General features: G+C 67.4%; 58 protein-coding genes and 2 tRNA genes (1 of these 60 running past the window's edge). 33 read left to right on the forward strand and 27 right to left on the reverse strand.

Annotated elements, in window-relative coordinates; translation table 11 throughout:
* Nucleotides 1-55 precede the first annotated feature (55 nt).
* Entirely contained in the window at nt 56-838 is a 783-nt protein-coding gene (gene recO, locus ACFU5M_RS04220) for a DNA repair protein RecO (protein WP_379043433.1), read from the forward strand.
* Here recO and ACFU5M_RS04225 read toward each other — a convergent pair.
* A complete protein-coding gene (locus tag ACFU5M_RS04225) occupies nt 795-1175 on the reverse strand; it encodes a DUF1870 family protein (protein ID WP_051174996.1) in 381 nt (126 codons plus the stop codon). The two genes, recO and ACFU5M_RS04225, sit on opposite strands and share 44 nt — an antisense overlap.
* Nucleotides 1176-1296: 121 nt before the next feature.
* Between ACFU5M_RS04225 and ACFU5M_RS04230 the strand changes: the two genes are divergently transcribed.
* On the forward strand, nt 1297-2115 hold the full coding sequence (locus ACFU5M_RS04230; RefSeq protein ID WP_379043437.1) for an isoprenyl transferase: 819 nt from the start codon (nt 1297-1299) through the stop codon (nt 2113-2115).
* Nucleotides 2116-2129: 14 nt separating this feature from the next.
* Nucleotides 2130-2540, forward strand: a complete 411-nt coding sequence (locus ACFU5M_RS04235) for a YbjN domain-containing protein (RefSeq protein WP_379043439.1) — start codon at nt 2130-2132, stop codon at nt 2538-2540.
* A gap of 120 nt (nt 2541-2660) precedes the next feature.
* Here the strand turns inward: ACFU5M_RS04235 and ACFU5M_RS04240 are convergent, their stop codons facing one another.
* Nucleotides 2661-3278: a TetR/AcrR family transcriptional regulator gene (locus ACFU5M_RS04240; RefSeq protein ID WP_379043442.1), complete on the reverse strand. Its 618-nt coding sequence runs from the start codon at nt 3276-3278 to the stop codon at nt 2661-2663.
* 101 nt (nt 3279-3379) lie between these two features.
* Between ACFU5M_RS04240 and ACFU5M_RS04245 the strand changes: the two genes are divergently transcribed.
* Complete coding sequence (locus ACFU5M_RS04245) at nt 3380-4351, forward strand: hypothetical protein (RefSeq protein ID WP_379043444.1); 972 nt, start codon at nt 3380-3382, stop codon at nt 4349-4351.
* A gap of 405 nt (nt 4352-4756) precedes the next feature.
* On the opposite strand, the gene ACFU5M_RS04250 is transcribed toward ACFU5M_RS04245, so the two are convergent.
* The 3 genes from ACFU5M_RS04250 to ACFU5M_RS04260 form a co-directional block, all read right to left on the reverse strand.
* Nucleotides 4757-5722: a hypothetical protein gene (locus tag ACFU5M_RS04250; RefSeq protein ID WP_379043446.1), complete on the reverse strand. Its 966-nt coding sequence runs from the start codon at nt 5720-5722 to the stop codon at nt 4757-4759.
* A gap of 128 nt (nt 5723-5850) precedes the next feature.
* Nucleotides 5851-6285, reverse strand: coding sequence for a Fur family transcriptional regulator (locus tag ACFU5M_RS04255; protein ID WP_379043449.1), 435 nt, complete (start codon nt 6283-6285; stop codon nt 5851-5853).
* A 3-nt stretch (nt 6286-6288) separates the two neighbouring features.
* Nucleotides 6289-6639: an ArsR/SmtB family transcription factor gene (locus tag ACFU5M_RS04260; protein ID WP_379043452.1), complete on the reverse strand. Its 351-nt coding sequence runs from the start codon at nt 6637-6639 to the stop codon at nt 6289-6291.
* 195 nt (nt 6640-6834) lie between these two features.
* On the opposite strand from ACFU5M_RS04260, the gene ACFU5M_RS04265 reads away from it, so the two are divergent.
* Nucleotides 6835-8226 (forward strand): glycine--tRNA ligase, encoded by a 1392-nt coding sequence (locus ACFU5M_RS04265; protein ID WP_379043455.1) that lies wholly within the window; start codon nt 6835-6837, stop codon nt 8224-8226.
* 48 nt (nt 8227-8274) lie between these two features.
* Here the strand turns inward: ACFU5M_RS04265 and ACFU5M_RS04270 are convergent, their stop codons facing one another.
* Together ACFU5M_RS04270 and ACFU5M_RS04275 are read right to left on the reverse strand one after the other, a co-directional pair.
* The gene (locus ACFU5M_RS04270; RefSeq protein ID WP_379043458.1) at nt 8275-8664 is read right to left on the reverse strand and encodes a DUF1707 domain-containing protein; all 390 of its coding nucleotides are present in this window, start codon (nt 8662-8664) and stop codon (nt 8275-8277) included.
* Between the two features lie 14 nt (nt 8665-8678).
* Entirely contained in the window at nt 8679-9320 is a 642-nt protein-coding gene (locus tag ACFU5M_RS04275) for a TenA family protein (RefSeq protein WP_379043461.1), read from the reverse strand.
* A 91-nt stretch (nt 9321-9411) separates the two neighbouring features.
* On the opposite strand from ACFU5M_RS04275, the gene ACFU5M_RS04280 reads away from it, so the two are divergent.
* Entirely contained in the window at nt 9412-10653 is a 1242-nt protein-coding gene (locus ACFU5M_RS04280) for an acyltransferase (protein ID WP_379043464.1), read from the forward strand.
* Nucleotides 10654-10734: 81 nt separating this feature from the next.
* Here ACFU5M_RS04280 and ACFU5M_RS04285 read toward each other — a convergent pair whose 3' ends face one another.
* A complete protein-coding gene (locus ACFU5M_RS04285; protein WP_379043467.1) occupies nt 10735-12705 on the reverse strand; it encodes a TPM domain-containing protein in 1971 nt (656 codons plus the stop codon).
* Nucleotides 12706-12735: 30 nt separating this feature from the next.
* Here ACFU5M_RS04285 and ACFU5M_RS04290 point away from each other — a divergent pair, with 30 nt between their 5' ends.
* The 3 genes from ACFU5M_RS04290 (at nt 12736) to ACFU5M_RS04300 (ending at nt 15429) form a co-directional block, all read left to right on the forward strand.
* A complete protein-coding gene (locus ACFU5M_RS04290) occupies nt 12736-13413 on the forward strand; it encodes an MBL fold metallo-hydrolase (protein ID WP_379043470.1) in 678 nt (225 codons plus the stop codon).
* Between the two features lie 70 nt (nt 13414-13483).
* Complete coding sequence (locus tag ACFU5M_RS04295; protein ID WP_379043764.1) at nt 13484-14164, forward strand: YdcF family protein; 681 nt, start codon at nt 13484-13486, stop codon at nt 14162-14164.
* A 5-nt stretch (nt 14165-14169) separates the two neighbouring features.
* Nucleotides 14170-15429 carry a deoxyguanosinetriphosphate triphosphohydrolase gene (locus tag ACFU5M_RS04300; RefSeq protein ID WP_379043473.1) on the forward strand — a complete coding sequence of 420 codons (1260 nt, stop codon included), beginning with the start codon at nt 14170-14172 and terminating at the stop codon, nt 15427-15429.
* An 11-nt stretch (nt 15430-15440) separates the two neighbouring features.
* On the opposite strand, the gene ACFU5M_RS04305 is transcribed toward ACFU5M_RS04300, so the two are convergent.
* Nucleotides 15441-15995, reverse strand: coding sequence for a hypothetical protein (locus ACFU5M_RS04305; protein WP_379043476.1), 555 nt, complete (start codon nt 15993-15995; stop codon nt 15441-15443).
* A 2792-nt stretch (nt 15996-18787) separates the two neighbouring features.
* On the opposite strand from ACFU5M_RS04305, the gene ACFU5M_RS04310 reads away from it, so the two are divergent.
* From ACFU5M_RS04310 to dnaG, 3 genes are all read left to right on the forward strand, one after another.
* The gene (locus ACFU5M_RS04310; RefSeq protein WP_379043479.1) at nt 18788-19942 is read left to right on the forward strand and encodes an FIST N-terminal domain-containing protein; all 1155 of its coding nucleotides are present in this window, start codon (nt 18788-18790) and stop codon (nt 19940-19942) included.
* The gene (locus tag ACFU5M_RS04315) at nt 19939-20688 is read left to right on the forward strand and encodes a Mut7-C RNAse domain-containing protein (protein ID WP_379043482.1); all 750 of its coding nucleotides are present in this window, start codon (nt 19939-19941) and stop codon (nt 20686-20688) included. Before ACFU5M_RS04310 ends, ACFU5M_RS04315 begins: the two co-directional genes overlap by 4 nt.
* 162 nt (nt 20689-20850) lie before the next feature.
* The gene (gene dnaG, locus ACFU5M_RS04320) at nt 20851-22770 is read left to right on the forward strand and encodes a DNA primase (protein WP_379043486.1); all 1920 of its coding nucleotides are present in this window, start codon (nt 20851-20853) and stop codon (nt 22768-22770) included.
* Between the two features lie 73 nt (nt 22771-22843).
* Here the strand turns inward: dnaG and ACFU5M_RS04325 are convergent, their stop codons facing one another.
* Nucleotides 22844-23089, reverse strand: coding sequence for a hypothetical protein (locus tag ACFU5M_RS04325; protein WP_040865658.1), 246 nt, complete (start codon nt 23087-23089; stop codon nt 22844-22846).
* A gap of 203 nt (nt 23090-23292) precedes the next feature.
* On the opposite strand from ACFU5M_RS04325, the gene ACFU5M_RS04330 reads away from it, so the two are divergent.
* Nucleotides 23293-23365 (forward strand) — tRNA-Asn (locus ACFU5M_RS04330).
* Between the two features lie 764 nt (nt 23366-24129).
* Here the strand turns inward: ACFU5M_RS04330 and ACFU5M_RS04335 are convergent.
* Genes ACFU5M_RS04335 through ACFU5M_RS04355 form a run of 5 tightly spaced genes read right to left on the reverse strand, consistent with a single transcriptional unit; the run spans nt 24130 to nt 26968 of the window.
* Nucleotides 24130-24516 (reverse strand): hypothetical protein, encoded by a 387-nt coding sequence (locus ACFU5M_RS04335; protein WP_379043489.1) that lies wholly within the window; start codon nt 24514-24516, stop codon nt 24130-24132.
* Complete coding sequence (locus ACFU5M_RS04340; protein ID WP_379043492.1) at nt 24516-25904, reverse strand: hypothetical protein; 1389 nt, start codon at nt 25902-25904, stop codon at nt 24516-24518. The genes ACFU5M_RS04335 and ACFU5M_RS04340 overlap by 1 nt, the downstream gene beginning before the upstream one ends.
* A 6-nt stretch (nt 25905-25910) precedes the next feature.
* Nucleotides 25911-26210: a WXG100 family type VII secretion target gene (locus tag ACFU5M_RS04345; RefSeq protein ID WP_379043495.1), complete on the reverse strand. Its 300-nt coding sequence runs from the start codon at nt 26208-26210 to the stop codon at nt 25911-25913.
* Nucleotides 26207-26545, reverse strand: coding sequence for a type VII secretion target (locus tag ACFU5M_RS04350; RefSeq protein WP_379043498.1), 339 nt, complete (start codon nt 26543-26545; stop codon nt 26207-26209). The genes ACFU5M_RS04345 and ACFU5M_RS04350 overlap by 4 nt, the downstream gene beginning before the upstream one ends.
* Nucleotides 26546-26566: 21 nt before the next feature.
* A complete protein-coding gene (locus tag ACFU5M_RS04355; RefSeq protein ID WP_379043767.1) occupies nt 26567-26968 on the reverse strand; it encodes a DUF262 domain-containing protein in 402 nt (133 codons plus the stop codon).
* A 177-nt stretch (nt 26969-27145) separates the two neighbouring features.
* Between ACFU5M_RS04355 and ACFU5M_RS04360 the strand changes: the two genes are divergently transcribed.
* Nucleotides 27146-27361, forward strand: a complete 216-nt coding sequence (locus ACFU5M_RS04360; protein ID WP_379043501.1) for a hypothetical protein — start codon at nt 27146-27148, stop codon at nt 27359-27361.
* A 289-nt stretch (nt 27362-27650) separates the two neighbouring features.
* On the forward strand, nt 27651-29114 hold the full coding sequence (locus ACFU5M_RS04365) for an MDR family MFS transporter (RefSeq protein ID WP_379043504.1): 1464 nt from the start codon (nt 27651-27653) through the stop codon (nt 29112-29114).
* 103 nt (nt 29115-29217) lie between these two features.
* On the opposite strand, the gene ACFU5M_RS04370 is transcribed toward ACFU5M_RS04365, so the two are convergent.
* On the reverse strand, nt 29218-29616 hold the full coding sequence (locus tag ACFU5M_RS04370) for a hypothetical protein (RefSeq protein WP_379043507.1): 399 nt from the start codon (nt 29614-29616) through the stop codon (nt 29218-29220).
* Nucleotides 29617-29946: 330 nt separating this feature from the next.
* Here ACFU5M_RS04370 and ACFU5M_RS04375 point away from each other — a divergent pair, with 330 nt between their 5' ends.
* From ACFU5M_RS04375 to ACFU5M_RS04395, 5 genes are all read left to right on the forward strand, one after another.
* Nucleotides 29947-31191, forward strand: a complete 1245-nt coding sequence (locus ACFU5M_RS04375) for a helix-turn-helix domain-containing protein (RefSeq protein ID WP_379043510.1) — start codon at nt 29947-29949, stop codon at nt 31189-31191.
* 657 nt (nt 31192-31848) lie between these two features.
* A complete protein-coding gene (locus ACFU5M_RS04380) occupies nt 31849-32433 on the forward strand; it encodes a toll/interleukin-1 receptor domain-containing protein (RefSeq protein ID WP_379043770.1) in 585 nt (194 codons plus the stop codon).
* A 2-nt stretch (nt 32434-32435) separates the two neighbouring features.
* Nucleotides 32436-32762 carry a hypothetical protein gene (locus ACFU5M_RS04385; RefSeq protein WP_379043513.1) on the forward strand — a complete coding sequence of 109 codons (327 nt, stop codon included), beginning with the start codon at nt 32436-32438 and terminating at the stop codon, nt 32760-32762.
* Nucleotides 32763-32995: 233 nt separating this feature from the next.
* Entirely contained in the window at nt 32996-33280 is a 285-nt protein-coding gene (locus ACFU5M_RS04390) for a LuxR C-terminal-related transcriptional regulator (RefSeq protein WP_379043516.1), read from the forward strand.
* A gap of 140 nt (nt 33281-33420) precedes the next feature.
* Nucleotides 33421-33672 (forward strand): CsbD family protein, encoded by a 252-nt coding sequence (locus tag ACFU5M_RS04395; RefSeq protein ID WP_379043519.1) that lies wholly within the window; start codon nt 33421-33423, stop codon nt 33670-33672.
* An 83-nt stretch (nt 33673-33755) separates the two neighbouring features.
* Here ACFU5M_RS04395 and ACFU5M_RS04400 read toward each other — a convergent pair whose 3' ends face one another.
* Nucleotides 33756-34946 (reverse strand): lipase family protein, encoded by a 1191-nt coding sequence (locus tag ACFU5M_RS04400; protein ID WP_379043522.1) that lies wholly within the window; start codon nt 34944-34946, stop codon nt 33756-33758.
* Nucleotides 34947-35161: 215 nt separating this feature from the next.
* Here ACFU5M_RS04400 and ACFU5M_RS04405 point away from each other — a divergent pair, with 215 nt between their 5' ends.
* Complete coding sequence (locus tag ACFU5M_RS04405) at nt 35162-36142, forward strand: YdcF family protein (protein ID WP_379043525.1); 981 nt, start codon at nt 35162-35164, stop codon at nt 36140-36142.
* Nucleotide 36143: 1 nt separating this feature from the next.
* Here the strand turns inward: ACFU5M_RS04405 and ACFU5M_RS04410 are convergent, their stop codons facing one another.
* Nucleotides 36144-36887: a glucose 1-dehydrogenase gene (locus tag ACFU5M_RS04410; protein ID WP_379043528.1), complete on the reverse strand. Its 744-nt coding sequence runs from the start codon at nt 36885-36887 to the stop codon at nt 36144-36146.
* A gap of 190 nt (nt 36888-37077) precedes the next feature.
* Here ACFU5M_RS04410 and ACFU5M_RS04415 point away from each other — a divergent pair, with 190 nt between their 5' ends.
* Nucleotides 37078-37974 carry an alpha/beta fold hydrolase gene (locus ACFU5M_RS04415; protein ID WP_379043531.1) on the forward strand — a complete coding sequence of 299 codons (897 nt, stop codon included), beginning with the start codon at nt 37078-37080 and terminating at the stop codon, nt 37972-37974.
* A 46-nt stretch (nt 37975-38020) separates the two neighbouring features.
* Here the strand turns inward: ACFU5M_RS04415 and ACFU5M_RS04420 are convergent, their stop codons facing one another.
* Nucleotides 38021-39412, reverse strand: coding sequence for a wax ester/triacylglycerol synthase family O-acyltransferase (locus ACFU5M_RS04420; RefSeq protein ID WP_379043534.1), 1392 nt, complete (start codon nt 39410-39412; stop codon nt 38021-38023).
* A gap of 198 nt (nt 39413-39610) precedes the next feature.
* On the opposite strand from ACFU5M_RS04420, the gene ACFU5M_RS04425 reads away from it, so the two are divergent.
* The 3 genes from ACFU5M_RS04425 to ACFU5M_RS04435 are packed head-to-tail and all read left to right on the forward strand — an operon-like array spanning nt 39611 to nt 43416.
* Nucleotides 39611-40513: a metal-dependent hydrolase gene (locus tag ACFU5M_RS04425; protein ID WP_379043537.1), complete on the forward strand. Its 903-nt coding sequence runs from the start codon at nt 39611-39613 to the stop codon at nt 40511-40513.
* Nucleotides 40514-40569: 56 nt separating this feature from the next.
* A complete protein-coding gene (locus ACFU5M_RS04430) occupies nt 40570-41607 on the forward strand; it encodes a PDR/VanB family oxidoreductase (RefSeq protein ID WP_379043773.1) in 1038 nt (345 codons plus the stop codon).
* Between the two features lie 27 nt (nt 41608-41634).
* A complete protein-coding gene (locus tag ACFU5M_RS04435; RefSeq protein WP_379043540.1) occupies nt 41635-43416 on the forward strand; it encodes an SDR family oxidoreductase in 1782 nt (593 codons plus the stop codon).
* On the opposite strand, the gene ACFU5M_RS04440 is transcribed toward ACFU5M_RS04435, so the two are convergent.
* Together ACFU5M_RS04440 and ACFU5M_RS04445 are read right to left on the reverse strand one after the other, a co-directional pair.
* A complete protein-coding gene (locus ACFU5M_RS04440) occupies nt 43417-43929 on the reverse strand; it encodes a hypothetical protein (protein ID WP_379043543.1) in 513 nt (170 codons plus the stop codon). It abuts the gene before it with no gap.
* Between the two features lie 315 nt (nt 43930-44244).
* The gene (locus ACFU5M_RS04445) at nt 44245-44406 is read right to left on the reverse strand and encodes a hypothetical protein (protein WP_379043546.1); all 162 of its coding nucleotides are present in this window, start codon (nt 44404-44406) and stop codon (nt 44245-44247) included.
* 78 nt (nt 44407-44484) lie between these two features.
* Here ACFU5M_RS04445 and ACFU5M_RS04450 point away from each other — a divergent pair, with 78 nt between their 5' ends.
* The gene (locus tag ACFU5M_RS04450) at nt 44485-45480 is read left to right on the forward strand and encodes a zinc-binding dehydrogenase (protein WP_379043549.1); all 996 of its coding nucleotides are present in this window, start codon (nt 44485-44487) and stop codon (nt 45478-45480) included.
* Between the two features lie 64 nt (nt 45481-45544).
* Nucleotides 45545-45709, forward strand: coding sequence for a hypothetical protein (locus tag ACFU5M_RS04455; protein ID WP_379043553.1), 165 nt, complete (start codon nt 45545-45547; stop codon nt 45707-45709).
* Here ACFU5M_RS04455 and ACFU5M_RS04460 read toward each other — a convergent pair.
* A complete protein-coding gene (locus ACFU5M_RS04460) occupies nt 45694-46143 on the reverse strand; it encodes a nitroreductase/quinone reductase family protein (protein WP_379043556.1) in 450 nt (149 codons plus the stop codon). The two genes, ACFU5M_RS04455 and ACFU5M_RS04460, sit on opposite strands and share 16 nt — an antisense overlap.
* A gap of 246 nt (nt 46144-46389) precedes the next feature.
* On the opposite strand from ACFU5M_RS04460, the gene ACFU5M_RS04465 reads away from it, so the two are divergent.
* Nucleotides 46390-46463: transfer RNA gene (locus ACFU5M_RS04465), tRNA-Ile, on the forward strand.
* Between the two features lie 777 nt (nt 46464-47240).
* On the forward strand, nt 47241-47558 hold the full coding sequence (locus tag ACFU5M_RS04470) for a hypothetical protein (protein WP_379043559.1): 318 nt from the start codon (nt 47241-47243) through the stop codon (nt 47556-47558).
* 121 nt (nt 47559-47679) lie between these two features.
* Here the strand turns inward: ACFU5M_RS04470 and ACFU5M_RS04475 are convergent, their stop codons facing one another.
* Nucleotides 47680-48570: a GntR family transcriptional regulator gene (locus ACFU5M_RS04475; RefSeq protein WP_379043562.1), complete on the reverse strand. Its 891-nt coding sequence runs from the start codon at nt 48568-48570 to the stop codon at nt 47680-47682.
* Between the two features lie 20 nt (nt 48571-48590).
* Entirely contained in the window at nt 48591-49850 is a 1260-nt protein-coding gene (locus ACFU5M_RS04480) for a carotenoid oxygenase family protein (RefSeq protein ID WP_379043565.1), read from the reverse strand.
* 246 nt (nt 49851-50096) lie between these two features.
* Between ACFU5M_RS04480 and ACFU5M_RS04485 the strand changes: the two genes are divergently transcribed.
* A complete protein-coding gene (locus ACFU5M_RS04485; protein WP_379043568.1) occupies nt 50097-50453 on the forward strand; it encodes a hypothetical protein in 357 nt (118 codons plus the stop codon).
* A gap of 24 nt (nt 50454-50477) precedes the next feature.
* Here ACFU5M_RS04485 and ACFU5M_RS04490 read toward each other — a convergent pair whose 3' ends face one another.
* Nucleotides 50478-50702: a DUF6374 family protein gene (locus ACFU5M_RS04490; protein ID WP_379043570.1), complete on the reverse strand. Its 225-nt coding sequence runs from the start codon at nt 50700-50702 to the stop codon at nt 50478-50480.
* Nucleotides 50703-50788: 86 nt separating this feature from the next.
* On the reverse strand, nt 50789-51595 hold the full coding sequence (locus ACFU5M_RS04495; RefSeq protein WP_379043573.1) for an LLM class flavin-dependent oxidoreductase: 807 nt from the start codon (nt 51593-51595) through the stop codon (nt 50789-50791).
* Nucleotides 51596-51950: 355 nt separating this feature from the next.
* Here ACFU5M_RS04495 and ACFU5M_RS04500 point away from each other — a divergent pair, with 355 nt between their 5' ends.
* The 3 genes from ACFU5M_RS04500 to ACFU5M_RS04510 are packed head-to-tail and all read left to right on the forward strand — an operon-like array spanning nt 51951 to nt 54355.
* Complete coding sequence (locus tag ACFU5M_RS04500; RefSeq protein ID WP_379043576.1) at nt 51951-52895, forward strand: ATP-binding cassette domain-containing protein; 945 nt, start codon at nt 51951-51953, stop codon at nt 52893-52895.
* The gene (locus tag ACFU5M_RS04505; RefSeq protein ID WP_379043578.1) at nt 52892-53653 is read left to right on the forward strand and encodes an ABC transporter permease; all 762 of its coding nucleotides are present in this window, start codon (nt 52892-52894) and stop codon (nt 53651-53653) included. Before ACFU5M_RS04500 ends, ACFU5M_RS04505 begins: the two co-directional genes overlap by 4 nt.
* A 57-nt stretch (nt 53654-53710) precedes the next feature.
* Nucleotides 53711-54355: a DUF4097 family beta strand repeat-containing protein gene (locus ACFU5M_RS04510; RefSeq protein ID WP_379043581.1), complete on the forward strand. Its 645-nt coding sequence runs from the start codon at nt 53711-53713 to the stop codon at nt 54353-54355.
* Between the two features lie 108 nt (nt 54356-54463).
* On the opposite strand, the gene ACFU5M_RS04515 is transcribed toward ACFU5M_RS04510, so the two are convergent.
* On the reverse strand, nt 54464-54683 hold the 3' end of the coding sequence (locus ACFU5M_RS04515) for a BTAD domain-containing putative transcriptional regulator (protein WP_379043584.1). Its footprint extends 2954 nt past the window's final position; the window shows 220 of its 3174 coding nt (coding positions 2955-3174); its start codon lies off the right edge, out of view; its stop codon occupies nt 54464-54466.

Consider the following 54683-nt stretch of genomic DNA (forward strand, 5'->3'; position numbering starts at 1 on the left):
CCACAAAGGGGCCGCGAACACCCAGCGCCGAAGGCGCTGCAATTAGACTCAGCACGTGCGTTTGTATCGGGACGAGGCGGTTGTGGTGCGCCAGCACAAGCTGGGGGAGGCGGACCGCATCGTCACGCTGCTCACGCGGCAGTACGGCCTGGTGCGCGCGGTCGCCAAGGGGGTGCGGCGGACCAAGTCGAGGTTCGGGGCCCGGTTGGAGCCGTTTTCCTATATCGACGTGCAGTTGCACCCCGGGCGCACGTTGGACACCGTCACCCAGGTGCACACGATGGAGGCGTTCGCCGCCGACATCATCGATGACTACGGGCGCTACACCACCGCGTGCGCCGTGCTGGAGACCGCCGAGCGTCTGGCAGGCGAGGAGCGCGCCCCCGCGCCCCGGCTGCACGCGCTCACCGCGAGCGCCTTGCGCGCCATCGCGGCCAAACAGCGGCCGCACGAACTGATCCTGGACGCGTTCTTGTTGCGCGCCATGGGTTTCGCGGGCTGGGCGCCCGCACTGGACGAATGCGCGAAGTGCGCGACACCGGGTCCGCATCGCGCTTTCCATGTCGCGGCCGGAGGCGCGGTGTGTGTGCACTGCCGTCCGCCGGGTGCGGCGACGCCCGCGCCCGGAGTGCTCGACCTGCTGGTCGCGTTGTTGCGCGGAGAGTGGGAGCAGGTCGAGGCGACGCCCGAGACGGTGCGGCGGCAGGCCAGCGGCCTGGTCGCGGCGCACTTGCAATGGCATCTGGAACGTCAGCTGCGCACCCTGCCGTTGATCGAGCGGTCCAAAGCGCCGTCTACTCCACGAATTGAAGCTCTACCTGGGGCAGCTCGATCATGACGCGGGCGCATACGGCGCGATGCCAGGTGGCCGGGTAGCGGGTGTCCGGCTCGTGCTTGCAGTAGTCGTCGTTGGTTCGGTAGGTGTGCAAACGAGGCGAGATCTCCCCGGCATCGATGGCGTCGACCATGGCCTCGACCACCTGGTCGGTCTCGTCGGCGATGGAGGCGAGTTCACGGGCGACGATGTCGGGGATCTGGAAGGCCCCCTTCTCCCACCGCTCCACAGTGCGTTCCGCGACCGCGAAGAACCGCGCACACCACGGGACCGGAAGGCCGAGCAGTTCACGAGTGGCCCGGAAACCCGCCGCGGTCGCGGTGCCTGGTAAATCGGTCACGTTCGAGAAACCCCTCCCCAGTATCACGATAGGGAAAAGAATAAGTCACCACCGCCGGTGGAACCGTGGAATTCAGCAGGAACCAACGTGGCAGTAGGGGCGGCGGAAGCGATCAGGCAGGATGGAGGCCGTGATCCTCCGCCGAGATTCCGCCACCGCGACCGCGCCCGAGCACGCGGGCGCCGTCCGCCCGCCCGCGCCGCATCCGTCGGGAGCTCGGCCGCCGCAGCTGCCGCCGGATCTGGTGCCCAAGCATGTCGCGCTCGTCATGGACGGCAACGGCCGCTGGGCCCAGGAGCGCGGGCTGCCGCGCACCGCCGGGCACGAGCGCGGCGAGGCGGTGCTGATGGACACCGTCGAGGGCTGTATCGAGATCGGCGTCAAGTGGTTGTCGGCCTACGCGTTCTCCACCGAGAACTGGCGGCGCAGCCCCGAGGAGGTGCGCTTCCTCATGGGCTTCAACCGCGATGTGATCCGCAGGCGCCGGGACGAGATGCACGAGATGGGCGTGCGGGTGCGCTGGGCCGGGCGGCGGCCGCGTCTGTGGCGCAGCGTGATCAAGGAGCTGGAGATCGCCGAGGAACTCACCGAGAAGAACACGGTGATGACGCTGACGATGTGCGTCAACTACGGTGGCCGCGCCGAAATCGCCGATGCGGCAAGGGAGATCGCGCGCCGGGTGGCGGCGGGCGAGATCGATCCGGAGAAGGTCACCGAGGCGACGGTGGCGAGATATCTCGATGAGCCCGACATGCCGGACGTGGACCTGTTCCTGCGCCCGTCGGGCGAGTTCCGCAGCTCCAACTTCCTCATCTGGCAGTCGGCCTACGCCGAATTCGTCTACCAGGACACGCTTTTCCCCGACTTCGATCGGCGCAACCTGTGGGAGGCGTGCCTCCAGTACGCTTCGCGGGACCGCCGTTTCGGCGGCACCAAGTGAACGGCGGTACGGACATGGACGCAGCGGTGGCTCCGGATCGGGAACTCCAGGCGCGGGCCGGGGCATGCTTGTCGAGCTACGGCATCGACGTGCGCGTCGACGCCGAGGGTTCGCTGGGATTCGAGTACGAGGGCGCACTGTCGTCGCTGCGTGCGGTGACCCTGGCGCCCGGCTTGGACGTGCTGAGTCTCACCTGTGTGCTGGCCTGGGACCGCCCGCTGAAGGCGCAGCTGCACAAGCGCGTCGCCGAACGCAACAACGCGCTGCAATTCGGTTCGCTCACCGTGATCGCCCGCGGTGGTCTCGCCGATGTCATCCTGCGTTACACCTTCCCCGCCGCGGGCCTGGACGATCAGGCCCTCACCACCATGCTGCTGCTCGTGTTGTCCAACGCCGGCCGAGCCAGGCAGGGGCTGCTGCCCTGAGGAGGGCATGACACCAGTCGTGCCGGGGTCCTCGGCGATCGGAAGGACCGGCCGCGATTACGCGGGGCCGAGCCGTACGCGGGGCGGTCCTTCGGCCGCTGTGTCGGCCGGTCGCGCGGGTCAGCCGGCGTTCGGGCGGGTGGTTTCGCCGTAGGGCAGCAGGGTGCGCACGCCCCGCGCCAGCGTCTGCGGGTCGAGGTCGTCGAGGATGAGGTGCTGGAGGATGAACCCCGGCAGCAGTCCGATGATCGCTTTGGCGACGGCGTCGATGTCGGCATCGTCGGGTAGCCAGCCCTCGTCGCGCATGCGCTCGGCGTAGGTCACCCAGAGTGCGCGCATCGCGAGCATCGTCTCGCGCACCATCACCGCCGCCTCGGGATGCACCAGGGCCAGCGCCCAGGCTTGCGGCGCCAGTCGCACCGGTCCGTCGGGTCCGCTGCGCCGTACGACTTCCTCGGCGATCATCGTGATCACTTCGGCGGGGGTGGGTAGTGGGTCGCGGCCGATCGCCTCTGCCATGGCCACGCGCAGTGACACCGTAGTCTCCGTGGCGAGCGCCGTGATCAGCTCGTCCTTGCTCTTGAAGTACCGGTATACCGCGCCTGCCGAGAGCCCCGATTGCGCGAACACATCCTGCATGGATGTCTCGTAGAACCCCTTGCGGGCGAAGCAGAGCCGTGCGGCGTCCAGGATCTGCTGCCTGCGGCGTTCCATGTGCTCTTCGCTGACTCGGGGCATAGCCTCAAAATAAAACGAATATCCGTTCTTGACAACTTTCCGGCCTCATGCGACCGTAAGGCCAACTAAAAGAACGAACATTCGCTTTTTAGGAGATGGTCATGAACACCACGCAGCGGGCATTCGCGCTCGGCATCGGCGCCGCCCTGCTCCAAGCGCTGATGCTGATCGCTTTCGCCTGGCCTGCCGCGAATATCGCGCCTCGTGACTTGCCGCTGGCGGTCACCGGTCCACAGGCCGCGCTGGTCACGGGCAAGCTCGCCGAGCACAGTCCGGGCGCCTTCGAGATCAGCACGCCGGCGGACGAGGCCGCCGCTCGCGCCGCGATCGAGGACCGGGAGGTCTACGGGGCGATCGTCACCGGTGACGGGCCGCCGCGTGTGCTGGTCGCCTCCGGCGCGAGTCCCGCTGTCGCACAGCAACTCACCCAGATCGGGCAGCAGCTCTCCGGCGCCCCCGCCGCCCGGGTCGAGGACGTGGTCGCCGCCGATTCGGATGATCCGCGTGGCGCCGCGTTCGGTGCGATGGTGTTGCCGCTGGTGATGTCCGGCATCGCCGCGGGAGTGCTGCTGGCTTTGCTGATCCCGGGGATCGGAGGCAAGGTGATCGGGCTGGCCACTTTCGGCGTGGCAGGCGGACTGCTCGGGATGGCGATCATCCAGGGCTGGTTGTCGGTGGTGCCCGGGTCGTACCCGGTGCTCGCGGCGGTCGCGGGTCTGGTGTCGTTCGCGGTCGCCGGTGCGGTCGTCGGCCTCGCCTCGGTGCTCGGACGAGCCGGTATCGGTATCGCCGCGCTCACCATGCTGCTGATCGGCAATCCGTTTTCGGCGGCTACGTCCGCCCCGGAGCTGTTGCCGCAGCCCTGGGGCGCCGTCGGGCAGTTGCTGCCGCCGGGCGCCGCCGCGTCGCTGCTGCGTTCGGTCGCGTTCTTCGACGGCGCCGCCGCGGCCGGACCGCTGGTGGTGCTGCTGGTCTGGAGCGCGCTGGCGCTCGCACTGCTCGGAGCGGCCGCACTGCGGGATCGCCGCGCCGAGACGCCGGCATCGGCGCGGGCCGCGGTTCCGGTCGGCTGAATCGAAGCGCCGGCAAGGGTCGTTCCGCGATGAACGGCCCTTCTCGGTACGGAACACGTGACCGATATCCGACGTCCTCGGCCGAACGGCCGCGTTCGGCCGGAGTCCCTATGGGCCCCGGGGGGTGGAGAGTGTCCACCCCCCGGGTGGGTGGGCACCCGCAGGGGGTGGGCGCCCGGTCCCAATTCGGACCGTAGCGGCTTGCGGGTCCGTCCCGAGGTGTTTTCACTGCGGCGTCGCACGTGACACGTCGTTGTCCCCATCGCCTCTCACGCACAAGGGCAACCCTTCGGCAAGTGAACCCACCTGGCTCGGGCGCTTGGTCCCGGTTCAGCTGCCGTACTGCACCTCGAAGTTCCTCCGAGGGCTCGGCGAAGCTCCGCCGGAAAGCCGCGGACGGCCGGGTCAGCCCACGGTGAACGACAGCGTGGGCGCGGTGGCCGCGCCCTCTTGCCGGTGAGCGTTGTACGTCACCGTATAGGGGCCTGCGCCGGGGGAGGGCACCACGAAGACGACGTGATTGTTCGGGTTGTCGATGGTCTCGTTCGCGTTGAGCAACTCGTTGATCGGGCCGCGGATGTCGGCGGCCACGGTCCGGCCGTCCGGGGTGCGGACGGTGAAGTAGTCGTAGTAGATGTTGGTCCCGCCCGCGGGGACCCCGGCTCCGCCGACGATCTTGATGCGCAGCGCCAGATCGTATTTGCCGTTCTCGTTCTCGGTGTAGCTCGGGCTGATCTTTGCGCCGGTGACCTGGATGGTCGTCTGGTCCTGCACCAGCGTGCCGGTGATCGGCAATGTCTTCGGCTGGACGCTGTCCACCTTGCCCGCCGCGGCGAGCGGGATCTTGGTCTGATTGTCCGCGGCCTGGCCGTACACGATGGTCATCGTGTCGATGAGGTGCTCGGCGTCCTTCGCCGACTGGAGGGACGTGGTCGCGGTGCCCGTGGCCGAGCCGTTGCCGGGCACCGCCGGGCTGTCGAAGATCGCCCCGCCGTCCACTTCTCTGCCGATCAGCAGTGACGGCGTGATGCTCAGCGTGTGGTCGTCGAGAGTGGTGTTCTTGTAAGTGATGTCGATGCGCACCTTGGCGCCGCCGTATTCATCCGGCACGACGGTCGCCTTGTCCACGGTGATGTCGAATCCGTCGTACCAGCCGGTCTTGCCGACGATGCGGACGGTCGACTGCCCGTTGTCCGCGCCCGGCCGGACCGCGGTTGTGGGGATGGGGGTCGGCGAGACGGCCACCGGGGTGCCGTCCTTCGCCTCGCACGCCGAGAGGAACATCGCCGAGACCGCGACGAGCGCGGCCCCGGCGACGGTCACCGCCCGGCGGCGCACCGGGCGTACGGAAGAGTCGATGGTCGTTGACACGCTGCCTCCCCAGCAGATGGCGGATCCTGGCGTATCGAGCCCGGGTGGGCCGGGGCGTTCGAGGATCTCGCCGGTGAATCTCCGCTGTCGGAGGCCGCGTTAACCGGACACGCCGGGAAGCGGGCCGATCACCCGTCCCGTCGGCGCGCCGTCCCGCATGTCGTGCAGGTGCCGAACACTTCGAGGGTGTGGCTGATCTCGCTGAAGCCGTGCTCGCTCGCGATCGCCTCGGCCCATGCCTCCACCGTGGGGCCTTCCACCTCCACGGTGCGGCCGCAATGCCGGCACACCAGGTGGTGATGATGGCCGGTGGAGCACTGGCGGTAGACCGACTCGCCGGAGTCGGTGCGCAGCACGTCGACCATGCCCGCGTCGGCCAGCGACTGCAGCGTCCGGTAGACCGTGGTCAGCCCGATGCCCTCGCCGCGCTTGCGCAGCTCGTCGTGGAGATCCTGGGCGGAGCGGAACTCTTCGATATCACCGAGCAGCGCGGCGATGGCGCTGCGCTGCCTGGTGCTGCGGATACCGACCGGTTTCTGTGGAACGGTCGTGTTGTCTGGCACGAATCACCCTTCCTCGGCGTGCGCGACGGCGTCGACGACGATGTGCGCCAGATGGTCGTCGACGAGTTCGTAGAGCACCTCGCGACCCGAACGCTCACCGTGCACGACACCGGCGGCCTTGAGGATACGCAGATGCTGACTGACCAGCGGTTGCGTGACACCGAGCGCGTCGACCAATTCGTGCACACACCGCGGTGACTCGCGCAACTGCAGCACGATAGCAATCCGAACCGGCGCTGCCAGCGCCCGCAACAGCTCACCCGCGTCCTCCAGCACGGATCGCGCGGGTACCGGCGCCGGGCCGGGTGACCGATACGGATTGTGCGGCGGTGCCGCGGCGGTCTCGGCGGTCATGTCACCAACTCCTTAATGGAAAGCATTACCAGTTTGCGTATGCACAGGTGCGCATGTCAAACGGGCGCGCCGAACCGTGCGGTTGAAACCGCCACGGGGCCTGCCGATAGGCTGGGCACAATCGCAGCATCGACACAAAACTATCGTGTCGAGGCAATGCCGAAATCCGACTCGCAGTGGATGGAGAATTCTCGCGTGGCACCCAAGTCGAAGGTGGACACCGTTGCCAACCTCGCCAAGCGCCGGGGTCTGGTGTACCCGTGCGGTGAGATCTACGGAGGCACCAAGTCGGCATGGGACTACGGACCGCTGGGCGTCGAGCTCAAGGAGAACATCAAGAAGCAGTGGTGGCGCGCCATGGTCACCGCCCGCGAGGACGTCGTCGGTCTCGACTCCTCGGTGATCCTGCCCCGTCAGGTGTGGGTCGCCTCCGGTCACGTGGGCGTGTTCAACGACCCGCTGGTGGAGTGCCTGAACTGTCACCACCGCTTCCGGCAGGACCACCTGCAGGAGGCGTACGCGCTGAAGAACAAGATCGATGACCCGGACACGGTCTCGATGGAACTCATCGCGTGCCCCAACTGCGGCACCGTCGGCCGCTGGACCGAGCCGCGCGACTTCAACATGATGCTCAAGACCTACCTCGGCCCGATCGAGTCCGAGGAGGGTCTGCACTACCTGCGGCCGGAGACCGCCCAGGGCATCTTCGTGAACTTCGCCAACGTGATGACGACCGCGCGCAAGAAGCCGCCGTTCGGCATCGCGCAGATCGGCAAGAGCTTCCGCAACGAGATCACGCCGGGCAACTTCATCTTCCGCACCCGCGAGTTCGAGCAGATGGAGATGGAGTACTTCGTCAAGCCGGGCGAGGACGTGGAGTGGCACAAGTACTGGATCGAGACGCGGTTCTCCTGGTACACCGACCTCGGCATCACCGCGGAGAACCTGCGGCTGTTCGAGCACCCGAAGGACAAGCTCTCGCACTACTCGGCGGGCACCACCGACATCGAGTACCGCTTCGGCTTCCAGGGCAACGAGTGGGGTGAGCTGGAGGGCATCGCCAACCGCACCGACTTCGACCTGAAGACGCATTCCGAGCACTCCGGCACGGAGCTGAGCTTCTTCGACCAGACCACCAACGAGCGCTACGTCCCGTACGTCATCGAGCCCGCGGCGGGACTCACCCGCTCGCTGATGGCCTTCCTGGTGGACGCCTACGCCGAGGACGAGGCGCCCAACGCCAAGGGCGGGGTGGACACCCGCACGGTGCTGCGCCTGGATCGCCGTCTCGCGCCGGTGAAGGCGGCCGTGCTTCCGCTGTCGCGCAACGCCGATCTCACGCCGAAGGCAAAAGATCTGGCCGCGCAATTGCGCAAGAACTGGAACGTCGAGTTCGACGACGCGGGCGCGATCGGCCGCCGCTACCGCCGCCAGGACGAGATCGGCACGCCGTTCTGCATCACCGTCGACTTCGAGACGCTCGAGGACCAGGCGGTGACCATCCGTGAGCGCGACACGATGACCCAGGAGCGCATCGCGCTGGACAAGGTGGAGGGCTACCTGGCCCAGCACCTGATCGGCGCCTGAGTCCACCGCGGCGCCCCGTGGTCGTGATCGGCCACGGGGCGCTCGCGTTCAGCAGCTCTTCTTGCGGTTGATCATGCCGATCGTGGTGGGGATCAGCAGCGCGAGTCCCCAGGGCACCGCTACCCAGAACGGCCAGAAGTAGCCCGCACCGGTGGCCAGATAGATCGCCACGCACAGCGCGTTGACGAACACCCACGGCGTCCACATGATCGTGATCCACTGGGGGATACCTGTCGCGCGCGCCGGCTGCGATTCCCGTTGTGCGGGAAGGTCGGACAGCAACGGCGTCAGTTCGCCATAGGTCCTGGCGGCATACACCTGTTGCAGCCGTTCGTCGAATTCGGGCAGCGACAACCTGCCCTCGTTCATCGCTTGACGCAATCGATCGACGATCTTGTCCCGATCGGCGTCGGATGCCCGCACGTGGTCCTGACTCACGCTGTCAGCGTAGGTCACTCGGGCGGACTACCGTCCGTGCCGGATGGATTCAGCGGAACGTCCCAGAACGCCAGTTCGTGCCGCAGCCCCTCGCGGAACAGTTCTTCCGCGCGTGCCGGGTCGGCGCCGGATTCATCGATCATCTGCGCGCAGCGGCGGGTGAGGGCGGCGAAGCCCGGGTCGGCGTAGGTATCGACCCAGCGGCGGTAGCGCGGTTCGGCGGGCGGGCGCTGTGCCAGTCGCGCGCCCAGCGTGGAGTACCCCCACATGCACGGATAGAGGGCGGCCAGCCCCTCGCCGTAGGACGCGGCGGAGTCCAGGAGAAACGTCGTGTACGCCGCGCACGGCGCGCCTTTGGTGGCCCCGTCGAGATCCGCGCCGAATTCGGCGGCCAGCGAGCGGTGCAGCGACAGTTCCTCGTGGTAGGTGGCGTGCGCCAGGTCGACCAGGTCGCCCAGATGCGCCGGTGGAGCTTGCCATGCGAGGCGGGCGAACACCCGCACGTAGTCGAGCAGGAACAGGTAATCCTGCTCCAGCCAGGACCGGAAGACCGGTTCGGGGAGGGTGCCCTCGGCGATGCCCACCACGGTGGGATGGGTGAGCTGTTCCTCCACCGAGGGCAGGCCGAGGATCTCCAAACGCGCCGCGAGACTCATACCGGCAGTCTTCCGCATCCGTCCGCCCGGTCGGTTTGCACCCGTGCCGGTGGTGCCGCACCCTTGCGATGTGTTGTGGGATGAGGATTCTGTGGTTCGGGTGCTGGCGCCGTCGGAACAGCGGTTCGTGCGGCATGGCACCTATACGGGCCGGTCGGTGTCGGTGCGAGGAGCGCTCGACGTGACAGCGCTGCGGGCGGCATTCGCGACGCTGCGGCGCGGGTATCCGGTGATCGGCTGCAGAATCGCGGAAGACGCTGCCGGACAGGGCTATTTGCTCGCACCGGACGAGGCGGTGTCGCCCTCGGTTTCCGTGCGCGAGGGTGACGTGGCGGTGGTCGATATTCCCGGGGTGGATCCGGCGGTGCAACTGGCCTATCTGGATGTCGTCGGCTCGGGCGCGGACGAGTGGCGGGTGACGCTGTTCGCGCACCACAGCGTCGCCGACGCGGGCCACTGCGTCGAGCTGTTGTCGCGACTTTGGGACTTCTATACCGGCATCGTCGAACGGCAATCCATCGACGTTGTGCCACAGAGTGTTCCGCAATCACTGGAGTGGTATGCCGCGGCGCGCGGCATCGCGAGGATCGCGACGTCCGGCTTCGAGGACGTGACCGAGCCGCTTCCGCCGGAGGCGCGGGAGGTGCCGCCGGACAGCGCGCGGTCCGCGCCGAGCACGCTCGCCCGCCCGGTGCGCGTGCGGCTGAACCGCGAGGCCACCGCCCGGATCGTCGAGCTCGGACGCAGAACCGGCGTGACGGTGAACGGCCTGCTCACCGCCGCTTTGCTCCGCGCTTACGCACGGGAGACAGTCGGCGGCGCGGCACCTTTGGGCTGTCTGTACCCCGTGGACCTGCGTACCCGGCTGGAGCCGCCGGTCGCCGCGTCGGCGGGCACCAACATGGCCGGTCTGGCTTCCTTCGCCGCGGAGGTGGATCCCGCTGCCAACCCGCTGGACCTGGCACAGCGCGTTTCGGCCCGCCTGACGCGCGACCTGTCCGACGGCGTCGTGCAGCAGTCCGTGCTGCACTTCCCGGATTACTACGGCGCGACCAGGATTCACTCGTTGGCCGGGCACGTCGCGGTGACCAACACCGGTGTCGTCCCGGTGTTCCGCAAGCCCGCCGGTCTCGAGTTCACCGATTACGAGATCGTCTACATCTCGGCGCATCCCCGTCCGTCCGCGGGCGCGTCGGCCGCGGTCACCTTTCTCGCCTACACCTTCGCAGGGGAGCTGGCCGTCGGCGTGCTCGGCGGCGGCGCGCACGCCGAGGGCCTGCCCGAGGCGGTGCGGGCGGAGTTGACCGCCTTGGCGGCGGTCGGCGCCCGCTGATCCGGCGTGCCCGCCCGGTTCGGTCACTCCACATGACGAGTCCTGGTCTATGACCCACACGGCGTCGGGGTCGAGCCGTGGTCAGAATCTCCCGCCGCGGCCGATCCGCCGGGAGCCGGACGAACCACCGAACGAGCCGGGGCTCCAGCCGCCACCGGAGTGCCCGCCGCCGGCCGCCCCGCGCAGCAGTCCTTCGAGCAGGATGCCGCCGAGCACCGCCCCGGCCTGCGCGCCCCCGGAGGGCGCCTGCCGTGCTTCCCAGGCCCGCACGCTGGCCTGAGCCGCCCGCAGGGCGCGCCCGGCCAGATCCGCCGCCGCCTGCGCGTGCCGCAGTGCCTGGGCCGGATCGTTCGCGCCCAGCCGCAGCGCCTCGTCGAGGTTGCGCTGTGCTTCCGAGAGGCGGGTGCGCGCTTCGGCGTCGATGCCGCCGCGCCGAGTGGTGACGTAATCGGCGGCCGAACCGATCCTCGCCCGAGCGTCGCCGAGTGCGCCGTCGAGTCTGCGCCGCAGATCCTCGACGGCGAGTTTGCGGTCGGTGGCGGCGGCGAGGGCGCGGTCGAGATCGGCGTCGGCGGTGACCGCGTCGTGGAAGGCGCTCAGCGGATCGGTGTCCGCCGTGGACGTCGCCTTCCGCAGCGTCGACTCCGCCGCGGCGTGGGCGTGCGCCAGATCCGGCCCACCGTAGGCGGAGAGTTCGGCGGCGGAGGTGAGGTCGCGGCGCAGCTCGTCCAGCACACCCGGAAGGCTGTCGCGGGCCTGCTGGATGGCGCTCGACGCGTTGTCGACCGCGTCGAGCAGCGCGCGGGCCTGCCCGATCGCGGCTTCGGCGGAGCGAATGGCGGCCACCGCGCCGCCTTGCTCGCCGACCGGCTCGGCGAGCGCGGACCGGCCCGCGTCGATGTTGCGCTCCGCGAAAGCGATGCGCTCGCGCGCCATCCGTACGTTGTCCGCGATCGGCGCGAGGACACCCGCGGGATGGGTGGCGGCGAGCCGGTCGAATTCGGCTTCCGAACCGGGCGTCCGGGCGGTGACGTCGACGATGTCCCGGGTGAGTGCGTCCAGCCGGTCCGAGGCGTCGAGTAGCAGATCGCGCATGGCGTCGAATTCGGCGACCTGCGCGTCGAGTTCGCGGTCGGCGCGGCCCACCGTGCCGATCAGCTCGACCAGCAGCGAGCGCTGTTCGTCCGGTGTCTCCGGGATGGCGTCGTCGAGGCGCTGCCGGATCGCGAACGCCTCGGCGGCGGCGGCTTTCGCCCTGTCGAGTGCGGTGCGAAAGGGGGTGGTGGCGGTGTCGCCGAACTCGCCGGTGGCCAGTTCGAGTTCCTCACCGCTGGTGCGGATCGCGTTGTCGATCTCCACCAGCGCCTCCCGTGAGCGGGCGTGCAGCGCTTCCAACGGCAACGCGGCCAGCGCCGTCGTGTTCTCCGGATCCAGCTGCCTCGCGGCCGCCAACTCGGCCTCCGCCCGGTCGCGACGACGTTTGCGCGCGTACCAGAGGAGGCCGCCCGCCACCAGAACGACCAGCAGGGCGAGGACGAGCAGAGCGCGGACGCTCACCCCACCGCCGCGCACGGCCGCGTCCAGCCCGTCGGCCGTCGCGACGCCGGCGTCGGCCCACCGCCCGTCGCGCAAGGCGGGCTCGACCTCGCTGATCAGGATGCTGTCGAGTTCGGAATCGCTGACACCGCCGGGCAGTTCACCGCCCAGCCAGTACGCGCGGTCCTCGGTGGCGACCGCGAGCAGGAGGTCGCGCCCGCCGAACCCGGACATGGCGGCGGTGCGCTGCGCCCACTCCTGCGGGTCGAGCCCGTCGAAGCCGCGCACGTACGCCACCCACAATCGGATCTGCTGGTCGGCGTAGAGCTGGTCCACCGCCCCGCGGACCTGGCCGAGCTGCTCTTGGTCGAGTGCGCCGGCCGAGTCCTCCACATAGGTGTTCATCCGCGACGGCGGTTCCGCCGCGCTCTCCGGAGTGCCCAGCAGGGCGATCGCGGTCAGCAGGACGCTGGTCGCGAGCAAGCGAACGAGGCTGATCCGCGGCGGCAGTGACATGGCACGAATCTAGCTCGCTAGCATCGTTTCGTGATCACCATCGATCGCTCCTACAGCGGCCACGTGTCCCCGGATTCCAACCCGCAACAGCGCGATGTCTCCGGCGCCCGCATCGTCAAGATGTCCGTCGGCGGCATGGACAACAACTGCTACCTGGTGCAGTGCGCCGGCACCGGCGCCACCCTGCTCATCGACGCGGCCAACGAGGCGCCGCGCATCGCGGCACTCGTCGAACAGGAGGCACCGGGACAGGTCCAGCTGATCGTCACCACCCATCAGCACCGCGACCACTGGATGGCGCTGCGGGAGACCACCGCCGCCACCGGCGCTCCCACCGCGGCGCATCCGCTCGACGCCGACCCGCTGCCGGTCCGCCCCGACCGCCTGCTCGCCGAGGGCGACACCGTCACGATCGGCGATCTGGTTTTCGAGGTCATCCACCTGCGTGGCCACACACCGGGCTCGATCACCCTCGCGCTCACCGACGCGGCGGGACGCACCCACCTGTTCACCGGAGACTCGCTTTTTCCCGGCGGCGTCGGGCGCACCGCCTCCCCGGAGGACTTCACCTCCCTGTTCACCGACGTGTCGGCCAAACTCTTCGATCGCTATCCCGACGACACCGTCGTCTACCCCGGCCACGGCGACGACACCACCCTCGGCGCCGAGCGCTCCAGCCTTCCGGACTGGCGAGCCCGCGGCTGGTAACCGCCCCAGGCGGTTACCAGTCCAGGGGGCACGCCGCTCCTGGCAGACTTGGGGAGTGGATTTGCCAACGATGCGCACCCGGGCTCTTCCGGCTCCCGACGCTGCCCGGCCACACGGCTTCGGCGCCGGGTTGTTGCGCTGGACGCGGCGGCTGATCATCGGGTCGGTGGTGATGGGCGCGGTGCTGGTCGGCGGGACCGCTTTCCGCGTGTGGCAGGTCGCGCGCATCGATGACTACACGAAGGCCGACGCGATCGTCGTGCTCGGCGCGGCGCAGTACTCCGGCACCCCGTCCTCGGTGTTCGAAGCGCGACTGGACCAGGCGTACAAACTGTTCCGGGCCGGTGTCGCGCCACGCGTGATCACCGTGGGCGGCAAGCAGGAGGGCGATCTGTTCACCGAAGCCGCCTCGGGCAAGAACTACCTGCAGGCGCGCGGCGTGCCCGGCGACAAGATCCTCGCCGTCGAAACCGGGTCCGACACCCTGCGCAGCGTCGAAGCGGTGGCGACGGCGATGCGGGCGCGGGACATGTCGTCGGCGGTGCTGGTCAGCGATCCCTGGCACTCGCTGCGCACCCGCACCATGGCCAGGGACGAGGGTCTGTCGGCGTGGACCGCGCCGACCAGAACCGGTCCCGCCGTCTACACCCGCGAATCCCAGGCGCACGGCATCGCCAGGGAGACCGGCGCCCTGCTGTGGTACCAGCTGACCCACTTCGCGGCGGACTTCGCCTACACGGCGGGGCAGTGAGACCCTTGAGCGCACGGTACACCGAACACGACACCGAACGTCTCGTCGTCGAGCGCGCCAAGACCGCCGGGCTCGGCCCTCCGCGCGACGAGTTCGAGATCGGCCACCGGACCGAATTCGCGCGCGACCGGGCGCGTGTGCTGCACTCCGCGGCGCTGCGCAGGCTGGCCGACAAAACACAGGTCATGGGCCCGCGTGAGGCGGACACCCCGCGTACCCGGCTCACCCATTCGCTCGAGGTCGCCCAGATCGGCCGCAGCATCGCCGACGGACTCGGCTGCGATCCGGACCTGGTCGACCTCGCCGGTCTCGCCCATGACATCGGCCATCCGCCCTACGGCCACAATGGGGAGAAGGCCCTCGACACCTTCGCCGACGCGTTCGGCGGGTTCGAAGGCAATGCGCAGAATCTGCGCATCCTCACCCGCCTCGAACCGAAAGTGCTCGAGCTCGACGGCACCAGCGCCGGCCTCAACCTCACCCGTGCCGCACTCGACGCGGCGATCAAATACCCCTGGGGCCGAACCGGTTCCGGCACCAAGTTCGGCGCCTACGAGGTCGACACCGAGCGCCTGGAGTGGATCCGCAAGGGAGCGCCGGACCGGCGCCGCAGCCTGGAATGCCAGATCATGGACTGGTCCGACGACGTCGCCTACTCGGTGCACGACGTCGAGGACGGCGTCATCGCGGGCCGGATCGATCTGCGCGCGCTGGCCGACCCCGCCGAACAGGACGCGCTGGCGGCGCTCGGCCACTTCCAGCATTCGCTGGCCGCCGACGAATTGATCGCCGCCGCGCAACGGCTCTCGGAACTTCCGGTGGTCGCGGCGGTGACGGCATACGACGGCACGTTCACCGCCTCGGTCGCGCTCAAGCGCCTCACCAGCGAGCTCGTGGGCCGTTTCGCCACCGCGGCGATCATGGCGACGAGGGAGGTGGCCGGGCCGGAACCGGTATCCCGGTACGCCGCGGACCTGCAGGTCCCGCGCATCGTCGCCGCCGAGGTGGCGCTGCTGAAGACCGTGGCGTTGCGCTACGTCATGTCCGACCCGGCGCACCGGTTACGGCAGGCCGCGCAGCGCGAACGCATCCTCGCCGTGGCGGATCGATTGCTGGCCACCGCCCCGCGCAGCCTCGATCCGCTGTTGCTGCCGTTCTGGAACGCCGCGACCGACGACACCGCTCGCGTGCGCGTCGTCGTGGACCAGATCGCTTCCTACACCGAGAGTCGCCTGGAGCGGGTCGCGGTCGAATTGAACGTCTAGATCGGGCGGCGTCACGCCGACAGGCCGTCGCTGGTCTCCGCTCGGGCCATCTTGACCAGCGCCTCGTGCAATTCCTTGGCCGACGCACCCGCCCGCTCTCCGCGCAGGACCACCTCGGTGAAGCCGTCGACCAAGGCCCGGCCCGGATCCAGCAGGCCGAGACCACCCCCGCCGCCGCGCAGGGACTCGTTGATCAACGTCCGCAATGCTTCTTGCCGAGCCCGGAACCCACCCGCCACGTCCAATGCTCCCGCGAATTCGCGGACGACCGCCGTATACACCGGCCGCTCGGCGGGCCCACGCCTACGAAATATCCTTCGCGTTTCCACCGGCGCCGCGCGCGGCGGATTCAGGACGGCCCGGTCCAGGACGATCCAGATCGCGGACTCGGCAGACTGCTCCGCCGTCGGCGTGCGATCCGGCCTCGGACGAGATGCCGTGTCGTAGGTCAGTTCGACCCCATGGAGCGGCAGCGGATATTTCGTGAGCAGCTCATCGATGGTGGAAGCGATCTCACGGACCACCTGGACCTCGACCTCCGCCGTATCGAATCCAACGAGCTCCAAGCCGTGCCGCGCCGACAGCTCCCGGGCGATTCGAAGGGCCTCGGAAGCATCGGTGGCCTCGGTCCGCTCCGCGATTGCGGGGCGTGGTGTGGTGCTGCTCCGCTCGATGTGTGCGGGATCGTTTCTCCGGGCGGCCGCGGAGGCGTCGGTCCGTCGGGCAGGCGCGCTGCTCGAGCTGTCGGCGGGCTGCGAAGGTGCGGTATCTCTTCGGGGAACCGAGATGGATCTCTCCGGGCCGCTGATCGGCGGGACGGTCGCGCGAGGGTGCGGGGTACTCGCCTGTGGCGGCCGTGTCCCTTCCTGAGCGGCGTCGTCGATGATCGTCTGCTGCGTAGGTCCAGGCCGGTGCGCGGTGGCGGTGTCTTCGATCGGTGCGGGCCGGTCCGAGATGTCGGTTCGTCGGCTGAGTTCGGCCGGGTCAGTGGGGTGCGGGACGAGCGCGGAATCCGTTCGTCGGACGGGGTTGCGGCTGCCCGCGTTATCGGTTTGCGGGTGAGGTACGGAGTCCTGGCGTTGGACCGCGGAGGCGTCCGCCGATTCAGCGCTCGGTGGGGTGCCCTGTGCGTCACGCGCGGCGTCGATCCATGAGAAGCGCAGTGTGTCGAGCCAGGGGAGAGCGGCCGAGCCGGGACTGGTTTCGGTTCGTCGGCGCGATATGGGTTCGTCACTGGTGTCCGTGCGCTGGATGGGCGCGGAGCCTGTTCGCGGGTGGGCCGCCGTGTGGTCCGCCACGCTGGTCCGGCGGATATCGGCGGAGGAGTGCGCGAGATCGCTCTCCGGGACGGAGGCCGAACTCTCGGCAGGTACCGGGTCGTCTGCGCTCGTCGTCGGCTGCCTGTCGACGAGCGGGTCCGCATTCTCGATCGGCGGGCCGGGTGCGGCACCGATCATCGCAGTGGCTGTTGAACCATCCGGCAGATCGGTCCCGTCGGTCGACCGAGTGGGTGTGGGCTCGTCGATTCTTCGGAAACGCTCGGAGTTGCCCTCCATATCGGATGCCGGGACGGCGGTGGAGACGCGAGACGTATCGCTCTGCCGGATGGTCGACGGAGGGTGCGGAGTGCCGCTCGTCTCGACGTCTGTGACGTCTCCGGTGTCGATCGGGGAACGCTGCCCGCGGTTGCGCGGGACGGGTCCGGAATTCTCGGGCAAGTCGATCCGGCGAAGGAGATCCGCGTCTGCCGCCTGTGGTACGGGTGCGGGCGTGCTGTGCGGGGTGGACTCGGGCAGGTCGATTCGGCTGAGAGGGCCCGCGTCTGTCGGCTGGGATTCGGGGCGGGGTGCGGGCGCGCTGTCCGGGGTGGATGCGGAGTCAGGGGCAGTGGCGGTGTCTCGCTGCGGTGCTGATGTTCCAGCTGAATCCGTGTGCTGGACCGGGTGCGCGCCGCTGGTCTGCCGGATGGGTGCGTCCTGGTCTGTGGTCTCGGGCTGCCGCGTCGCCTCGGGCTGGGGTGCGCTGTCGATCTCGAGGGTGTCCAGGGAGTCGGTATGGGCCGCGTCGGCGTCAGCGAGATCGGTCTGTCGAATCGGCGTGGAGCCGCTCGGCGGGCCGGGCACGGGGTCCGCTGGGGTCGGTAGCGGCGCCGGGGTGTCTGCGATGTCGACGTGTCGGCGAGGCGTGAAATCGTCGGCGCTGTCTGTTCGCGGGGCCGAGTCGCGGTGCTGCGTAGTCCCGGTCGGGGGAAGGGGCTCGGAGCGGTGCGGGATGTCTATCTTCGGAACCGATGGCGGCTTCTGCACGGCAGCATCGATCCGGGGGCGCCGGGGCGGGCTGTCGGTCCTGTTCGTCTGGCGGAAGTCTTCCGTGCGGTTCTCGACCGGCGGGGCGGGTGGGGCGCCGGTCGGCTGGATCGATGTGGAGTCGCCAGGGAAATTCGTCCGGCGGAAGGACTCGGCGTCGGCCCGTTGGACGGCCGCGGAGCGGTCCGCGCGGCCCGGCCGCTGGATCAGCGCCGAATCGACGGTGATGGCCTGTGGGGCAGCGGGAGGGCTGGGCGCGTCTCCCCGGACGGATGCGGGGTCGTCAACGGCGTCGGTCCGACGAGATACGAGGTCGAATTCCGAGTATCGTGTCGCGGCCGGTGACCGTGAGGGCGCGGACGCCTCTGCCGCCGCCTCGCCGGGCGCTACCTGACCCGGTGCGCTCGGCACGGTAGGGCATGGTCGGACGACGCGCCTCGACCACGGGGTCGACGCCGAGGCCCTTCGGGCCCACGGGGTGGGCATCGCCTGGCGCTCGGGCGCGGCAGGTGCTCCGGGCGGCGCCTGAGCGGCCAGGGATTCCGCTGCCGCCGGGACAGGCACTTCGCCTGCACGATCGAGCCGGTCGCTGAACTGCGCCTCGGCGGACGCGATGGCTGCCTTCAATTCGCCGACCGTCCGGGAGGCGTCGGCGATCAGCCGTTCCAGGGTCGACACCATCGCGCGCAGTTCGCCCGGGTCGATCCGCGACGGCTGACTCACGATGTCTCCCGCTTGTCCTCATCAGGTCGTGCCGCGGTGCGCCGACATTCTGATCTCGCGTGACCGTAAAGCAAACTGTGGTCTGGTCATTGTCGCTCAGATCGGCCGGACCTCTCGGGATTGGGAAGATGGATGACCGGTCACCGGCCGCCGAACAGCTATCGAATCGCAACCTGCCCGCATCCTCGAGGCCCCGGTTCCCGCGCCGAAGAACCGGGCGGTCCACTTCCGCGCACCGCCCCGCCGGACCGACGCTGCCCACTGTCACGATGAATTGCATTGCACAGCAACGGTATTCATTTCAGCTTATTAGTGGCTACCATGGAGGGGTGCGGATCGGAGTAGGGCTCTCCACCGTGCCCGAAGCGCGGCAAGCGGGCCGAGAAGCCGCAGCGCGCGCCCGTGACCAGCTCGCGGGCGAAGCGCCGTCGCTCGCTGTGTTGCTCGCCTCCCGCGCACACACCGACGACGCCGTGGAGGTGCTGTACGGCGTCCATCGGACGGTCCGGGTGCCCGCGCTGGTCGGATGCGTGGCTCAGGCGATCGTGGCGGGTCGCCGCGAGATCGAGGACGAGCCCGCGGTAGCGGTGTGGCTGGCCTCCGGACTGCCCGCCGCCGAGACCTTCCAGTTGGACTTCCTCCGCACCGCGAGCGGCGGGCTCCTCGCCGGTTACCGCTTCGACAAGGCCGCACACGACCTTCACCTGCTGCTGCCCGATCCTTACTCGTTCCCGGCCGACCTCCTGCTGGAGTACGTGAACACGGATCTGCCCGGCACCGTCGTGATGGGCGGGCTGGTGAGCGGTGGGCGGGGCCCCGAAGGCAGCCGCCTGTTCCGAGACCACACCGTGGTGACGTCGGGTGCCGTCGGCGTGCGCCTTCCCGGTCTGCACAGCGTGCCGATCGTGTCCCAGGGCTGCCGGCCCATCGGCTATCCCTACACCGTCACCGGCGCGGACGGCACGGTGATCACCGGGCTCGGCGGTCTGTCCCCGATCGAGCGGTTGCGCGAGATCGTCGCCGTACTGCCACCCGACCAGCAGGAGCAACTCGCGCGCGGCCTGCAGATCGGATTCGTGGTCGACGAGCATCTGGCCGAGCCCGGGCAGGGGGACTTCCTGATCCGCGGCCTCTTGGGCGCCGATCCGTCCAGCGGGGCGATCGAGGTGGGCGACGTCGTGGAGGTCGGCACCACCGTCCAATTCCAGGTCCGCGACGCGATCGGCGCGGACCTGGACCTGCGGGCGGCCCTGGCGCGGGCGCGCACCGATCTTCCCGGGCGTCCGGCCGGTGCGCTGCTGTTCACCTGCAACGGACGCGGCCGCCGGATGTTCGGGGTCGCGGATCACGACGCCACGACGATCGAGGACCTGCTCGACGGCATCCCACTCGCGGGTTTCTTCGCCGCCGGCGAGATCGGGCCCATCGCGGGCCGCAACGCGTTGCACGGATTCACGGCGTCGATGGCGCTGTTCGTCGAATGAGCGTCGACCTGCGGGTCTACGCCGAGTTGAACGACTTCCTGCGGCCCGGCGACCGGTACACCGTGCTGCGGCGGCCCTACCGCCCGCACCAGACCGTCAAGGACGTCATCGAGGCCGCAGGCATCCCGCACACCGAGGTCGACCTGGTCCTGATCGACGGGCAATCGGTGCACTTCGACCATCACCCACGCCCCGGTGGGCGGATCACCGCGTATCCCGTCTTCGAGACGCTCGACATCGGCCGCGTGACCAGAGTTCGCCCGCACCCGTTGCGTGAACCCCGCTTCCTCGCGGATGTGAATCTCGGCGGCCTCGCCAAACTGATGCGGCTGATGGGCCTCGACGTGCACTGCCGGTGGGAGGCCGAGGACGCCGAACTCGCCGAGGCGTCGGCGGCCGAGCACCGGATCCTGCTCACCCGTGACCGCGGCCTGTTGAAGCGCCGCAACGTCACACACGGGATCTACATTCGATCGGATCGACCGGTCGACCAGGTCGTCGAGGTGATCCGCCGGCTGGATCTCGTCGCGCGCCTGGCTCCGTTCACCCGCTGCCTGCGCTGCGGCGGCGCCGTGACCGAGGTCGCCAAAGCCGAGGTCGACGATCGGCTGGAACCGCTCACCCGTCGCTACTACGACACCTTCCGGCAGTGCCGCGAGTGCGGCCGGATCTACTGGCAGGGCTCCCATCAGGCGCGACTGGCCGAGACCGTCGCGGCGATTCGCGCGGAACTGGATCGCTTCTGACCCTCTCGCGGGCGGTTGCGGCTCCACCACCTTCGCGATGAACCCATCGAAGGCCGGGCACCCACCTCGACCCGGGCCGCCGCTCGTCGGCAGGATCGACCGGAACTCGCTGTGCGGAGCCGCCCGGGCGCGTCGGCCACGCGTTCGCCTAGACTCACTGCCGTGGCCGGACGACTTCCTGATCGCGATATCGCGGCGATACGCGAACGCGTCCGGATCGAAGACGTGGTCGGGGAGTACGTCGCGCTCAAGCGTGCCGGAGCGGACTCCATGAAGGGCCTGTGCCCGTTCCACGACGAGAAGTCGCCGTCGTTCCACGTGCGACCCAATCACGGACTGTTCCACTGCTTCGGCTGCGGCGAGGGCGGCGACGTGTTCGCCTTCATGCAGAAGATCGAGCATGTCGGGTTCGTCGAGTCGGTCGAGCAGTTGGCCGACCGGGTCGGTTACCAGATCAACTACGAGGGCGGCGGCACCTCCGTGCAGCGCGACCGGGGCACCCGATCCCGGCTGGTCGCGGCGAACGCGGCCGCGCACGAGTTCTACGTCGCCCGGCTGCGCGAGCCGGATGCCGAAGCCGCGCGCAAATATCTCACCGAGCGCAATTTCGACGCCGCGGCCGCGCACACTTTCGGCTGCGGTTACGCCCCGGCCGGATGGGACACGCTCACCAAGCACCTGCTCCGCAAGGGGTTCGACTTCAAGGAGCTGGAGGCGGCCGGACTGTCCCGCCAGGGACAGCGCGGCCCGATCGACCGCTTCCACCGGCGGCTGCTGTGGCCGATCCGGAATCTGTCCGGCGATGTCATCGGCTTCGGCGCCCGCAAGCTGTTCGACGACGACACCATGCCCGGCAAGTACATCAACACGCCGGAAACGTTGCTGTACAAGAAGTCTCAGGTGCTGTTCGGCCTGGACCACGCCAAGCGCGAGATCGCCAAGGGCCACCAAGCGGTCGTGGTGGAGGGCTACACCGACGTCATGGCGATGCATCTGGCCGGTGTCAAGACCGCCGTCGCCTCGTGCGGTACGGCCTTCGGCGACGAGCATCTCGCCCTGTTGCGCCGTCTGATGATGGACGACAATTTCTGGCGCGGCGAGATCATCTACACCTTCGACGGCGACGCCGCGGGCCAGGCGGCGGCTCTGAAAGCCTTCGGAGGCGACCAGAAACTGGCCGGTCAGACCTACATCGCGATCGCGCCGGACGGGCAGGACCCGTGCGAACTGCGCCAGCACTCCGGCGACGCCGCCGTGCGCGACCTGGTTGCGCGCCGAACGCCACTGTACGAATTCGTGATTCGCGGCCTGCTCGCCGACCACAACTTGGACACCGCCGAGGGGCAGGTGGAGGCGCTGCGCCGTGCGGTGCCGGTGGTCGCTCAGATCAAGGACAACGCCCTGCGCAAGGCCTATGCCACCAAACTCGCGGGTTGGGTCGGCTGGGACGACATCCAGACCGTGGTGCGCCGCGTCGGTGAGGAAGCCAAGCGGCACCGCAACGGCGGCGGCCCCGCCGGTGTCGGGCGGGCGCCGGCGCCGCGCGAAGTGGTCGCCGAACACCCTGCGGCGCGGCCGAATCCGAACGATCCCACGCTCCTGCCGCAGCGCCAGGTGCTGGCCGCCGCGTTGCAGTACCCGGCGATGGCCGGAGCCGGTTTCGACGCGCTCGAGGCCGAAGCCTTCACCCATCCCGCCTACACCGTCCTTCGCGCCCTGATCGCCGAGGCGGGCGGTACGGCGCTCGGACTGGGCGGTGCCGAGTGGGTCAACGCCGTCGCGGACCGCACCGACGACCTGACCGTGCGCGCCCTGCTCTCGGAGCTGGCCAACGAGCCGTTACCGGTGAAAACGGAAGCCGACATCCCGCGCTTCGTCGCCGGTGTCCTGGCGCGTACCCAGGAGGCCTGGGTCGGCAGGCAGATCGCCGAGCTGAAGTCCAAGCTCCAGCGCGTCTCATCGACCGAACAGCCCGACGCCTACTTCGCCCTTTTCGGCGACCTCGTCGCCCTGGAGCAGTACCGCAAGAGCCTGCTCACCCAAGCGATGGGCAGTCACGGAGACTTCGCCACCGGGGCCTAGTGTCCAGTTCGCATCGGCGTATTCCTCGCACGGTGTTCAGGCACGTACGAGGTGGGCTTTGTGTGCGCCGGCGTCAGCGGCGGAGCTGGTCGTGCGGCACCAGAACCGTGGTCCGCTCGTCCAGTGGCTCCATCGGCTCGAGGCGGGGGCGGGTGCTGAGCTTGTCCGACAGTTTCTGCCTGCCGACGAGCACGAGTTTGCGAGTCACCGGGCTCTCGGTCAGCGCGCGGGTCGCGGCGCTGATCTGTTCGTAGCGAGCCCGTCCGGCCTTGCTGCCGAGTACATACCCGGCCGCCACGCCGATGATCAACCGCAGCATCTCGATGTGCTCCTCCCAGTTGCCAGTTCGCCGCCCCCATCCTGCCCGACGCCCCACGCGCCTGTCGATCCGGACACCCGATAGCTCCGCACCCCGCCCACCCGGACAAGTCGCAGGTAGCGACACGATTTGGGCTCCCGCCCAGCGATACGCTAGAGTTTCTCCTCGGCCCGCCCGATACCAACCGGACGAGCCAAGGGCAATCCCCTATAGCTCAATTGGCAGAGCAGCCGACTGTTAATCGGCAGGTTTCTGGTTCGAGTCCAGATGGGGGAGCAGAAACAGCAGGTCAAGCCCGCTAATCGGGCTTGACCTGCTTCTTTTCTCGGTATGTAACCAGGAATACACCAAAGTTTCCGGGCCGACCTTCCAATCGATTGAACGGCCTGGCGGTCGTCCGTCGCAGGTTCGTTCCCTCGGCGGGACACATCAAAGACGGGAACGGGGACGACCTGCGGTTCTTGCGCGGTCAGTTGACGATCGAAGCCGACTACAAGTTCACCTCCACTGGTATTGCGGATCGTGGATCTCGGGGTCGGTCACGGATAGTTCGGAACCTCGGACCGGGCCCAGACCTTGAGCGTCGCGACAAACCCTTCGGGTGAAGTGCTGGGACTATTGCGCGCGAGCTACGACGCGAGCTGAGTCGAATCGACCGGCGGAGCCGGTTCGCGGGCCGTGCGGCAGTGGGTCCGTTCGAGGTGTGAACGCCAAGACGAAGCTGGTCAGGCGGCAGATGCGCACGGGTGCCCAGATGTCCGATGCTGGTGACAGGGCCGGGAATCGGTTCGCTGTGCGTGTGAGTCGGTGATCGGTGAAGGCGATGCCTGGTCGATACTCGATCTTGTCTCGGTTAGAAGGCTGCGAGCGCCAGGTCGGCAAGTGCGGAACAGGATTGCAACACCTCGAGGTAACCTACGGATCACGGGTTCGCCAGCAATTTGTACGCTGTTTCATGGTCGAACGGCGCAGTTTCGCTGAGGAGTATGAGAGGAGTCCTGCAGTGGGCGTTGTTGTGTATGGATAGCGGACTCGCCGTGTCAGTCGCCGGAAGATCTATCCAATAGTCCGATAATTCTTTCGAAATCACGTACTGAACGTCGGCAGAACTCCAGATCCGTCTTAACCAAGAGGTCCGCAGCTTGTGCTTCGGTTGCCAGCTTATGGCTGTCTTTCTCGGCCATTACGCGCAAAGGTACGAGTACCCAGTTCCGTCGGGTAGTGTCGAACAACCAGTCGATCTCCCGATTATCGGCGACCACGGCCTCGTGTAAGAGTTCGGCAAGACGAACCGGCCGGGGTTCGGGAAAGCGCCACACAACAAGTGGTGGAGCGGGAGCGCCATCATCGCCGAGGCCGCCGGCATGGCGGTACCACTCCAGTTCTCCGTACCGCTTCAATCGAGTGATGAAGTCAGCAGAATTCATTATCCTACCTTCTGGATCGTCGCGCCGGGATTGTCTCCCATAATAGTCTTCCGCCATTGCTCGATGGGGATGGGATCAGGGCTGTGTCTCGGATCGTAGACATATTTTCCGTCGGTATAGACCTCGTGGTATAGGAATTGTTCACGTTGTCCATACTCTTCGACAGTTACCTCTTGCCCGGGAGCGGGGTCCACCCGGAGTATCTCTCCTGCTCCAGCGGCAACCTTCTTCAAGTGTTCTGCGATCTCGGAACAGTCTTCGCCTGGATGGATGCCCTCTCGCAGCATTCTTGCCATCTCGTCGGTGACCGCGCCCGAAGGAGCGCTGGAGGTATCACCCTCGCTGGCGAGGTTTCCGTCGTCATCGATGTACACCTTCATGGCGATGATGGCGCCGAGTTTGACGGCGATATCGGTGAGGCTGGGGACTTTGTCGAACGCTGTGACCACGAAGGCGGCCGTACCTGTTGCCGCGGCTGCGGCGCCGATGATCCTGATGAGTTTGCTGATGTCGTAGGTGCTTTTGAGCACTCGGGCGGTGTTGCCGGCGATCGCCAGAACGCCGACGCCCGCGGCGACGTTGCTGAGAGCGGCGGTGATCCAGGAGGCCGCGACACCGATGACGACTGTCGCCCCGGCCGCTATCAGGGCGTTGGTGACCGCTTCCTTGAATTTATCGCGGACATCGGCGGTAGCTTCGCTGTACTCGCCGACGGGCGCGGCGAGATTGACGGATGCGGCGGCGAGTTGAGTGGCTCCGCCGTTCAAAGTGGTGAGGTGTCCGAGTAGGGCTTCAAGGCCCTTCTTGTCCTGGATGTCATCGAAAAGTCCGCTGATTGCGGTGATCCGGGCAGGGGCGCCAGTGATGGTGGGGTGTTCGGCGAAGGTCTTCCAGGTGGATGCGGCCTTGGCGAGCTTGTCCTTGTTGCCGTTGGGTAGCTTGCTGCCGAATTCGTCCTGGATCTTGCCGATTAGGGCGTCGTAGAAGCCGGGGATGCTGCCGTTGCCCTCGGTAACCCCGTCGCCGTTGCTTCCTACTGCGGTCGGGATCGACACCTTGTGTTCCGACATCGCCGTGGCGGTGGGGCGATCGGGCATCGGATTGGACTTGTTGGCCAGTGCCCAGTTGTATCCGGCGGCGTAGAGCATGTTGCCGAAGTTGGTGAGTGCGTCGGCCAGGTTCGTGCAGGTCTGCATCGTTTCCTGGGCGGCGCGGTCGTAGGCTTTGCCCCATTGTTCACAGCCTGGCGCGTCTCCGGCCATGCCCGCGCATTCGCCTTTGACCGCATCGTGGACTGGCTTGTCGGCGGTACGGAGGTCGGTCGCGAGGCTGTGGCACTTCTTGGCGGCGTCGTAGTAGGTCTGCCAGTCGATGACCAGTATGCCCATGGTGGGCTACCCCCCGTGGAACATCTTGTAATTGGTATCGACGGCACGGGTGTAGCGCGTGTGTGCATCCTTCGCTGCATCGCTCATATCCCTGACGCCTTCGACGAATCCGCGTGCGCCGGTGACCCATTTAGTGTGTGCCTCGGCATACGCCCGAGCGGCGATGCTTTCCCAGCCAGTGCCGGTCAAAGTGGCGACCCGGTCATCGATTTCATCGAGATGTTCGCCGATGAAGCCGGCGAGCCCTGACAGGCGGGCGACAATCTCCTCGAGGTGGTCGAGATCGACCGAAAAGCGTGAGTTCATGGCAGATCCAAGCTCGATGTGTTCAAGGACGCGGCGTTGCTCTCATCACGTGCCCGATAGGTATCGGCGGTGACGCCGAGCTTCTCCGCCATACCCGTCAGGGCGTTCATGATCTGGGAGCCACCATCACGGACGTCGGTCCAGCCAGCGGAGAACTCGTTGGCCGCATCCCCGGTCCAGCTGCCATCGGTAAGCGAGGCGACCTCCTTCGAGGCGGAATCCAACGCAGCACGCAGCGCCTCTGCCAACTCGTAGGCGTACTTGCCGAGTTCCCATACCTTGTCGGGTACCACAGAGAGAATCGGGCCAGAGGTTGGCGTCCCCCCATCACTCATGACGCGAATCCTAGCCGGTTCCTATCGGGGCCCGAATGATGCGTCCGGATCTACTGACTCGGCCAAGCGGCCACGGAAGAACCGGTAGGCCGCACCGATGTTGTCGCCGCCGGCGGTTGGCAAAGCGTCGATCACCGCAGCATTGGCGTCTCGATCTGCCTGAGTAGGAGGAAGCTTCAGGCGATGCGGATCGTTCTCGTACTGATTGATCAACAGCTGGTTATGAATTCGATCGGTGTCGCGGCGCGTACTGCTGTCGAGTTCGCGCAGGTGATCACGGATAGCAGCCAGCAGCAACGTCAATGTTGTCAGACGCTGCTGTCCGTCGACGACGAGGTACCGCATGATGGAGCCTGCGACACTGCCTGGCACTGGTGCCAATACCACCGAACCGAAATTGCTGACCTGGCACCGATTCGACATTGCCGCCCTGGTCGCGCCCGTTGCGGGCAACGTGGAATGGAAATGAGTTCGCTATCTACCGAAGGCTGGACCGGATCGCCCGGGGCGAGGCGACGGCGACGCTCGAATCGGGGGACAGCGCCGCTGTTTGCGGTGCAGATTCTGTCTGCGGCACTGCATGATCCGGATGTCGCATGGGTGACCGACCGTGCGCTGGTGTTGCTGGACAGCCCTGACTCCGACATGCGTGCAGCTGCGGCCACCCCCCTCGGGCATCTCGCCCGGATCCATCGGGCAATCGACGGAGAACGTGTCGTTCCGGTATTGAGCCAATCGTCGAACGAGCCCGAGATCGCCGGACGAGTCGAGGATGCTCTGGACGACATCGCGGTCTTCGCCCGTACGTCGGCGTAGGACGGCTGCGACCCACGAAACCAATGGTTCGCAGACAGTGACCAGGCTCACGATTTGGTTTCGGCACCTGGCGGGAGCGGCTGCTGAACAGCGGTTTCTGGTAGGCGTGTGAGGTGGGTCGGCCGGAAAATCGGGTGATTTCTGTCGGTGCCGACCGGAATACTGACCCGCGCCCGATGAGTTCGAGCAATCGACGCCGTCTCTACAGCTGTGGCGCCGGGACCCGATCCGGTGACTCGGCGCAGGGCCACATGTTCTTGTCAACGACCCATTGCCCCGGAGGTATCCGATGTCCGCCGAATTATCCGCTCCCGCCTCGGGAGGACGGACACCGACCGTCATCCGGGTGCTGGTACTCGCGACTTTCGTGGTGATCCTGAACGAGACCATCATGATCAACGCGATCCCGCGGTTGATGGAAGACCTCGCGATCACCGACCGGGCGGCGCAGTGGGTGTCGACGGCGTTCATGCTGACGATGGCAGCGGTGATCCCGGCCACCGGCTGGTTCCTGCAGCGGGTGTCGACCCGGCACGCCTACGCCGCGGCGATGGGCGTCTTCCTGGCCGGTACGGCGCTGTCAGCGGTCGCGCCGTCGTTCGCGGTGCTGCTCCTCGGCCGGGTCGTTCAGGCCTTCGGCACCGCGGTGATGATGCCGCTGCTGATGACCACACTGATGACGGTGGTGCCGGAGCGAGACCGCGGCAGGGTGATGGGCAATGTCACCCTGGCTATTTCGGTGGCTCCCGCGATGGGTCCGGTGATCTCCGGAGCGGTGCTGCAGATCGGTTCGTGGCGTTGGCTTTTCGTGCTGGTGCTGCCGATCGCGGGCGTCATCGCGTGGCTGGGTCTGCGTCAGCTGCAGAACGTCGGTGAACCGCAAGCAGGGCAGATCGACGTGTCCAGCGTGGCGCTGGCGGCGCTCGGGTTCGGCGGGCTGGTGTTCGGGCTCAGCCGATTCGAGAGCGGCAACCTCACCAGCCCGGCGCTGTTCGTCGCCGCCGGCTCGGCGCTGATCGCCGCGTTCGTGTGGCGTCAGTTGCGCCTGCAGCGCACCGGCACGCCGTTGTTGGATCTGCGGGTCCTGTTGTCCGGCACCTACGCCAAGGCGCTGATCCTGATGTCGGTGGCGTTCATGGCGATGCTCGGATCGATGATCCTGCTGCCGTTGTACCTGCAGAACCTGCGTGGCCTGAGCCCCTTGGCCACCGGCTTGCTGGTGATGCCGGGCGGGTTGGCGATGGGCCTGCTCGGACCGACGGTCGGCCGCCTGTTCGACCGGTTCGGCGGCCGCTTGCTGGTGATCCCGGGTTCGATCGGCATCGCCGCCTCGCTGGCCGGATTCACCCAGATCTCGATGACCATGCCGTACTGGCAGCTGCTGGCCTTGCACATCCTGCTGATGGTGTCGCTGGCGGCGGCTTTCACTCCGGTGTTCACGCTCGGTCTCGGTGCGCTGCCGCAGCATCTGTACTCGCACGGCAGCTCCATGCTCGGCACCTTGCAGCAGGTCGCCGCGGCGTTCGGTACCGCCCTGGTGGTGACGGTGATGTCGGCGCACGCCACCACCCGCGCCGCGGAAGGCGCGGACCTCGTCACCGCCCATCTCGACGGCATGCGCCTGGCTTTCCTCGTCTCGGCGGCTCTTGCGCTGCTCGTGATCGTCATGGCCGTGTTGTTGCCGGGCCGGGCGTCCGCCCCCGCGGAAGCCGAGGAGTTCGAGACCGCGACTCCCGAACTCGCCAAGCACTGAGCGAATTCGGCACGGCGAAGCCCCCTGGCAGATCGACTCCCGGGGGGGCTTCGTCGTATGGCGACCGGCAACGACTACGCGTCGGCCCGTCGAATACCGCTGATCAATCGTTGATGATCGTGACTATCCGATAGCCGATGATCAGCGCGGTCAGGACCGCGGGGATCGCGGCCACGCTGGGCGTGACGATCGCGCGCGCGAAATCGCGAGCCGGACGGCTGGATACGGGAGTCATGTCGAACGGAAGCAGTCCGGTCGCTGCGGGCTCTCGTAGCTGCTGTGCGACGGAGGCGAAAAGCTGGCGGTAGCGGCGTTCCAGGCTCAGGTAGTACCCGTCGAGTCCCCAAAAGATCCATGTCGGCGCCAAAGCCAGCAATATCAGGCCCGACCCTTGCCGAGTCTGCGCGGTGAGAAGCGCGAAGATCACCGAAACCAGAGTCACCGACCATCCGCGTACCGTGAACGACTGCTGACTCAACCGCGCGATGATGGACTGCAACATCTCGAGGTGCTTGACTCGATGATCCGTATCCATTCCGTCCCCAATTCTCGTCCGGCAGACAGTGATTCGGCGTATTCCGGTCCGAGTTGTCAGGGTACGGCAGAAGTAGCGGGATGCCCGCGACAGGCAGATCACGGCGTCGGCGCATCGGCTGTGTGGGCGTTGTCCGCCGATGAATTCGCCTACCGCGAAGATCCGTGAGCGGTACACTCGCAGCAACAAGGGGGTGTGGTAGCCGGGTCGGCTCCGGCTCGAAGGGGCAGTTGCAGGTTCGTCGGAGTATCTCGTCGTGGACGGGATTCGCCGGCAGGCAACGGATCCGAGGTAATAATGGCAAGTGCTGAATTCGGTCCAGAGCTGCGCAGACGCCGAGTCGAGCAGGGACTGACCCTGGGGAAGCTCGCCGAACGCGTGCACTACAGCACGAGCCACTTGAGCAGAATCGAGAACGGGCACAAGTCGCCCTCCGCGGCGCTGGCGCGCATCTGTGACACGGTCTTGTCCGCTGGAGGCGATCTGCTGATGCTCGCGCCGCCGGAAGCGCAACCGGATGGCGATCCTGAGATCGACGACAACCTCTACTCGGATGCCGAGTGGATCGTCCGATTGCATGTGGATGGTTCCGGTGCGTTCCATCTCGGGGAGTCGCACGCGCCGCCGGTGACCGCGTTTCCCCCGGTGGTCACCGGCTCCGCTGCCGTATTGTCCGGCTTACGCGCGCTGTTCGAGCAAACGAAACAACTCGGCCGGACCAGTAGTCCGAGCATCGTCATGCCGATGGTCGTCACGCAGACACACGCCGCGGTCACCTCCGCGCGGCAGAGCACCGGCGAACTACGTCAGCGACTTCTGCTGCACGCCGCGCGTACCGCGGAGTTCGCCGGATGGATGGCGCAAGAGTGCGGTGACGAGCGCGGCGCCTTGTGGTGGACCGATCAGGCGGTCCTGCACGCCTCTGCCGTCAGTGACGAACACATGACCAGCTACGCGCTCGTCCGCCGAGCAGTGCTGAGCCTGTATCGCGGCGATTCCTCCGCGACGACCGGCCTCACCGAACAAGTGCTCGCCGACCACGCTGTCCATCCTCGGATCCGCTGGCTCGCCGCGCTGGGCGCCGCGCAGGGGTACGCCATCGGCTTGGACGATACGAGTTCGATGCGCGCGCTGGACAAGGCCGCGAGCCTGTACGACGCGGCACACCGCACCGGAAACGAGCTGGGCCCTGCAGCGCTTCATGAACGGCCTGTGCTCATCGAGGCCTGGTGTCACTACGACCTCGGCAACCTCGGGGAAGCCGCCGTCCTGTTCGACCGAGCGCTGTCGCGGAACCCCGAGCAGTCCGACCGTGACCGTGCTCGGTTCGGGACTCGCCGGGCATTGGTGTATGCCGCGCTCGGTGAGCTGGAACGAGCGTGTGAACTGATCGAGCCGTTGCTCGACATCATCACCGCGGTCGACTCGACGACCATCCGCGCCGATCTTCGCGAGTTCGCTCGCACCATAGGCCGTTACCGCGGGCACTCCGCGCTGCACGACATTCGACCGGCTCTCATGTCCGCCCTGTCGAGGCGTTGAACGACGGGTTGTCCGTTGCCGTTCGGAGCGGCAACGGGCAACCACTGTTGCCGGTCGGCTGCCCACTGGATGCTGGAGGACGAGCCGTAATTCGCGGCTGGAGGTGTCGAGAGAGTAGCTGCCACATGCCGTTCGGATTCTGGGCCACCGGCACAGGCGGTATCGCGCAGTGCGGGACTCTCTCCGGACCGGGCTCCGCGGGGGCGACCATGGACGACAGCCGCTTCGATGCGTTGCGGCAACGATGGAAGGAATACGCCGACCTACACTGAACATTCACCCGTGGCTCGGCGTGAGTTCGCCGAGCACATGTGGCACCGGTCGGCTGGGGAAGTCGACCATGATAGGGAAATAAACCAACCAGAATTCTTCGCGGCGGGGTCGTTGGCTGCGCACGGTCGGGTATATGACCGAACGTTTGCTGTTCCGGTCGCTCAGGGCGTGGTTCGCGTGCAGACTGATATTTGAAAAACCGTGATGTTTCGGTCGAGGACGAGATTTGTGACCGCGAGACATCCGGAAGGATGTTACTCGAGGGGTGCAACGAACTGGTTGGTTTAATTCTTCATCTCCTCCATCCCGCATCATAAATTCTCAACCGCGCCGTGTTGCGCTGATAAACCGTCCTCGAGGAGTGCCCAGTTGACGGATATATTCTTGAACTACCGCATCGTTGACAGCGTCTACGCCGTCAACGAGATATCGAAGCAGATGGCCCACCATCTCGGCAGGGCGCGCGTCTTTCGAGACGAGGACTCTCTGGCCTTGGGCGTGTTGTACGCCCGCCGAATCCGCCGAGCGCTCGAGGAGTGCGACACGATGGTGTCGGTGATCGGCCCGCATTGGCTCGAGGCGCGCGACGCGCGGGGAAGCCGTCGGATCGACAATCCTCGCGACTGGGTGCGGCTGGAGCTGCGCACCGCGTTCGAGCGCGGCATCCGTGTCGTCCCCGTTCCGCTGGACGACACGCCGCTGCCGAGCCCGGAGCAGCTTCCGGATGACATCCGCGCCTTATCCGGTTCGCAATACTGGCGCATTCGCTACCGAACGTTAGAAGAAGACGTCCGCGGTCTACTCGGGCAACTCGCGCCGCAGGCCGAGAGCCGGCCTGCCGATCGGGATCGGGCGGCCACGCCGGGTACACAGAACAATCAGGTCAACTTCGCCGGTGAAGGCGGCATCGTGAACGCCAATCAGAACGGGACGCAGCACATCGGACTGGACGGCCCCGGCAGGAGATGAAAATGCACCCTTCGCCGGGATCGAATAACAATCCCAATGCGAACAATCAAGTCAACATGGCCGGCAACGGCGGCAGCATCTTCGCCAACAATGGTGGCCGGCAGCGGATAAGCATCAACCACGGTCCACGGCGCCGCCTCTGGACCTGGTATGTGCTGGCGGGGTTGCTGCTCCTCGACATCGCGTACTTCTGCTACGGCCAGTCCGCCTATACGGGCACCTCCGGGAACTCCGGCGATCTATCGCGTGCGTTGATCTTCTTCACGCTGTTCGTCGCGACCGTCGCCCTATTGCGGATCTGTCTACGCGACCTGTTCGGTCGGCGATAGCCCGCGACGCCGACCGACCTGGTCACGGCGCTCTGTCGTCGTCCGATCGCCGGGTGCGTCCAGGTCGCGAATTCTTCGCTGTTGTCCACCGGTTCATCCTCGCGAAACCCGTATCGACTGGTCTCACCGCAAGCCCGAGTGAGGAACTGTGGAATACGCGCCGAACCCCGGTGGGATCGGCAGCGCGCCTTCGAGTAGTTCGAGAATGCTGAAGTCTTGTAAAGGAATAGGTAATGAGTGTCGCGTTCGACCATAGGAACGACCCCGTGCCCGCCGCGCTGGGATCGCGGGAGCGTCCGGCGTTGAGCAGCCGGGAGATCGAGGTGCTGCTGGCGTGGATCGCTTCGGACTCCAAGGTGGAAGTCAGTCGGCGCCTGTATATCTCGTTGGGGACGGTCAATACTCATTTGGCTCGGATCAGGGATAAGTACGCCGCGGTCGGCCGGCCCGCGCCGACGAAGGCCGCCCTTGTTGCCCGCGCGTTGCAGGATGCGCTGATCGATATCGAAGACCTATGACTGCCCGCCGATCGGGCGCAGGTCCGCATCGGGTACGGCGTCTGCGGATACCGCGAGTGGCAGGGGTCACAGGATGATTGATGGCCTCGGGGACGGGTATGCGGCGGGTGTCAGCCGACTAATCAATTGGGAGGTATGTGATGCCGGAGCATCAGAGCGGACCCCGGGAAGCTGTCGAGGGTGTCGTCGAGGACATCAAGGGGAAGGCGAAGGAAGCCGCTGGCGTCGTCACCGGTGACGAGAACCTGAAGAAAGAGGGTCGCGCCCAGCAGGACAAGGCCGAATCCCAGCGGGACGCGGCGCAGAAGGAAGCCGAGGCCGAAAAGGCCCGTGCTGACGCTGATCTCGACGAGGCGCGTCAGAACGCGTACGAGAGCGGCAAGGACATCTAGCTCCCGGCGCGAGATCCGATGTGGCGGTGCGGCGGAGCGATCCGTTCCCGGTCGGCGGTGAATTGCCGCCGCCGGGGCCGCCCTCAGCAGTTACTCGGTGCGGGCACGCCGTGCAGGCGCGCGTCCAGCCAATCGAGCGCGGACGGGATTCCGAGGACAGCGGCGGACAAATGGTCCGGGCTGAGGAATTTCTCGTATTGCACCCGCGCGCCCGCCTGGCAATACCGCCGGAGCGTGGCATCGACCGACTCCACCGGAATCAGCGCGTCGTTCTCGGCGCGCCATTGGTAGAGCGGGACGGACGGAATGCCCTCGTAGAGTTCCAGACTGTTCTCCTCGAGCACCTCCCGGGCGCGCGGGTCGTCGGCCAGTGAATTCGAGGCCGCGACGTCCACGATGCCGCGCCCGGCGCCCTCCAGGAGGATCTCGTTCGTGCAACTGTCGGCGATCCTGTTGCGGACCGCCAACCCGACCGAGTTCAGTTGTTCGCTCACCGGCAGCCGTGCCGGGTATTCCCGCTCCAGTCCGAGGGCCGCCGCGAAGGCGAGGCCGAACGCCGCGTGCGGCGCGTAGCCGAGGCCTTCGATCATCTTGACCAGATTCATCGGCACCCCGCCCGCGGCGACTGCGGTGAGCGGCAGTTCCGGCGCGTAGGTCGGCGCGAGCGCGGCCGCCCACGAGCTCGCCATGCCTCCGCCGGAATAGCCGAGCAGGGCGATCGGGCTGTCCGTCAGTCCCAGTTCCGCGACCCGCCGCGCGGCGCGCAGACCGTCCAGGGTGATCATGCCGCCGAGTTTCGCGGCGCCGTAGGCACTGGTGGGGCCGAGATGATCGGGGAGAGCGACCGACCAGCCGCGCAGCAGCAGGGCGTTGAGCGCGGGTGCTTCGCGCACCGCCAGGTTGGGATCGCTGGTGTAGAGCACGCGGGATACCGCGCACCGGGTGCCGAGCGCGTTGATGATGTGCTGGTAGGACAGCAGCGGCCTACCGGGGATGGGGTCGGGCGGAGTCAGCACGGTGGTGGTGGCCGCGATCGGGTCGCCGACGGAACTGGTCGAGCGGAATTTGATCATCGTGACCGTCGAGCCGGGGAACATAGGCAGGGTGGGCATCGGCCGTACGGCGAGGACGTCGCCCGGTGCGGCGCGACCCAGGTCTGCCGGGGTGGCGTAGAACGGATCCGGATCGGGTGCGGGATAGATCGGCTGCGCTGCGGCTTGTGGTGTGATCACGCAGAGCGCGGCCGCGGCGGTGGCGATGACCAATCGAAGCATGGTTTTCGGCGACTCCCATTCATCACGACGTGCTATTCCGTAACGCTGGTGTGCTGAAGGCGAATGCCTCCGGCCGCCGGTCGCTTTGACCGATGCCCGGACCTGCACACTGTAGGGGACGATCGGAAAGAGCCGAGGTAGCCGCGCCGCTCGGCAACGGCGGAGCGCACGGCCCGGCGGTCGGCTACGGTGGCCCGGTGCTTCTGCTGGTCGGTGTGGTCCTGCTCGGTGTGTTCGCGGTGCGATTCGGCAGGGACCGCAGGCGGCTGGGGCACGGCGTATTCCTCCTCCTCGGGGCGGGGTTCGTCGGCGCGTGGGCGGTGGGCTGGATCGCCCATGGAGATCTGCCGGTGGTGCTCGCACCGCTGTTGGTGCTTCTGTCGCCGTTGCTGGTCTTGGTGCTCGCCGGGTTGTCGATCGTTAACGGCGCGCAACTGGTGCGCCGCGAGGGGTGGCGGCTTCCGAACCTGCTGCCGCTCGGGCTCGGCATCGGGCTGCTGGTGCCGTATGTGGTGCTGGCACTCGCGCTTCTGACCGAAAATCACTGGCTCGTAGTGCTTCTGGCCTCGCTGACGATGGCGATCAGCTACGTGGGGTTCCTGTTCGCGGCATTCCTGTTGTATTCGCTCTGCTACGGCATGTTGCCCTACCGTCCCGAGATGGACGCGATCGTGGTGCATGGCGCCGGGCTGGTAGACGGCGAGGTGCCGCCGCTGCTGGCCGCGCGCCTGGATCGCGCGATCGAGGTCTACCGCGGCGAAGCCGATGCGGGACGTGCCCCGCTGCTGATCGCCAGTGGCGGGAGAGGTTCCGATGAGGAGGTCTCCGAGGCGTCGGCGATGGCGGACTACCTGATCCGTCGCGGGGTGCCCGAAGACCACGTGGTGCTGGAGGATCGCTCGGCAACCACCGAGGAGAATCTGCTCTTCACCAAGCGGCTGCTCGGCGAGCGCGGCCCCACCACGCGCATGGTGCTGGTGACGAGCAATTTCCATGTGCTGCGCACAGCGATCCTGGCGCGCCGCCTCCGCCTCGATGCCGAGGTGACGGGCGCCAGGACCGCCTTCTACTACCTGCCGAGCGCCTTCCTGCGCGAATTCGCCGCGCTGCTGGTGGCCTACAAGTGGAGCAATATGATCGCGGGCCTCGCGTCGGTGTCCCTGCCACCGCTCGTGCTGCTGGCCATCGGCGGATGACTCAGCCGAAGCTCTTGTGCGGGACGCCCACGGTCAGGCCACCGTCGATGACGAACTCGGCGCCGGTGGAGTACGACGACTCGTCGCTGGCCAGGAACGTCACCAGCGCGGAGACCTCGGCCGGGTCGGCGGCGCGGCCGAGCGGGATCTGCAGGAAATCCTCCGGGATGTTCTCCGTCATCGGAGTGCGGATCAGGCCGGGATGCACGGAATTCACCCGGATCTTGTACTGCGCCAGCTCGAGCGCGGTGGACTTGGTGAGCCCGCGCACGGCGAATTTGGTGGCCGTGTAACCGTGCAGGCCCGGGCTGCCACGCATGCCTTCGACGGAGGAGATGTTGATGATCGAGCCGCCGCCCGCCTCGATCATCGCGGGCGTGGCGGCCTGCATGCCCAGGAACGTGCCGGTGAGGTTGATGTCGATGATCCGCTGCCATTCGGCCAGCTCGAACGCGACGAGCAGGTTGCCGTTCGCGATGCCCGCGTTGTTCACCAGGACGCTCAGCGACCCGAACCGCTGTACCGCCTCGTCGACGGCCTTGCGCCAGTCGTCCGGCTCGCGCACGTCGAGGTGGACGTAGGCGGCGTTGTCGCCGATCTCCGCGGCGACCGCGGCGCCCTCGTCGTCGAGCACGTCGCCCAGCACCACGCGCGCGTCCTCGGCTACCAGGGCCCTGGCGTGTGCCGCGCCCATGCCGCGCGCTCCGCCGCTGATCAACGCCACCTTGCCGGTCAACCGCCCCATCCGGGGTACCTCCGTCTCTCGAACCATTCTGTAACACGTTACAGAAACGCGCCATGTGGCGGCGCGTCTCGCGACAGTAACCCAGGTGGGCGATGCGGAGGCCGTGGGTGTCCGGCCGGTGCGCAACTGTGTCATGATCGTGTAGAACGCGTTCTAATACTGTCCTGGTGTGACCTCGGGGAGGTGCGTCATGACGAACTCCGGCCGACCCGTGATGCGGTTCGGTGGACGGTTCCGGGTGCCTGATATCGCCGAGGTGCCCGGTGGCCACCTGGTCGAACTGCCGGGCCGCGGCCGGACCTACGTGGTCGACATCCCGGGGCCGGAACACGCCCCTGCACTCGTGCTTCTACACGCCACTGCCTGCACCGCCTACCTCACCTGGTTCCCGTCGCTGGCGGTGCTGGCGCGGCGGTACCGGGTGATCCTGTTCGATCAGCGCTGGCATGGACGCGGCATCCGCTCCGAGCGGTTCACCTTGGAGGACTGCGCCGACGACGTGGTGGCCGTGCTCGACGCGCTGCGACTCGACCGGGCCATCTGTGCGGGGTTCTCCCTGGGTGGAATCGTCAGCCTGCTGGCGGCGCATCGCCATCCGGAGCGGGTGAGCGGGCTGGTGCTCTGCGCGACGCCGTATCGGTTTCGCGAGAAATGGCGCGAGCACGCTTTTCACCGGACGTTCGCCGCCTTCGCCGCGGCGGTGGGGCCCTATTCCTACCGCCGTGCCGAGAGGCTCGCGGGCCGCCTGCCCGAACTTCCGGTGGTCACCTGGACGCCGGGGCGATTGGATCGCTGGGCGACGGGCGAGTTCCGCAGTACCAGTGGATGGGCGCTCACTCAAGTCCTCGCCGCCGTCGGGCGTTTCGACGCGACCGCGTGGCTGCCGAGTTTGACGATGCCGACGGCCGTGGTCGTCACAACCCGGGACCGGGCGGTGCCGGTCTATCGGCAGGTGGAGTTGGGGACCATGATCCCGGGGGCGAGCATGCATCGTGTCGCGGCCGGGCACGCGTGCTGCGTGCTCGAGGCCGACCGTTTCGTGCCGGTGATGCTCGAAGCCTGTGCGGCTGTCGCGGTGCGGATCTGACGGGGCCGGTCCTGTCCGGCGGCGGTGGCGGACAGGCAACCGGCACTCAGCCCGATGTTCGTGCCGCTGAGAGCAGTTCGGTGACCACGCCGGGAACGGCTTCGGCGAGCGCCCCGATGTCGGGCACCAGTTCCTTGCAGGCGATGAAACCGAAGTTCAGCTTGTCGTTGTTCGACAGCACGGTCACCGTCAGGCCCGCGCCGTGGAACACCGGGCCGAACGGGTACATCCCGTCCACCCGGAACCCGAGGAAGTACAGCGGCATCGGCGGACCGGGCACGTTGGACACCACCAGGTTGTGCACCACCGGGTGCACCTCCGCCAGCTTGAGCGAGGAGTACATCCGCGCCGCGAGCCGGAAGGTGTTCGGCGGGGCGTATTTCGACCAGTCCTGGAGGAAGTCCGCACCGATCACCTCATGCTCTTCCTTGGCCCCTCGATTGGCCTCGGCCACCTCGCGCAAGCGCTCCACCGGGTCGGCGATGTCGGTGCCGAGCGTCGCGAACAGCGCGGAGACCTTGTTGACGCCCGCGGTGTGCCTGGTCGACTCGTGCACCGACACCGGCACGGAGGCGATGAGCGAACGGTCCGGCAATTCGTCGCGCCCGGCCAGATAAGTGCGCAGCGCACCGGCGACTACGGTCAGCACCACGTCGTTCACCTTGACGCCGAACGCGGAGCGGATCTCCTTGATGGCATCGAGTTCGGCGTCGGTGAACGCGACGGCACGATGCGGGGTGATGGCGAGATTGAAGGGCGTGCGGGGAGCGGAGAACGGTACGGCCATGCCCGCCTTGTTCTTGCGGCGGCGCTGCGCGAAGCCGGCGACGACGCCGACGGTTTTCGGCAGCATGCCGACGATGCCCGCTCGGGCCGGGAACTTCACCACCGCTTCGGCCAGCAATTGCCAGTCGTTCGGTTTCGGCTCGGGGCGCCACTGCTGGTCGGGTACCTCTTTGGTGGCACCCGGCTCCGGATCGCACAGATGCATCATGATGTCGGCGCCGGTGATGCCGTCCACGGCGGCGTGGTGGTATTTGCAGACCACCGCGACTTTCCCGTCGTCGAGGCCTTCGACCACCGACATCTCCCACAGCGGACGATCGCGATCCATCGGGCGGCCGGCGATGTCCCCGACGAGCTCGGCGAGTTCGCGCCGCCCGGCCGGGGCGGCGATCGCGATCCGGCGCACGTGGTAGTCGAGGTCGAAATTCGCGTCCTCCACCCAGACGGGATGGTCGAGATTCAACGGCACCTCGTACACCCGACGGCGCATCTGCCGAATCAGCGGAATCCGCCGCGCCAGTTCGGCTTTGAATCCCTCGAACGAGTAGTCATCCGACGACGGGTCGAGGATCAGCAGCGCGCAGACGTGCAGATGCTGAGTTCCGGTTTCCAAGTAGAGAAAGCTGGCATCCAATCCGGTCAATCGTTCCATAGCAAAAGCCTACTAGAACATGTTCTAGTTTTGTGGCGATACCGGCTGCTGTGACGACTGTCGCGAAGTGGTGTCACCGTACAGCGACGGCCACCCCTTTTGTGTGTTACCTAAGGTCTCATATATGTGTATGATGCTTGCTACGGATATGTAGGAAACGCGCGACGGTCGCGGGCGCGTGTAGATCGAGGAGTATCGATGAAGCTACTTCGCAGGGCGGGGCGACGGCCCGGCACCGACCCGGGCGCCGTGGCGCTGCACGCCCGCAACGTGCGCTTCGACTGGTCGGATACACCGCTGCGCTGGATGCCTGCCGAGCCCATCGCCTCGCACCTGATCAACTCGCTGAATCTGTTGCTGCCCGAAGGGGAGCGAATGTTCTGCGCCGCGTATGCCGAAGCGCTGCCGTACGTGCGGGACGAGAAGTTGCGCGAGGCGATGCTCGGGTTCATCGGTCAGGAATCGATGCACGCCGAGACACACGACAAAGTGCTGCACGAGGTGCTCGCCGTGCACGGCATCGATCCGGAACCCTATCTGCGGCAGGCCGAGTACCTGTTCCGCCGGACGCTCGGACCGCGGGATGCCGACGGCGTGGCGCAACGCCAGGTGCTGGTCGAGCGGCTGGCCTTCATCGCCTGCCTGGAGCACTTCTTCGCCTACCTCGGCGATTGGGTGCTCAACGCGGATCTGGAGCGGTTCGGCGCCGACCCGCGCATGGCGGATCTGTTCCGCTGGCACGGGGCCGAAGAGGTCGAGCACCGGCATGTCGCGCACGACGTGGCCGTCTACTTCGGCGCCGGTTACGTGCGGCGTGCCGGGCTGATGCTGCTGGTGTTCCCGATCTTCCTGACCTTGGTGGTGCGCGGCACGAAATTCCTGGTCCATCAGGACCGGGATCTGCCCGACCTCGGTTATCCCCGGTTGCTCGCGAAAGTCTTCGGCGCGATGTGGCGCGGCGCGTTGCCCGGCGCCCCCTCGCTGCTGTGGAGCGCGCTGAGCACCTTCGAACCGGGCTACCACCCGGAGACGGTCGGCTCCACCGCACAGGCGGTGGCCTACCTGGCCAAATCCCCGGCGGCGCGGGCGATTGCCTCGTGACCGTCCCCGACCACCTGCCCGCGGATCTGTTCGGCAGGCGCGACGTCGATCGCACCGTGCGGGTGCTCGACGCGGTGGCCTCGGCGCGATTGCGCTGGACCACTCTGGTCAACCGGCGCGATCCACGGCCGAAGGTGGACGACCGGAGGCTGGCGCTGGTGGTCACCGAGCGGCGGATCGAGGCGCACGATCACCACGTGGTCAGCCTGCGGCTGGCCGCCCCCGACGGACGCGCGCTGCCGCCTTGGCGCCCCGGCGCCCACCTCGACCTCGAACTGCCCTCCGGCCGCTTGCGGCAGTACTCGCTGTGCGGCGACCCGGCCGACGTCCGCGCCTATCGGGTGGCGGTGCGCCGGATCCCCGAAGGCGGGGGTGGCTCGATGGAGGTGCACGACTCCCTTCCGGTGGGGTCGCCGATCGTGGTGCGCGGTCCCCGGAACGCGTTCCCGTTCGCCGTGCCCGGCCATGGATCCGCGGCGGCGCGACTGCATTTCGTCGCGGGTGGCATCGGCATCACGCCGATCCTGCCCATGGCCAGGCTGGCGCACCGGCTCGGCCTCGAGTGGTCGATGGTGTACACCGGGCGCAGTCGCGCGACGCTGCCGTTCCTCGACGAGATCGCGAGCTTCGGCGACCGCGTCGTCGTGCGCACCGACGACGAGCACGGCCTTCCCGACGCGGGCGCACTGCTACCCGCGGTCGGTCCCGACACCGCGATCTATTGCTGTGGGCCGGTGCCGATGATCGCCGTGATCGCCCACGCCGTGCGGGAATCGCCGTCCGTGGAACTGCATTCCGAGCGGTTCTCGCCGCCGCCGATCGTGAACGGCAAGCCGTTCGAGCTGCAATTCGCCTCCACCGGGGAGGTCGTCGAGGTCGGCGCGGAGCGCACCGCACTCGATGCCATCCTCGCGGCCCGGCCCGACCGTCCGTACTCGTGCAGGCAGGGTTTCTGCCGCACGTGCAAGGTCCGGGTGCTGACCGGTGAACCCGACCACCGCGACAGCGTGCTCACCGCCGCCGAGCGTGCGGCGGGCGCGATGCTCGTCTGCGTCTCGCGCGCCGATGGTGGACGCCTCGTACTCGATCTGTGATCCGGCCTCTCGAGTCGGCCAAGGAGAATGATGACCACAACCGAAATCGCCGAACTCCCCGCGATCGGACGAACCGTGCGCAGCGGCGAATTCGACCTCGCCGTCTACGAATACGGTGACCCCGCCGCGGAGACCATTGTGCTGGTGCACGGCTGGCCGGACACCCATCACCTCTGGGATGCGGTCGTGCCGCGGCTGGCCCGGCGATTCCACGTCGTCGCCTACGACACCCGCGGGCACGGGCACTCCACCCGCACCCGGCGCACTGCCGACTTCCGGCTCGATCGCCTGGCCGCGGACTTCTACGCGGTCGCCGACGCGGTGAGCCCCGATCGGCCCGTGCACGTGCTCGCCCACGACTGGGGTTCGGTGCAGGTGTGGGAAGCGGTGTGCGAGCCTCGCGCCGCCACACGGGTCGCGTCGTTCACCTCGGTGTCGGGGCCGAATCTGGACCACGTGGGCAAGTGGATGCGCAACCGGCTGGCCCGTCCGACACCGCGCAACGTATGGCAGCCGTTCACTCAGCTGCTGTCGTCGGCGTACACCTTCTTCTTCATGACCCCCGGGCTGCCGCGCGCCGCCTTCGGCCTGGTCGGAACCGAACGCCTGTGGCAGCGGGTGGTCTCGATCATGAACGAGACGGCGCCGTCGAACGTGCGCCTCGGCCCGACCTTTCGCGCCGACATCGTCGACGGCCTGTTGATCTATCGCGCGAACATCGTGCAGCGCATGCGCGCCCCGCGCGAGCGGCACACCGGGGTGCCGGTGCAGCTGATCGTCGCCGGACGAGACGTCGCCGTGCGGCCCGCGGGATTCGACGACGAACACAAGTGGACCGAGCGCCTGTGGCGGCGGGACGTACCCGCCGGGCACTGGATGCCGTTCTCGCATCCCGAACTGCTGGCCACCGCGACCACCGAACTGATCGACACGCTCGGCGGCTCGGCGGCGCCCCGGACACTGCGTCGCGCCGAGGTCGGTCGCACCGGGCGGCCGTTCGACGATCAGCTGGTGGTCATCACGGGCGCCGGCAGCGGTATCGGCCGGGCGACCGCGCTGGCTTTCGCCCGCCGCGGCGCCGAGCTCGTCGTCTCCGACATCGATCTCGCGGCGGCGAAGGAGACCGCCGAGCTGATCACCGCCGAACACGGTGTGGCGCACCACTATCCGCTCGATGTCGCCGACGAAGAGGAGATGCGCGCGCACGCCGCGGCGGTGCTGGAGAACCACGGCGTCCCGGACATCCTGATCAACAACGCCGGGATCGGCCAGGCCGGTAAATTCTTCGAGACGTCGGCGGCGGAGTTCGACCGGGTGATGCGGATCAACCTCGGCGGCGTGCTGAACGGCTGTCGCGCGTTCGGTCCGGCCATGGCCGAGCGCGGCCTCGGCGGGCACATCGTGAACCTCTCCAGCATGGCCGCCTACAGTCCGCAGCAGGGGTTCAGCGCCTATTCCACCAGCAAGTCGGCGGTGTTCATGTTCTCCGATTGCCTACGGGCCGAAGTGTCCGGACGCGGGATCTCGGTGCACACCGTCTGCCCCGGCATCGTGCACACCGACATCGTGCGGCGCACTCGATTCTCCGGTGTCAGCGCGGAGGAGGAGCGGCGCAAGCAGGAGCGTTACGACAACCTCTACCGGCGGCGGCGCTACAGCCCGGAGAAGGCGGCAGAGCGGATCGTGCGCGCCGTCGAGGGGAACCGCAGCATCGTGCCGGTGACGCCGGAAGCCCATGTGCAGTACCACTTCGGGCGGCTCGCGCCGGGCGTCGTCCGATTCCTGGCGGCGCGGGTGAAACTGACCTGATCAGGAGGCGAGGGCACGGGCGAGTTCGGCCTCCACGGCCACCACTCGCTCGGGCTCGATGCCCCATGGCTGCTCGACTCCGACCCGGCGGTCCAGATCCCACAGCACGCATTCCTCGCCCGCAACCGCCACGAACGACCACGCCACCACCGTGCGGCCGAGCTGTTCGGCCATGCTGCCGTGCGAATCGATCGGCGGCCCGGCCCCTTCCGGGAAGTGGTGCAGGAAGCGGCCGTAGGCCCGCGCGCAGAAGTCGGCGTAGCGCTTGGTGCACAGGATGAACCCGTGCCATGCCTCGTCCACCGCGTGTGACGGCATGCCGATCACCTGGTCGTCGCGCATGGCGGCGCCGCAGCACAGCAGCCACTGCCGCAATCCCTTGTCCACCAATTCCCGCGGCTGCCAAGGGCAGGTCTTGTAGACGGCCTCGGGCAGTTCCAGCGCGTCGACGGCGGCACGCACGCTCGCCAGGTCGACCTCGCGCACCGGAGGTCTACCGAACCTGAAGTTCACCACAGTTCACTGTACGTGCGCGTCGTTGGGCCGCTACCGTTCTGACATGAGCGCACTCATCCTTCTGTTCATCCTCGTGATGGTGCTGCTCCTCGTGGCGGTTCCGATCATCATCGTGGTCGTCATCATCCGCTCGCAGCGCAACCGGTACCTGCCGCCGCCACCATACGGTGGGTGGGGCGTCGGACCTCGAAGCGGCGGATATCACGAGGGGGGTTCCACAGATCCGTTCTGGGCGGCCGGCGGCGCCGGTTTGATCGGCGGATTCGACCAGCCCCACGGCGGTGGCGGCGGGCATCATCACCACGACCATCATCACCACGGCAGCAATTGCGGCGGGGGAAGCGGTAGTGGTTGCGGCGGGGGAAGTAGTTCCAGCTGTAGCGGCGGCAGCAGTTCCAGTTGCGGCGGGGGAAGCAGCTCCAGCTGCGGTGGGGGCAGTAGTTCCAGCTGCGGTGGCGGCGGTTCCTGACGCACGATTTGACCTCAACCTGACTCGAGGTTCCATGCTGATCTTCGTCGATAGACGGCAAGGAACGACGGAGGGTGTGTGTCATGCGGGCTGTGCAAGCCAGTGAGTTCGGTGGACCGGGAGTGCTCGTGGTGCGGGAGCTGCCGGATCCGGTGGCCGGGCCGGGGGAGGTGGTCGTCGACGTGGCCGCCGCGGATGTGATGTTCCTGGATACTCGACTGCGGTCCGGCTGGGGGACCGACTTCTTCGCGATCGAGCTGCCCTATGTGCCCGGTGGCGCGATCGCGGGCGTGGTGGCGTCGGTCGGTCCCGGCGTCGATCCGTCCTGGGTCGGCAAGCGAGTCTCGACGCCCACCGCGGCCAGCGGCATCGGCGGCGGCTTGCCGATCGGCGGATACGCCGAGAAAGCGCCGGCCAAGGCGGACACGCTGGTGGCTCTGCCCGAGGGGCTGACCCCGGCGCAGGCCGTCGCGCTCACCCACGACGGCAGGACGGCGTTCGCCGTGTTCGACCGCGCCGCTATCCAGCCGGGGGAATGGGTGCTGATCACCGCCGCGGCCGGTGGACTCGGCGTCTTGTTGACCCAGCTCGCCCGTGCCGCGGGCGCGAACGTCGTCGCCGCCGCACGTGGCGCGACGAAGCTGGAACTGGCCGCGCGGCTCGGCGCGACCGCGGTGGTCGACTACTCCGCGCCCGACTGGGCGGCCGAGGCGCGCGCCGCGACCGGAGGAGCGGGCGCGCACGTGGTGCTCGACGGCGCGGGCGGCACCCTCGGCGAGGCCGCGCTGACGGTAGTCGCGGACGGCGGGCGCTTCCTCGGATATGGCGCTGCCGCAGGCGAATTCGCCGCGCTGGACCGGGAGGACGCGGCGGCGCGTGGCATCACCGTCTACGGGCTGTTCGACATCACCGGTTCGGACGTCGATTGGCAAGCGCTGGCCCGGCGCGCTCAGGACGAGGTCGCGGCGGGGCGCTTGGAGGTCGTCATCGGCCAGACCTTCCCGCTCGACGAAGCCGATCGGGCGCATGCCGCCATCGAGTCCCGAGCAGCCGTGGGGCGCACTTTGTTAACAGTGTGAACAAAGCTTCGAACTGGACAATTGACGTAGTGCGAGGTCCCGGCGACGGCGCTAGGGTGCCGGGGTGGAAACTCTGCTCGTCGTCGTGATCGTCATCGTTGTCCTCGGCTTCGTCGTCGCGGTCGTGCAGTTCGCCAGCCGGCCACCGAAGGAAGCCGAGCCATGGGACGACCGTGAGGACGCCGAGGACTACGAGGACGACTGGGACGAGGACTACCGCGAGGACTGACCCTGCTCGGCCGGGGTCAGCACCACGACCGCGATAGGCCGTTTGGTCAGCTTCTGATAGGCGCTGTAGCGACCTTTGTTCACCTTGTCGACGAGCGCCCACCGGCGGGCGTACTCGGGATCATCCGGCAACGTCGCCCGGGCCCGCACCGTCAGTTTCCGCCGCCCGACCTGGATTTCGCACTCCGGTCGCGCCTTCAGATTCGCCAGCCAACCCGGCGGCCGCGGCGACCCGCCGTTGGACGCCGTGACCAGATAGTCCCCGCCGTCGCGCGCGTACGTCAGCGCCGAAGTCCGCTCCTCACCGGACCTACGCCCCACCGTCCGCAGCAACAGCGTCGGATTCCCCAGCAACAGCCGATGCCCCACCAGCCCACCGCTGTTCTCGTACACCCACTGATGCGCCTTCAGCACCTTCGTGAACAGACCGGCCATACCTGACCCTCCAGTAAGTTTCCGAAGCCTCCACCCTAATCCGGCCGACTGGTTTCCACCCCACCGGACCCGGTAGCATCCCCAACGCTCGCGGTTCCCCGCGGCATGGGGCGGTAGCTCAGTCGGTTAGAGCCGTGGACTCATAATTCACGGGAAAGTGCAGGTCAACCTATATCCGTGGGATGGATAGGGGACCGTCCGTCAGATTCGCCCCCCAAAGGATGCGCCTGGTAGGTTCATCCCGGAGCGCGGGTAGCTCAATAGGTTAGAGCCGTCGACTCATAATCGATTGGTTGCGGGTTCGAGCCCCGCCCCGCGCACAACAACCCCTCACGCCGCTTCTGAGCGGCTAGCGCACTCGCAGGTTGGGGCGCAGCGCCTCCCCGCGCCTGCTCCAGCGTTCAGAATGGCTCTTATGCCGCCCCAACCGGGCTGCCCGAGATGCCCGTACCACTTTTTCGTGATGTCGATCGACGCGTGCCCCAAGAGCACACTCCATCGAAACGCAGCCCACCATAGTCAACTGCAACCAATGAGGACCATTATGGATCTGCCACACGTCTCGAGTGGTCGCAGCATATGGCCTGGTCGCTGGTTTCGGCTACGTCAGCAACTGGCCTTGTTGTTGCCTGCCCCGGCAGGCTCCGGAAAGGCGTACTCGCTTGGGCGTGAGTACGGCGGGTGGACTGGGCGTCCGGTGCGGGGCTTGCAACGGCTGCGCTGGGTAACTCCGCCGACGTACTACACGCGCAAGGTCCCGGCCAATGACGTGGAGGCCGCGACGGATTGGCTGTTGGAATGCCGGGGGATGTGATCCGGTAGAGACAGCAGAGCCCTCGGTTGCGCTGTTCGGTAGCGCGTTCACTGATAGGACGGCGGCTCTGGCGAGGATTCATCGGTCGCGGCGAGAATTGTTCCGCCGCGGCTTCCTTGCGCGTCGGACCTCCGGCGATGACAGTTCGGGCGGGGCCGCAGCATTCACCCGCGCCCGATAGACGTCCGAGTTCCCTCCGGGCTCCAGACGAGCCAGCGGGATATCAAGAACGGCAACAGGAACGTGGGCGCTAGGATCAGGCCAACGTTCTGAGAGGAAAATGATGACCAAGTCGACGGCCTTCGCCGCTGTGCTCTCCGCGGCCGCTGCCGCTGCACTCTTCCTGCCCGCCGCACCCGCGCACGCCCAGTCACCCCAGTGCGCCAAGGCCATCGAGTTGATCAACGTCGCGATCGACACGAGCGGCGGCACCCTGGACGGCGCGACGGCGACAGCGCTGTCCGGCAGGCTGAGCGGCCTCGCGGATCTGGCCCAAGGCGCGGAGAAGGATGTCATCAGCGCCTACGCGTCCGCGCTGGTCGATGACAACGTCTCCGACCTCAACCCTTACACCGACGAGCTCAACCGCGTCTGCGCCTGACTGCGATCAGGCCTGAGGAAATACGTTGTCCTGGCCGGGATTCTCCTGGTCAGGTTTACGACATAGCGAGTTGCCAGTGCGGTACCGCGGTTTTCGGTTCACGGTTTGGCCCGGGCTCCGCTCACGTCCGCGGTCGCCGTGTCTTCGGCGGTGTCATCACGATGGTCAGGCCGTCGAGCAGCCGTTCAAGTCCGAACGTGAACAGTGAGTCCAGGTCCACCTCCGTGTTCGGTTCTGTGAGCTGGGTGATCAGCGGTCGGTCGACGGCGAGCCGGGCAGCACCCCATTGTTTGCTCGTCATTCCGGTGTCCAGTTCGGCGCCGGCTTCGGTTTCGATGTTCACTGCTGTGCCCCGCACGTAGTTGACCAGGGTGGCATAGACGTGGAGTCGGGTGGAGGAATCCAGTGCGAGGCCGTCGAAGGCGCGCAGCGTCCACAGTCCGTAGGCCATCATTGCAGGCAGGGTGGCCGGGCGGGTGATGGACACCAGCCGCGGCACCCACGGATGACGCTGGTAGACATCCCATTGCAGGTGCGCGGCCACACGCAGATGTGAGCGCCAGCCCGGAGGCGGCTCGGGGTAATCGATCTCGGCGAAGGCGGCGTCGGCGAGCAGTTGGGTGAAGTCGGACTCCACGTCGAGGTGGCGGCGCAGGGTCATCGTCGCGACGCCGAGCTCGGCCGCGACTGCCCGCAGGGATAGCGCCGCCGAACCACGGGCGTCGGCGATCTGCATCGCCGCGCGCACGATGCGCTCGCGTTCGAGTCCTTCGGTGGCGCGCGAGGGCAGCCGCCTACCAGCGACCACGGCGCCGACGCGGGAGGTGGATTCGATGGCGCCCGATTGTTTGAGCGCTGCGAGGGCTTTGGTGGCCGTGGCCATGGCGACGCCCCATTCACGCGCGATAGCCCTGGTAGTGGGAACCGGATCGCCCGGCCGTAGCTCTCCTGCGGTGATGCGCCGCTCGATCTCGGCGGCGATTCGGAGGTAGGGCGGTCGGGGATCGGTCACACCCCCCATGCTGGCACGGGTCAGTGGTCGGGCAGCCAGTTGCCGTGCAGGCCCAGCGGTACCCGCACCGGGAGGTGGATACGCGCGACGGGTTCACCGGTGAAATCCCGAGCGTCCAGGACGACCAGATCGGCGGCGTTGCGGTGCGGATCGTGTACGTAGGTGAGTAGGTACCCCTCGTCCTCGCCCGGCCCGGTGGCCGCGAACACCGCCTCGCCCACCGCTTCTTCTGCCCCGAAGGCGTGTACCTCCGTGGTCCCACGCTGAAAATCGTGTTTGACCAGCGCGTTGGTGAAGATCTCGTCCGGGGCCGCGCCCTCGGGTGCGAACGGTATGCCGTACAGGGCCGTCGCGGCGGAGTAGCCGTAGCGGTGGGGGTGCCCGGCGTAGACGTCGTTGATGCGGGGAAAGTCCTGCGGCCGGTCGTCGATACGTTGCTGATGGATCTGGCCGGTGGCGATGGTCCAGCGATCCAGGACCGGCCGGATCGCGCCCGGGTCGGCGGGGTCGAACGGACCCTGCGCGGTGATCAGGTCGACGACGATCGAATCGCCGTCGTCGTAGGCGTTGAGCGTATGACTGACATGGACGGGGTCGATATCGTGCCAGCGCACCTCACCACCCCCGCGCGGCAGGACACCCACCCGCGTGGGATGCTCCGGCAGCCAGCGGCAGTCGAACCCGTCGAAGCCAAGTGGGGTATCCCAGAGCACGACATGGTCGTCGGTGAGGGCGAAGTCGTGCAGGAACGGGGTCCGCGTCATCGGAATCGGCACGGTGTCGACCACGACACCTGCGGTATCGGTCACGATGTACTGCACGAAATCACGGCCGGGCAGGTAGGACAACGAATGCAACTCCCCGGTACGTGGGTCGTGTTTGGAGTGCGCCCCCGCGGTGAACCCCTCCGATGTGGCGCCCAGCTCGCAAAAGCCCACGGTGTTCAGCTCGTCGTCCAGCAGAGCCGGCGGCAGTCCGCCCTCCGCCATGGCGAATGTCTGCCCCGCATGGTCGATCACATGCACCATGGGTGCGAATCCCGGGACGCGCACGAAACGGTTGCGATACCACTCGGCCCGTCCGTCGCGCAGCCGCACCCCGTGCACCATGCCCTGACCCATCCCCCAGATATGCGTGCCTGGGTCCTCCACACCCACCGGATTAGGTCCGTTGCGCACATACCGGCCGCCGAGTTCGGCCGGGATACGCCCGGTCACCGGTAGGTCGTGGGCCGTGACCTCCACGTCTACGGGCGCGAAATGACCTTCTAGATACCTCATGGGAACACCGTAGGAACCGATATCTCAAAGGAGTTCTCGCAAGGCACGATTGCCTCGCTGTGTACTAGTGCAGGCCACCGCGCTGCGTAACGGCGGCTACGCCTTATCAGTGGCCGCGCTGGTCTCTGCCCGTGTCCACAAAAGGCTATTCACTATGCCGGTCTGACCCAGCAACCCGTCGAAGTCGGATAGTCGGCTGCGCATCGAACCCGGGCGACTCACCGGTCATGAACTACGGTGCGTAGGGTGAAGCCGCTGGAACGCCCGGTTCTACTCGCGTTGATCTACGCCTTCTGCTCGGTTCTTTTCGGACCGGCCATCTATCTGGGCGGCTATCTGCTCTTCACCCAAGGGCTCATGGATTATTGCGACCCCACAGCGAGCGTCGCGGAGTTCGACGCTGCGCAGGGTTTTCAGATCGCGGGCGCGGGCACCATGCTGGGGGTGGGGTGTGTCCTGTTGATCGACCTGTGGGCTCATCGTCGGCGGATCGGCCGAATTCGACTCGCTGTGAGCAGCTTTGGAATTCTCGCCATGATGTGCGGGTTCGTGCTCCTCATCCTGGTGTCCGGCCCGTCGGGGCAGGTCTGCCGGCCGGAATGACACCTCGCGGGAGATGCCGGACTGTCAGCGGTTGCCTCTCCGGTAGTCGAGGCAGGCGCGGCCGTCGGTGGTCGGGGTGCTAGGTGTGATGGCTTCGGTGTAGGCGCGCAATCCTTCGGCCAGCTTGCCTGCCATGTTCTCCAGGTGTTCGGGGCGCAAGTGCTTCCCGAAGGCGGCGGCATCGAGCAGTTGCCTGCGTACGGCGTTGATCTGCGAGTAGGCGAACTGGGTGGGCTCGAGGTCCGGCATGCTCCGGCACCCTACCTCGAGTCGAACATGTTTTCGATGCAAGCGTGGTCCGAATGTTGCGCCTCGCGTCATCCCGCGTCGTCCGGCTAACGTCCGGCGAGCTCGGCGACGACCGGAGCGAACCTGTCGGCGAAGTCGGCGCCGAAGACGAAATAGGAGAAGCCGATCTCCTCCCGTCGCCGCTGGATTTCCTCGGCGGCGGCCGCGGGGTCATCCGGAAGTACGGTCAGTGCGTCCGCCGCGCGAAGTGCGGCAGGGTCGGTGTCGGGGGGCGCCATGTGCGGCGCGACAGTGTCACCGATCACCGGCACGGCGAGCGCGAGCTCGGCATCCCCGATGGCGCGGAACTCGTGTGCCAGCCGCGCGACTTCGCTCCGAGGCTGATCTCCCAGCGCGAAGGTGACCGTGTCCGCGACCTCGGCCGCCAGCGCCCGCGCCTTCGGACCGTATACGGCCATCGCGACGGGCGTGTGACGGTCGGGGCCATCGAGATCTCGCAGCCTCGTGACGGTCTCGCGTACCTGTGCCAGCCGCTCGTTCGGCGGCGGTACGGCGGGCAGTCCCTTGTCGCGGAGTTCGTCCTCGATTCCCGGTCTGCCGGTGCCGATGCCCATCTCGAAGCGACCGTCGGTCAGCAGCGACAGCGAGTGCGCTTCCCACGCCGTCAGCCAGGCCGGGCGTAGCGGACAGGCGTACACCCACGTGCCCACGCGCAGGTCGGTCAGGGCCGCGACGGTGGCCAGCATGGGACCGGGCGCCGGTTGCATCTGCGGGAAGTCGGGCACCAGCAGCGTCGAGTAGCCGCTGTCGGCGATGCGGCGCATGCGGTCTCGCCATGTCGGCAGGTCGGTTCTGAGTGGGGCAACGACCCCGAATCGAAGCGGTCTCGTCATGCCTGGATTCCTCTCCGTGTCGGCGAGATCATCTGCCCGGCCCACCCCTGGGGAAGGTCCATGATCATCTCCTTGTCCAGAGATACCGACGACGGGCTCTCCCGAAATTCATCGGTGCGGCCGAGATCGGGTACACACTCCTGCGAACGCCGTGAACTCGGCATCACCGAGCGGTCGTGAGTGCTCTCGCCGGCCTTGTGACCAGGAAGATCCTGGCGGAAGATCGACGCAAGACAGTGGCACGCCGGTGTCCGATCTTCCTCGGTTCTCGCTGTGACCAGGGCTAACGCCGCATCAGCGGACGTGTCAGGCCGGTGTCAGGCCGGTATCAGCCATCCTGGCGACAGTTGTCCACATGAACAGCACAGCGATCGCGGCTTCCGGGTTGCGGAAGGCATACGGGGACAGGACGATCCTCGACGGCATTGATTTGAATATCGGTGCGGGGACGATTTTCTCGCTGCTCGGTCCGAATGGGGCGGGTAAGACGACGACGGTGAACGTGCTGACCACGCTGCTGAAGGCCGATGGCGGCACGGCGCGCGTGGCCGGGCACGATATCGCCACCGAGCCCAAGGCGGTGCGCGCGGCGATCGGGGTCACCGGTCAGTTCGCGGCGGTGGACGATCTGCTGACGGGGGAGGAGAACCTGCGGCTGATGGCGGATCTGCACCATCTGCGGGCCGCCGAGGGCAAGCGAGTGGTCGCCGAATTGCTGAAACGGTTCGATCTGGTGGAGTCGGCGCGCAAGCCTGCGTCCACCTATTCCGGGGGTATGCGCCGGAAGCTGGACCTGGCGATGACGCTGGTCACCAAGCCGGACATCGTCTTCCTGGACGAGCCGACGACAGGTCTGGATCCGCGCAGCCGGCGCACCATGTGGGACATCGTCCGGGAATTGACGGCCGGCGGTGTGACGATCTTCCTCACCACCCAGTACCTCGAGGAAGCCGACCAGCTTGCCGACCGGATCGCGGTGCTCGACCAGGGCCGAATCGTCGGCGAAGGCACCCCCGACGAGCTCAAGCGCCGAGTGCCCGGCAGTCACACGCGGTTCCGGTTCGCCGACGTCACGACGCTCGATGCGGCGGCGCGGATCCTTCCCGCCGCCACCCGCGACGACGAGACTCTGACCCTGCGAGTCCCGGGCACCGGTGGGACCAAATCACTGCGGGACCTGCTGGATCGGCTCGCCCAATACTCGATCGACGCCGACGAGGTCTCGGTCCACACCCCCGACCTCGACGATGTCTTCCTTTCCCTGACCGGTCACGCCACCACGGAGGCTGTCGCACCATGAGCACCATTACCGCACCGCTGGCCGATTCGTCGATCATGTTGCGTCGCAACTTCAAGCACATCGCCCGGACTCCGGTCACGATATTCAACGCGGCTTTCATGCCGGTCGTGATGATGCTGATCTTCGTGCACGTGTTCGGCGACGCGTTCGATGTCGGCGAGGACTACATCGACTACGCGACACCGGGCATGATCCTGCTGGCCATCAGTTATGGGTTGTCGGGCACCGCGGTATCGGTGAGTTCCGACATGGCGAAGGGCATCATCAACCGATTCAAGGTCATGGACGTCTCTCGTAGCGCCGTACTGACCGGCCACGTCGCGGCCACCATCCTGACCAATGTGGTGGCCATCGGGGCCGTGCTCGGTGTGGCCTTCGCGCTGGGTTTCCGGTCGCCCGCGACCGCACTCCACTGGCTCGGCGCGATCGGCATCATGGTGGCGACATCGTTCGCGGCCTCCTGGCTCACTGTCGCACTGGGCATGGCCGCGAAGACTCCGGAATCCGCGGGCATGACCGTGGTGCCGCTGATCATGCTGCCGTTCGTGAGCAGCGCGATCGTGCCCGCCGACCAGATGGGACAGGGCATCCGGCAGTTCGCGCAGTATCAGCCCTTCACACCGATCATCGAGGCATTGCGCGGGTTTGTGTCCGGCCACCCTTCCGGCGGCTACACGGCGGCCGCGCTCGCCTGGTGCGCCGGGTTCACCCTCGTCGGATACCTGTGGTCGCGGGCCACGTTCAACAAGCGCGCGTAATCGCGGTTCACGCCGCCTTTCAACAGACCAACCGATTCACACACCGAGGAGACAGCCATGCCCACATTCGAGACGCCGGAACCGATCGCCGTCACCGTCGACGTACTCTCCGGAACCGTCACCGTGATCGCCTCGGACCGCACCGACACCGTCGTCGAGGTCCGGCCCGCCGATGGGTCCAAAAAGGGTGACGTGCGCGCCGCCGAGCAAACCCAGGTCGCGTTCGCCGCGGGCACATTGACGGTGAAGACGCCGAAAGACTGGCGGACCTATACCCCGTTCGGCGGCAACCCGACGATCGAGGTGACCATCGAGGTTCCGACCGGCTCCCGGCTGAAGGGCACGGCCGCTGTGGGCCGATTGCAGGGCACCGGCGAACTCGGCGAGTGCGACCTGGAGATATCCTCCGGCGACATCACCGTCGAGCGCCCGTGCGGTTCGGTGACCGCGAGAACCGCCGAAGGAGATATCCGCATCGGCGAAGCCTCGCGCGGCGTGTTCCGGCTGGAGACATCCGTGGGCGAGCTGGAGGTGGGTATCAGCCCGGGTAGCGCGGCGCGGCTGGAAGCCAACGCCCTCTCCGGCACCGTGCAGAACCTGATGCGACCGGTCGACCGGCCGCAGGGCAAGGAGGACACCGTGGAGGTATACGCACGTAACTCCCACGGCAACATCATCATCCGGCACGCCACCGCCGCCTAGCTCATCCAGCTCCGCCAACACAACCGCACCCCAGGCCTGTCCAAGGACACCCCGGTGCGCGACACCATGTCGGGTCGTGCACCGGGGTGCGGTTGTTTTCTGCGACGTTCAACATGCGAGCGTCGTCGCGACCAGCTCACGCCAATTCTCTTGCGCACCTTCCCTCGTCGCCTCGGCGAACCGCGCTTCACCGAGGCGGCGTCGTGCTGTCTGCTCGATCCGGGCCACATCCGGTTGAGAACGATCGGGCAGTCCGCGTACTCCGGCACTCGCCGCGAGCAGGCGCACGGCCTGCTCGTCCTGGTCGTCGCGCAGCGCCAGGTCCGCG

Origin of the sequence: Nocardia sp. NPDC057455, from assembly GCF_042802775.1 — a bacterium.
Taxonomy (GTDB): Bacteria; Actinomycetota; Actinomycetes; order Mycobacteriales; family Mycobacteriaceae; genus Nocardia.

Bases quoted from the DNA above. Each gene is read 5' to 3' on its own strand.
- ACFU5M_RS04425 (WP_379043537.1), top strand. From the start codon at position 39,611: ATGAAGCTACTTCGCAGGGCGGGGCGACGGCCCGGCACCGACCCGGGC.
- ACFU5M_RS04460 (WP_379043556.1), bottom strand. From the start codon at position 46,143: ATGGCCGGTCTGTTCACGAAGGTGCTGAAGGCGCATCAGTGGGTGTAC.
- ACFU5M_RS04510 (WP_379043581.1), top strand. From the start codon at position 53,711: ATGCCCACATTCGAGACGCCGGAACCGATCGCCGTCACCGTCGACGTA.
- ACFU5M_RS04315 (WP_379043482.1), top strand. From the start codon at position 19,939: ATGAGCGTCGACCTGCGGGTCTACGCCGAGTTGAACGACTTCCTGCGG.
- ACFU5M_RS04235 (WP_379043439.1), top strand. From the start codon at position 2,130: ATGGACGCAGCGGTGGCTCCGGATCGGGAACTCCAGGCGCGGGCCGGG.
- ACFU5M_RS04335 (WP_379043489.1), bottom strand. From the start codon at position 24,516: ATGAATTCTGCTGACTTCATCACTCGATTGAAGCGGTACGGAGAACTG.
- ACFU5M_RS04420 (WP_379043534.1), bottom strand. From the start codon at position 39,412: ATGGAACGATTGACCGGATTGGATGCCAGCTTTCTCTACTTGGAAACC.
- ACFU5M_RS04490 (WP_379043570.1), bottom strand. From the start codon at position 50,702: ATGCCGGACCTCGAGCCCACCCAGTTCGCCTACTCGCAGATCAACGCC.
- ACFU5M_RS04395 (WP_379043519.1), top strand. From the start codon at position 33,421: ATGCCGGAGCATCAGAGCGGACCCCGGGAAGCTGTCGAGGGTGTCGTC.
- ACFU5M_RS04295 (WP_379043764.1), top strand. From the start codon at position 13,484: ATGCGCACCCGGGCTCTTCCGGCTCCCGACGCTGCCCGGCCACACGGC.
- ACFU5M_RS04260 (WP_379043452.1), bottom strand. From the start codon at position 6,639: ATGACCGCCGAGACCGCCGCGGCACCGCCGCACAATCCGTATCGGTCA.
- ACFU5M_RS04385 (WP_379043513.1), top strand. From the start codon at position 32,436: ATGCACCCTTCGCCGGGATCGAATAACAATCCCAATGCGAACAATCAA.
- ACFU5M_RS04495 (WP_379043573.1), bottom strand. From the start codon at position 51,595: ATGACGAGACCGCTTCGATTCGGGGTCGTTGCCCCACTCAGAACCGAC.
- ACFU5M_RS04275 (WP_379043461.1), bottom strand. From the start codon at position 9,320: ATGAGTCTCGCGGCGCGTTTGGAGATCCTCGGCCTGCCCTCGGTGGAG.
- ACFU5M_RS04470 (WP_379043559.1), top strand. From the start codon at position 47,241: ATGACCAAGTCGACGGCCTTCGCCGCTGTGCTCTCCGCGGCCGCTGCC.
- ACFU5M_RS04505 (WP_379043578.1), top strand. From the start codon at position 52,892: ATGAGCACCATTACCGCACCGCTGGCCGATTCGTCGATCATGTTGCGT.
- ACFU5M_RS04350 (WP_379043498.1), bottom strand. From the start codon at position 26,545: ATGAGTGATGGGGGGACGCCAACCTCTGGCCCGATTCTCTCTGTGGTA.
- ACFU5M_RS04480 (WP_379043565.1), bottom strand. From the start codon at position 49,850: ATGAGGTATCTAGAAGGTCATTTCGCGCCCGTAGACGTGGAGGTCACG.
- ACFU5M_RS04355 (WP_379043767.1), bottom strand. From the start codon at position 26,968: ATGTCGAATCGGTGCCAGGTCAGCAATTTCGGTTCGGTGGTATTGGCA.
- ACFU5M_RS04240 (WP_379043442.1), bottom strand. From the start codon at position 3,278: ATGCCCCGAGTCAGCGAAGAGCACATGGAACGCCGCAGGCAGCAGATC.
- ACFU5M_RS04450 (WP_379043549.1), top strand. From the start codon at position 44,485: ATGCGGGCTGTGCAAGCCAGTGAGTTCGGTGGACCGGGAGTGCTCGTG.
- ACFU5M_RS04375 (WP_379043510.1), top strand. From the start codon at position 29,947: ATGGCAAGTGCTGAATTCGGTCCAGAGCTGCGCAGACGCCGAGTCGAG.
- ACFU5M_RS04345 (WP_379043495.1), bottom strand. From the start codon at position 26,210: ATGAACTCACGCTTTTCGGTCGATCTCGACCACCTCGAGGAGATTGTC.
- ACFU5M_RS04500 (WP_379043576.1), top strand. From the start codon at position 51,951: ATGAACAGCACAGCGATCGCGGCTTCCGGGTTGCGGAAGGCATACGGG.
- ACFU5M_RS04435 (WP_379043540.1), top strand. From the start codon at position 41,635: ATGATGACCACAACCGAAATCGCCGAACTCCCCGCGATCGGACGAACC.
- ACFU5M_RS04285 (WP_379043467.1), bottom strand. From the start codon at position 12,705: ATGTCACTGCCGCCGCGGATCAGCCTCGTTCGCTTGCTCGCGACCAGC.
- ACFU5M_RS04370 (WP_379043507.1), bottom strand. From the start codon at position 29,616: ATGTTGCAGTCCATCATCGCGCGGTTGAGTCAGCAGTCGTTCACGGTA.
- ACFU5M_RS04365 (WP_379043504.1), top strand. From the start codon at position 27,651: ATGTCCGCCGAATTATCCGCTCCCGCCTCGGGAGGACGGACACCGACC.
- ACFU5M_RS04245 (WP_379043444.1), top strand. From the start codon at position 3,380: ATGAACACCACGCAGCGGGCATTCGCGCTCGGCATCGGCGCCGCCCTG.
- ACFU5M_RS04410 (WP_379043528.1), bottom strand. From the start codon at position 36,887: ATGGGGCGGTTGACCGGCAAGGTGGCGTTGATCAGCGGCGGAGCGCGC.
- ACFU5M_RS04400 (WP_379043522.1), bottom strand. From the start codon at position 34,946: ATGCTTCGATTGGTCATCGCCACCGCCGCGGCCGCGCTCTGCGTGATC.
- ACFU5M_RS04325 (WP_040865658.1), bottom strand. From the start codon at position 23,089: ATGCTGCGGTTGATCATCGGCGTGGCGGCCGGGTATGTACTCGGCAGC.
- ACFU5M_RS04390 (WP_379043516.1), top strand. From the start codon at position 32,996: ATGAGTGTCGCGTTCGACCATAGGAACGACCCCGTGCCCGCCGCGCTG.
- ACFU5M_RS04415 (WP_379043531.1), top strand. From the start codon at position 37,078: ATGACGAACTCCGGCCGACCCGTGATGCGGTTCGGTGGACGGTTCCGG.
- ACFU5M_RS04230 (WP_379043437.1), top strand. From the start codon at position 1,297: ATGGAGGCCGTGATCCTCCGCCGAGATTCCGCCACCGCGACCGCGCCC.
- ACFU5M_RS04340 (WP_379043492.1), bottom strand. From the start codon at position 25,904: ATGGGCATACTGGTCATCGACTGGCAGACCTACTACGACGCCGCCAAG.